This window comes from Flavobacterium sp. KS-LB2 (assembly GCF_036895565.1).
Lineage (GTDB): Bacteria > Bacteroidota > Bacteroidia > Flavobacteriales > Flavobacteriaceae > Flavobacterium.
Genome location: NZ_CP145904.1, coordinates 3344941 through 3402611, shown reverse-complemented (window position 1 = coordinate 3402611; position 57671 = coordinate 3344941). Strand labels below are relative to the sequence as shown.

The window sequence follows — 57671 nt, the reverse complement described above, 5'->3', positions numbered from 1 at the left end:
TGAAAGATGCTTGGGAAGAGAAAGGTAAAAAAGAGGAAAATTTATTGATGAATACTCAAAAAGAAATCAATAAATATGTAAAAGAAAAGGATGAAAACAATGCTAATTTGATTTTAAACAGCATTGTTGAAAACATAAAAAGTATTGATAATTACAGTTTAATTATTCAGACTATTGTCAAAAACATCAAGAATGACAATAACTCCTTGTTGTTTTCTAATTTGATTTTACATCATTCAGATAAAGTTCAAGTAAAAGACATTGAAGAAGAAGCTTTGACAAAATTATACACGATGTCGTTAAAAAGTCAAATGGCAGCCGTTAGAATTTTAGCTGTTGAAAATTTGCAAAATGATTTGAATAATTTTAGTCTTTTTGAAACACAACTTTCAGAATTAAAAACGAACGAGAAAAACGAAAAAGTGTTACAATTATTAAATGATCTTAAATTTTAAGATTTATTTTTAAATAGATTTTATCAATTAAAAGCTCTCTTCTTAGAGGGCTTTTTTTATTATTGTAATTTCTTATAAAAAAAGTTTTTTTAATAATTATTTCCAATTAAAAACGAGGTTCATAAATTGATTTTAAGGTAGTTTTTTAAAACAAATGACAATCAATATAGAATTCAAATAAACATTAAACAGCTCGCTTTTATTTGCTTTTTATTTTGTAAAATTACACTTTAACGAGTTGTTAACGGGTTGTTGTTAATAAATTCGTATCTTTATGAAACAAACTTTTAAAATTAAGAATCATGTCGAATAATACGGGAAATACAGTATTGGCTCTTTTGACAGGAGCAGCTATCGGAGCTGGAATTGGAATTTTATTTGCTCCGGATAAAGGTTCTAAAACAAGAGGAAAAATTAAAGATGGTTTTGATGATGTTAAATGTGAATTAAAAAATAAATTGGACAACGCATCTTTAGAATTGAAAGATAAATTTACAAGTGCAAAATTTGATTTAGAAGAAACTTATGAAGAACTGGTTTCAAATATGAGTCACAAGACCGAAGATGTAATTTCATTCTTAGAAGAAAAATTAGCGGAGCTAAAGAGGCAGAACGCAAAACTTCAAAAATAATTTTGATTTACCTATTGTATCAAATCCTAAAAACAAATTCATGGCCTTTGAAGAACTAAAAGAAAATACAGAAAACATTCAAGAACAAGCCAAAGCTTATTTAGAAAGTACTGTGGCGTATTATAAATTGTGGGGTTTCAAGGTTGCAATGAAATCAACAACGATGATCATAAAATTTTCATTGATTTTATTGTGTTTCAGTATGGTTTTACTGTTTTGTTCTGTTGCCGCAGCGTTAGCTATAGGTATCGCTTTAGATAGTTACGCTTTGGGATTTTTAATCGTTGGAGGAGTTTATCTTGTGATTACAGGAATTTTATTTTCTATAAAAGATAAAATCGTTGAAGGACCAATTTTAGAGAAATTTTCAGAAATATTTTTTAACGACTAACTTATGGAAACCAAAAAATATTCTTCGTATGCTCAAATTGAAAGGGAACTTGAAATTTTAAAGATTGAACAAGAAATCAGTTATCAGAAATTGGCTTATGGTTTTCAAAAAACAAAAGAAAGCATAACGCCAATGAATCTAGTAAGTGGAGTTGTTGGTTCTTCTTTATCGGCCTTTTCAGGGTCATACGGAACAATCTTAAACATTGCATTACCGTACGTAATCAAATGGATTAAAAAAATAAAAAGAGGCAATTAAGCCTCTTTTTTAATGAATTCTAGTAAATTATTCTTCTGTTTCCGGGCTTTCTGGAGCTTCTGGTTTTTCAGGAATTTCTATATTTTTTTCTCTTCTTGAAGTTCTTTTTTCACCTCTTTTTTTCATCAATTCACCCACTTGATTGGAAGCACTGAACGAAGCAATCATATTGTTGAGCATATCACTTCCAGCTTGTGGAGAATTAGGCAATAAAATCAGATTAGAATTTGCATCAGCACCAATAGCTTGAAGTGTATCATAATGTTGTGTCACAACAATCAATGCTGAAGCTTCCTGAGAATTTATCCCAACTCTGTTCAAAACATCTACACTTTCCACTAAACCTTTGGCAATTTCTCTTCTTTGGTTCGCAATACCTTGTCCTTGTAATCTTTTGCTTTCGGCTTCAGCTTCGGCTTTGGCTACAATTCTAATTCTGGATGCTTCTGCTTCAAATTCAGCTACTGTTTTTTCTCTATCAGCCGCATTAATTCTATTCATGGCATTTTTCACTTGAATATCCGGATCAATATCTGTTACTAAAGTGTTGATAATCGTGTATCCGTAAGTAGTCATGGCTTCATTCAATTCTCTTTTTACAGCAATGGCAATATCATCCTTTCTTTCAAAAACATCATCTAGTTTTAATTTTGGAACTTCAGCACGAACGACATCAAATACATAAGAAGTAATTTGATCGTGTGGATATTCTAGTTTATAAAAAGCATCATAAACAGTTTCTTTGATAACCATAAATTGAACCGAAACTTTAAGCTTAACAAAAACGTTGTCTTTGGTTTTTGTTTCAATGATAACATCTAATTGTTGAATTTTTAGATTCACACGTCCTGCAATTCTATCGATTAACGGAATTTTCAAATGTAAACCAGATTGTCTGATACTTAAAAATTTTCCAAATCGCTCTACAACAACAGCTGTTTGTTGTTTTACTGTAAAAAAGGACGACAGTAAAATGAAGAAACCAAAGACCAGTAAGATAATTAATGCAATATCCATAATGTTTGTATTATTAGTTAAAAATTATCTCACAATTTACAAAAAATCTTTAGGTTTGTCTTTGTAAATTTCAATTATATGAAAAAGATAGCGCTTACTTTATTTTTTGCTTTACTATCGATAACAGCCTTCTCCCAATATAAATATAGGGATTCAAATAGGATAGGAATCAGTTTTGGAGTCAATCAATTTACCCTGAATACGGATAATTTCCAAACTAAACCTGATTTGGGTTGGAATGCGGGACTTTCTATGCGGGGAAATTTCTATAATAATTGGGATATGGTGTATAACATTCAATTTAGCGAAAATAATTTTTCTGTTGCAACGAATACTTTGACTTTGGTACAGGAAGATGTTAATTATAAATTGGCGTCAGCTCAAGTGTCTTTACAAGTAAGTTATAAATTGGTTGAAAATCATTTGAGTATTGAGTTTGGCCCAATTGTTCAGGTAAATGGAAAATTAAATATAGATAACTCTGATGAAAACAATGTCATTTCTGGGACAACGTTGCTAGCCAAAGATATTAGGGAGATTTCAAATTTTAATTTTTATCCAACGGTTGGAATCACGTTTGGTGTTCGTCATTTCAGAGCTAATGTTTCCTATCAATATGGAGTCAATAACATGCTTGAAAACTTGAACAACAAGAATTTAGGAGTCAATTTCAAAGGGAATCCAGGAATACTGAATGGTAATTTGATTATTTATTTGTAGCTAATCATATAAGAATGAAAGTAAGAAGGCTCAAAGTTCACTACGTTTATTTAGTGAACTTTGAGCCTTTCTTGGATAACTTTGTGTTTAAAAGCTACAAAGTAGCGATTGCTTTTTGAATTCTTTTTATCGTTTCGTCTTTTCCAATTACTTCAACGATATCAAATAGGTGAGGACCTTTCAGCGCGCCAACCAAACTCAAACGAAACGGTTGCATTACTTTTCCCATTCCAATTTCGTTTTTCGTCATCCAGTCTTTCACAATGGTTTCAATATTCATAGAAGTAAAATCGGTGATTTCTTCCACAACAGAAATTAATTCCTGCATTAATGCCGGAGTTTCTGCTTTCCAATTTTTGCTTGCTTTTTCATCATACGCTGTTGGAGCCACAAAAAAGAAATCACTCATTTCCCAAAATTCAGAAACAAAATGCGCGCGTTCTTTGATCAAAGAAACCACTTTTGTTAATACACTTTCATCTACAGAAAACCCTTTTTCAGCCAAAATAGGAGCATAGGCTTTCGCCAAAGTTGCATCTTCCTGCTTGATTAAATACTGGTGATTGAACCATTTGTTTTTTTCCGGATCAAATTTAGCTCCAGCCTTATGAACTCTGTTCAAGTCAAATGCTGCAACTAATTCTTCCAGCGAGAATAATTCTTTATCCGTTCCGTCATTCCAACCTAATAATGCTAAAAAGTTGATTACGGCTTCCGGGAAAAATCCTTTTTCTCTGTAACCCGACGAAATGCCTTCTGCAGTTTTCCAATCCAATGGAAATACAGGAAATCCCATTTTGTCGCCGTCACGTTTGGATAATTTTCCGTTTCCAACAGGTTTCATAATCAATGGTAAATGTGCAAATTCCGGTGCTTCCCAACCAAACGCTCTGTATAATAAAACGTGTAAAGGCATCGATGGCAACCATTCTTCACCACGAATTACATGAGATGTTTCCATTAAATGATCATCCACAATATTAGCCAAATGATACGTTGGCATTCCGTCACTTTTAAACAATACTTTATCATCTAAAAGATTCGTTTCAAATTTCACATCACCACGAATGATGTCATGCAAATGCAAGGTTTCGTTTACCGGAGTTTTAAAACGGATGACATAATGTTCTCCAGCAGCAATTCTTTTAGCAGTTTCGTCTGCAGAAATCACTAGCGAAGTGTCCAGTTTTTCTCTGTTAGTATGATTGTATATAAAGGTTTTTCCTTGTTCTTCTTCTAGTTTTCTTGCTGCATCCAAAGCTTCTGCTGTATCAAAAGCATAATACGCATTTCCGGAATTGATTAATTCAGCAGCATATTGTTGGTACAAATCTTTTCTTTCGCTTTGACGGTATGGACCAAATTTTTCATTTTTGCCAATGGTTTCATCTGGCGCAATTCCTAACCATTCCAGTGCTTCCATGATATATTCTTCAGCACCGGGAACAAAACGATTTTGGTCCGTATCTTCAATTCTCAAGAAGAAAACACCATTGTTTTTTTTGGCAAATAAATAATTGAATAATGCGGTACGAACTCCGCCAATATGTAAAGGTCCAGTTGGACTTGGTGCAAAACGCACCCGAACTTGTTTAGACATTGCTGTAAATTTTTTGCGAAGATACAAATTCGATTTCTCATGTTATTATCTGAAAATGAGATAATGTAAGATTAATGAGTTTGGTGATTTTTAACATTTCTTTATTCATATAAATTATTACTTTTATTGGTTACAAAAAACAAAGCAGAAATTTTGGAAAATCAGCAATTTATTTATCAAAAATTAGAAGCTTTCATCAGGAAGTTTTATACCAACGAATTGATACGGGGAACTATTTTCTTTATCGGTTTAGGATTGTTGTATTTTCTATTTACGCTTTTTGTTGAATATTTTCTTTGGCTTAAGCCTATGGGAAGAACCATTTTATTTTGGACTTTCGTTGGAGTAGAAGTGTATTTGTTGTTCCGTTTTATTTTGTTTCCAATTTTTAAATTATTCAAACTTCAAAAAGGAATCGATTACAATCAGGCTTCGGCAATTATTGGAAATCATTTTACGGAAGTGAGCGACAAGCTGACTAACTTCTTACAATTATCAAATCCGAATGAGCATCAAATCAAATCGGAATTATTAGCCGCTTCGATTGAACAAAAAGCGAATGCATTGCAACCAATTCCTTTTGGGAACGCCATAAACTACAATGTTAACAGGAAATATTTTCCTTTGGCTTTGATTCCAGTATTGCTATTTGCTTTCTTTTATTTCTCGGGTAATAGCAAGATGATTTCTCAAAGTTTGAATAGAGTAGTACACTTTAATTCGACTTTTTTGCCGCCTGCTCCATTTAAATTTGTAGTTCTTAATTTGAATTTACAAACTGAACAAGGAAAGGATTTTATTCTTCGTATTAAAACGGAAGGAAAAATAGTTCCTGAGAACGCTATGATTTTTATTGACGACGAAAGTTATTTTATGGAATCATCTAAAGCAGGAGAGTTTCAATTTAAGATGGCAAAGCCTTCAGAAAATATTTTGTTCCACGTGGAGGGAAATGCTATTTCTTCTCCGGATTATGAATTGAAAGTGATAACTGTTCCATCGATTGCTAATTTTGAAATGCAGTTGAACTTTCCTTCGTATTTGAATAAAAAATCAGAAACTATCAAAGGAACAGGAAATGCTGTTATTCCGGAAGGAACGCGTGTGACTTGGAAAATGAACACACAAGCTACACAAAACGTAGAGTGGATTGACGGAATTTCTAATTCTTCTTTTTTGAAAACAGAAAACACCTTTTTTTTATCTAAAAATATAGTTCAAAATACAGATTATCAAATTCTTACTTCAAATGATAAGGTGAAAAACTATGAAAAACTCAATTATCAGCTTACTATTGTCAAAGATCAGTTCCCAACGATTAATGTGAACAACGCACCGGACAGTTTAAAGGTGGCCAAGAACTATGTTTTAGGTCAAATCTCGGATGATTATGGTTTGTCTAAACTTCAGATTGTTTATTACGAACGAGAGAAACCACAAACTGCTAAACGTGGAACAATTGCTATTAAGAAAAGTGCTTTTGATCAATTCGTGTTTTCGTTTCCAAGTAATCTTCCGGTAGAGCAAGGCGTGTCATATGATTATTATTTTGAAGTTTTTGATAACGATGCAATCCATAATTTCAAAAGCACGAAGTCTTCTGTTTTTTCTAATCGTGTTTCCACAGATGAAGAGAAAGAAGATCAGATTTTGCAGCAGCAAAATGACAATATCAATAGTTTAGAAAAGTCTTTGAAGAATCAAGACAAACAAATTTCTGAAATGGAGAAGTTGCAAAAAACAGGAAAAGAAAAAGAAAATTTGGATTTCAAAGATCAGCAAAAAGTAAATGATTTCATCAAGCGTCAAATGAAACAGGATGAGATGATGAAGGAATTCACTAAAAAAATGAACGATAATTTGGAGCAATTCAAAACCGATAAAAAGGATGAATTAAAAGAAGAGCTTCAAAAACGAATGGATAAAGCTGAAAAGGAATTGGAAAAAAACCAGAAGCTTTTAGATGAATTGAAAGAACTGAATGATAAAATTCAGAATGAAGAGTTGTTGTCTAAGTTGGATAAATTCAAACAAAATAGTAAAAACCAAACTAAGAATTTAGAACAGTTGGTGGAATTGACAAAGAGGTTTTATGTTGAAAAGAAAGCAGAACAATTAGGAGACAAATTGGACAAGCTTTCTGAAAAGCAAGATAAATTATCTAATGATGAAAAGGAAAATAAACTGGATAAACAAGAAGACATTAATGCTGAGTTTGATAAAATCCAAGAAGATTTAAACGATTTGGATAAAGAAAATAAGGAATTAAAATCACCTTTGGACTTGCCTAAAGACGTTGCTAAAGAAAAAAGCATTGACGAAGATTTAAAGAAAGCGTCTGAGGAATTGAAGAAAGACAAAAAAGATAATGCCAAACCAAATCAAAAAAGTGCTTCTAAAAAGATGAAAGAGATGTCTCAAAAAATGGCACAAACTTTGGAGCAAGGTGAGATGGAACAGTTGCAGGAAGATGTGGCAATGTTGCGACAAATTTTAGATAATTTATTAGCGTTTTCTTTGTCACAAGAAGACTTGATGAATCAGTTCAAAAAGCACAAATCAGGGTCTCCGGCCTTTAATAAAAATATTAAAATCCAACAGGATTTAAAGCAACAGTTCAAGCATGTTGATGACAGTTTGTTTGCAATGTCGTTGCGTAACCCAAAAATTGCTGAAGACATAACCAAAGAGATTGGCAATGTAGTTTACAACGTAGATAAGTCTTTGTCCAGTTTAACAGATGCTCAAGTTCCAAAAGGTTTGTCGCATCAACAATATACCATTTCTGCGGCTAACAAATTAGCAGATTTCTTAAGTGATATGCTTAACAATATGCAAATGCAAATGTCAGGAATGGGTTCTGGTAAACCGAAACCAGGTCAAGGACAAGGAATGCAATTGCCAGATATTATTAAAAAGCAAGAAGGTCTAGGTGAGAAAATGAAAGACGGAATGAAGAAAGGCGAGAAACCTGGCGAAGGTCAAAAAGGACAAAACGGCAAACAAGGTAAGCCAGGGGAATCAGGTCAAGACGGTGAGGGAGGTGAAGGCGAGGCACAGGCTATTATGGAAATTTACAAAGAGCAAAAACAATTACGTGAAGCATTGCAAAACGAGTTGAACAAACAAGGATTGGGAGGTAATGGACAAAGCGCTTTGGAACAAATGAAGCAAATTGAAAAGCAATTATTGAACAAAGGTTTTAAGAACGAAACACTTCAAAAGATACTGAATGTAAAACAGGAATTATTGAAATTGAATTCTGCCATACAACAACAAGGAGAGGAAAATAAGCGCCAATCTGAAACCAATAAAAAGGAGTTTAATAATCAATCTAATGCGCTGCCAGCTGCTTTATTAGATTATTTGAATAGCATAGAAATATTAAATAGACAATCCTTACCTTTGCGCTCGAATTTTAATCAAAAGGTTCAAGAATATTTTAATAAAAAATGATCAATTTTAATTACGAAACCGACTTTAATTTAGATAACGAAGAAGCTATAGCCGCTTGGTTAGGAAATGTTATTACCTCGGAAAACAAGAAAGAGGGTGAGATAAATTATATCTTTTGCGATGATGAATATCTTCATAAAATTAATCTGGAGTATCTCGATCATGATACGTTAACGGATATCATCAGCTTTGATTATTCTATGGGTAATGAATTGCACGGAGATATTTTTGTTTCTATCGAAAGAGTAAAAGACAATGCTACTGACTTTGATGTTTCTTTTGAAGAAGAATTAAAGCGCGTTCTAGTTCATGGAATTTTACACTACTGCGGTTATAAAGACAAAGGTGAGGCCGAAGAGGTTTTAATGCGTAGTAAAGAAGATGAAAAAATCGCTATGTTTCACGTGGAACAATAGTGTATTTCAAATTTTCAAATTCAAAGTGTTTCACGTGGAACATTTAGTATTGGTTTAAAAATAGGTTAATAATGTTTCACGTGGAACAAAATATAGATTTCAAAATTACAATCCTTAACAAGGATTAAATTATAAAAGAAGATGTTTCTAAATGAATATGATGTAATCGTTGTTGGTGCAGGCCATGCAGGTTCTGAAGCTGCTGCCGCTGCTGCAAATTTGGGTTCAAAAACTTTATTGGTTACAATGAGTTTGCAGAACATTGCCCAGATGTCATGCAACCCAGCGATGGGCGGAATTGCTAAAGGACAAATTGTGCGTGAGATTGATGCGCTTGGAGGATACTCGGGAATTGTTTCGGACAGGACGGCAATCCAATTTAAGATGTTGAACAAGTCCAAAGGCCCTGCAATGTGGTCGCCGCGTGTTCAAAGTGACCGTATGCGTTTTGCTGAGGAGTGGAGAATGATGCTGGAAGGAACTCCAAATCTTGATTTCTATCAAGAAATGGTTAAAGGTTTGATAATTGAAAACGGAAAAATTAAAGGAATCCGAACTTCTCTTGGAGTGGAGATTCGTTCTAAATCGGTTGTGTTGACCAATGGAACTTTCCTGAATGGTTTGATTCATATTGGCGAAAAACAATTTGGCGGAGGAAGAGCAGGCGAAAGTGCTGCACATGGAATCACAGAAGATTTAGTTGCTGCAGGTTTTGAATCGGGTCGAATGAAAACGGGAACGCCTCCAAGAGTAGATGGACGTTCTTTGGATTACTCGAAAATGAATGAAGAAAAAGGAGATGCTAAACCGGATAAGTTCTCTTATTCGGATGTTACTTCTCCGTTGGTTCATCAGCGGTCTTGCCATATGACGTACACGTCTCTTGATGTTCATGATATTTTGAGAGAAGGTTTTGATCGTTCGCCAATGTTTAACGGAAGAATAAAAAGTCTAGGGCCAAGATATTGCCCTTCGATTGAAGATAAAATTAATCGTTTTGCTGATAAAGAAAGACACCAATTATTTGTGGAGCCAGAAGGATGGAATACGTGCGAGGTTTATGTAAATGGATTTTCTACATCGCTTCCTGAAGATATTCAATTTAAAGCGTTGAGTTCTGTTGCGGGATTTGAGAAGGTGAAATTCTTTCGACCGGGTTATGCAATCGAATATGATTATTTCCCACCGACACAATTGAAGCATACTTTGGAAACAAAGCTTATTGAAGGTTTGTATTTCGCCGGACAAATTAACGGTACTACCGGATATGAAGAAGCGGCTTCTCAAGGATTGATGGCTGGAATAAATGCGCATTTAAAAGTGCATGAAAAAGCGCCGTTAATTTTAAAAAGGGACGAAGCTTACATCGGAGTTTTGATTGATGATTTAATTACGAAAGGAACGGAAGAGCCGTACAGAATGTTTACTTCTCGTGCAGAGTATAGAACGTTGTTGCGACAAGATAATGCCGATTTCAGATTGACGCCAATGTCACATGAAATAGGTTTGGCTTCAGAAGCGCGTTTGCGCAGAATGGAACACAAATTAAATGAATCTGAAAAGATGGTGGCTTTCTTCAAAGAAACGAGTGTTTCGGTTGCAGAAGCAAATCCTATTTTAGAATCAAAAGATACGGCGCTGATTACGCAAGGGGATAAAATGTTTAAAGTGTTTTCTCGTCCGCAAATTGATTTAGAAGACATCATGAAATTTGATAAGGTTGCAGCTTATGTTGCAGAAAATGATTTGGACCAAGAAATTTTGGAACAAGCCGAAATCCAAGTCAAGTATTCTGGTTACATAGAAAAGGAAAGAAACAATGCTGATAAATTGCTTCGACTGGAAGATGTGAAAATCCCAGAAAATTTTGACTATGAAAAAATAAAATCCATGTCGATTGAGGCAAAACAAAAATTAAGCAAGATTCGTCCGGTAACTATTTCGCAAGCATCAAGAATCAGTGGTGTTTCGCCAAGTGATGTTTCGGTGTTGCTGATTTATATGGGACGTTAGGGATTGTAGATTTTTGATTTACGATTTTTGATTGCAGATTTACCAAAGATCTGAAATCAGAAATCGTTAATCTTTATTCTTAAATCATTTTGTTCCACGTGAAACTACGCTGTGAAGCCTTGCTATAATTGAAGAATCGCAAAAATAAATATTTCAACCCTGAAAGTATCCTTTGGTGTTTTCAGGGTTTAGTTTAAAATTAAAATATAAAAGCACTATTAATTAATGGACATTTCAAAACAACAGCCTTTTTTAACCGTTAAAGATTATTCTGTTTCTCAGGAAATTTTCGATTTGTATCATGATGATAAATTGGACATGCTGATTACGACTCCGCAACCCAGTTTAGAAAATTTAGGAAAGTATTACGAAAGCGTGGATTATATTTCGCACACGGATAGTAAAAGATCTTTGTTTGAAAAAGCATATCATTTTGTAAAAACCATTGCGCTTAAAAACAAATTGAATTTAATCAATTCATTGCAATCCAATAAAGGAAGCATTTTAGACATTGGTGCCGGAACAGGAGATTTTTTATCTGTGGCCAAAGAAAACGGTTGGCATACGATAGGAGTGGAGCCAAGCGAAAAAGCAAAAGCGATTGCAAAAAAGAAAGGTGTTTCATTTGTTGGGGAAACCAGCGAATTAGACAATCATTCTTTTGATGTGATTTCGATGTGGCATGTTTTGGAACACGTTCCAAATTTGGAAAACCAAATTAAAGAATTGAAACGATTATTAAAACCTAACGGAACTTTAATTATTGCTGTTCCAAATTTCAAATCTTTCGATGCAAAACATTACGGAAAGTTTTGGGCCGCTTATGATGTGCCAATTCATTTTTGGCATTTTTCTAAAACGACAATAAAAATGCTTTTCGAAAAAGAAGAAATGAAATTGGTAAAAGTACTTCCTATGAAATTCGACTCTTTTTACGTGAGCTTACTTTCTGAAAAATACAAAACCGGTAAAATGAATTATGCAAAAGCCTTTTTCATCGGTTTGCAGTCGAATTGGAAAGCGAAGAAGAATTTCGAGTATTCTTCACACATTTATATCCTAAAAAACAACTAAAAATCATTTTAAGTGTATTTAAGCGCATTTTTTGGCTAAATCGAGGGTTATCGTTGAATTTTAAAACTAATTCTCTTAATTAAAAGATATGAAGTCCGTTTTTAATAGTCATAAATTATACATTCATTAATCATAATAATAAAATCCTATATCATAAAAAAGTAGCATTTTTTAAACTTTATGTCAATGCTATCTATTTTTTTATATTTTTGTCACCAATACTCAAAACTAGAAATTTATCAAAATGAAAAAAGCATTATTAATTATCGCGTTATCAATTTCAATTGTTGCTTGTAACAAACCAGCCGAAGCAGCTAAAGAAGTAAAAACAGCTTACGTAGACACTTCTGAATTAATGAAAGAATATACAGAGGCAAAAGACCTTGAAGCAAAATATAAAACAAAAGCAGAAGAAAAAGGAAGACAACTAGAAGCTGAAATTGCAAGATTCAAGCAAGAAGCAGCAAGTTTTCAAGCGCAGGCACAAGCTAATGGTCAAGCATGGGCACAACAAAAAGGAGCTGAATTGCAAAAGAAAGAACAACAATTAAGCTACGCACAACAAGCATTGTCTCAAGAATTGCAAGTTGAAAGCGGAAAAGAAATGGATTCATTAGTAAGCGGAGTAAAAAAATTCATCAAAGCGTACGGAAAAGAAAAAGGATATGCTTACATCTACGGAACTGGTGATGCAGCTTCAATTTTATACGCTGAAGACAAATTTGATATCACTAAAGAAATCATCAAAGGCCTGAACGATAAATACAAAGCACCTGCAAAAACAGAAGAAAAAGCAGAAGCTAAAAAATAATTTTTTTATATTAATTCAAAAAATTGCCTTCGTCTAGCTTTAGATTGAAGGCATTTTTTTTGAAGCTATTTCCCGCTATACGCTGTAATCTCTCGTTTAGGAAGTGTTTTTTCTAACCATAAAAGGAGCTTCCGTTGGTCGCTCTTTTCCGGCTAGAAAATAGTCACTTACTAAATTTCGAGGATTTTCGCTGCTATCGGGGCTAAAAACAGTTGAATTTTAATCCTAAAATGTTTTCAGAAAATTAAAATAGTATTCCTAATTTTCAATACTTTAGCTTTATATATACACGCCTAATGCAAACCATTTCAGAAGCCGCCGCTTACACTTTACGATTCATCAATCAAACGCATCGATCCGTTTTCCTTACAGGGAAAGCAGGGACGGGAAAAACCACACTTTTACGGGAAATTATCCAAACCACGCACAAGAATACTGTTGTTGTGGCGCCAACGGGAATTGCCGCTTTAAATGCGGGCGGTGTTACGATTCACTCGATGTTTCAGTTGCCGTTTGGAGGATTTATTCCGGATAATTCATCGCCTCAATTTTCTGAAAGCACCAAGTTTGAAACCAAAGCTACGTTGCGTAGGCATTTCAAAATGAGTGGTTTAAAGAAATCGGTGATTCGAAATATGGAATTGTTGATTATAGATGAAGTCAGTATGCTTCGAGCTGATTTATTGGACGCTATGGATTATATGATGCAAACGGTACGCAAGAAAAATACTGCTTTTGGTGGCGTTCAGGTCTTGTATATTGGCGATTTATTGCAATTGCCACCGGTAATCAGGGACGAAGAATGGCGTACGCTGAAAACCTATTACAAAGGAAAATTCTTTTTCCATTCGCATGTCGTGCAGCAACATCCGCCTTTATACATTGAATTGTCTAAGATTTTTCGTCAAACCGATGATACCTTTATTTCGGTTTTGAATAATCTGCGCAACAACCAGATTTCCCAGCAAGACATTCAAACGTTAAACCAATACGTAAAACCTGATTTTGATTTAAAAGCAAACAAAGGATACATCACATTAACTACGCACAACAACAAAGCCGATTCCATGAATGCTCAGGCTTTGGAAGATCTTGAAGGGAAATTAGTGACCTATAAAACCGTTATCACTGGAGATTTTCCGGATAAAATATTCCCCGTGGAACAAGAGCTGAAGTTAAAAGTGGGCGCGCAAATCATGTTTGTAAAAAACGATTTGTCGTTTGACAAGCATTATTTCAACGGAAAAATGGGAGTTATAAAATCATTGGGAAGCCAAGAAATCCTAGTTCATTTCCCAGAAGAAAACAAAACTATAGAAGTTGAAAAATACGAATGGCAAAACATTCGCTACAAAGTAGATCAAACTACTAAGGAAATTGAAGAAGAAGTTTTGGGTACTTTTGTGCATTATCCCATCAAATTAGCATGGGCCATTACAGTGCATAAAAGCCAAGGTTTGACATTTGACAGAGCCGCGCTTGATGTTTCGCAAGTTTTTCTGCCGGGACAAGCTTATGTCGCATTGTCGCGTTTGCGCTCGTTAGAAGGGCTTATTTTGCTTTCTCCGCTGCGTATGAATGGCATTTCAAACGATCAGGATGTGATGGATTATTCGTTGAACAAAGCTTCGGATTCATTTTTAGCCAATGCATTACATTTTGAAACCAAGAATTTCATTCATAACTATTTGATAAACACGTTCGATTGGAATGATTTGGCTCAAGAATGGCGCAATCACCGATTCAGTTACAACGAAAATTCGGAAGTTTCAGGAAAATCCAAACATGCGGTTTGGGCAAAAAAGCAAGCGGAACAAGTAGATCAGCTTTTGGATCCATCCCAAAAATTCATTGCGCAATTGAACAAGCTTTTTGCTCCTGAAACAGTTGATTTGAATCATGTTTCGGAACGCATTCAAGCGGCTTTTAGTTATTTCTTAAAACCAATGGACGACTTGGTTTTTGAAATTCTTTGGAAAATCGAAGAAGTAAAACGCATCAAAAAAGCAAAAATGTTTTATGATGAATTAATCGTGCTGGAAGAACTGCAAACCAAAGCTGTGTTGCGCTTAATGAAGGCCAAATTATTGATAGAAACCGTTGTGGCGGGCGAAACCATTTCGAAAGAGAAATTGACATCTTCAGAAATAAAAAAATACATCAGCCGTAAAACGGAAGCCATACAAAATCAGTTTAAAGAACTAAACATTACTTTAATTGATGACGAAAAAGATGCGGAACGCTACACTTCGAAAAAAGCAAAAACAACTGTACTAAAGAAATCTACCGTTCAGGAAACCTACGAATTGTGGGTCGAAAAGAAATCTATTGATGACATTGCGACCATTAGAGTGTTGACCAAACAAACCATTTATTCGCATTTCGTCAAGTTGATACAAACCAAAGCAGTAGCCATTTCAGAAGTTTTGCCCGAGGATAAACTACAGGATTTAGCAACCGCTTTTGCAGGATACCGAGAAGAATCACTCAATGCCTTGATGGAACAACACGGACAAAAATTTTCTTGGGAAGAGGCGAGGATGTACAAAGCGAGTTTGAATTAAAAACAGAATGTGTTAAAACTAAAAAACCCTATTCGGTAAGAATAGGGTTTTTTAGTTTTTATAGTGATTGAATTAATATCCAAGCTTCTGGATTGTGCTTTTCATTGATTTCTTTTTTTGCTTTTTCAGCTTCGGCAAAAGTAGCGTAGCTTCCGTATAACACTGGAAAATAACCGTTTTTGTTAGGAGCGATTCGTTTAGCATCATATCCTAAACGCGTTAAAATGCGCAAGGTTTTGTTGGCATTTTTTTCTTCTCGGTACACGCCTGCCATAATGTGATACGGCATTTTTATCTCTTTATCGGATTTTACCGAAAGTGTAACAGCAGGAACCGGACTTTCGATGAAGAAAGTAGCTTGCTGAATTTTATTTTGAACTTGTTTTTGAACTGCAGTTTCAACAAGCATTGTTTCTGAGGCAATTTGGTTTTGATACATTGGATAACCAATACTTCCTACAAGTCCCAATCCTAATACAAAAATAGCGGCATATTTTAAATATGGATTTGCTGTTCTTGTTTCAGGAACCATTGTTATGGTAGCTTTTTCTTCAATTGCTGCTACTTCTTTTTCAAAGATTTCTCTTTTTACAAGAGGCGAAACAAATGGAGCCAAACCAAAAGAACTAGTTAAATAATTCGTTTGATCGTAAGGTGTGAAAACGATATTTTTATCTGCATTCAAGCGAAGATCACCTACATTTTTTATTGAAATAAGTTCGTTTTCTTCAAATGCTTTTTTCCAATTAAATACCTCGTATTGAATTTTACTTACGGCATATTCATAAGAAGTTTTCTCCGCTAAAGCGATATGATTGGCTAATAAACCATCATTGTTTTTTAGATTAGCATTGAAAGCGATCATTTTTTTGGGAGGAGAAAATGAATTTGTACTTTCGTTTAGTTTAGCCGATTGAATTTCGGTCAAAAAAGCTCCGAAACCAGGAACGGTAACACATTGATAACGGTATAAAAGCTGCGCGATGTATAGTTCGATTTTCATACTTACAAAGTTATACAACCAAAATAGTTATCAAAATTTTATTCACAATTTTTATTAACAATCCGCATAAAAATTTATACATTTCACTCTCAAACAATTAGCATGAAAGAGCAGGATTTATTTTATTTATTGGCATTGCAAAGAATAGAAGGCGTAGGCGACATCATGGCCAAAAAACTGATTACCCATTTTGGAACTGCAGAAGCGGTTTTTAATACAAAGGCTTCGCAACTCGCTGCTATTGATGGAGTAGGATCTGTTTTGATGAAAAATTTAAAGGACAAATCGGTTTTCGAAAAAGCAACTCAAGAACTGGAGTTTATAAAAGCAAATGAAATAAATGCAGTTTATTTTCAGGATGAAGACTATCCGGAACGGTTGAAACATTGTATTGATGGACCACTTTTATTATTCACATCTGGAAATATCAATTTAAAAAACAGAAGAATAATCAGTATTGTAGGAACGCGCCAAATTACCTCGTATGGAACGGAATTTTGTAGAAAACTGATCGAAGATTTAGCTCCACTGGATCCTATAATTGTCAGTGGTTTTGCCTATGGCGTTGATATTGTCGCACACCAATTGGCAATGGAACATAATTTACAGACGATAGGAGTTGTAGCGCATGGGTTGAACCAAATTTACCCGAAAACCCATAAAAAATATGTATCGAAAGTCGAGCAGAACGGTGGTTTTATGACCGAGTTTTGGAGTTCCTCGAATCCCGATAAAGAAAATTTCGTACGAAGAAACAGAATCGTTGCAGGAATGTCTGAAGCGACTATCGTAATTGAATCAGCGGATAGAGGCGGATCTTTAATCACGGCAAATTTGGCCAATGATTACAATCGAGATGTTTTTGCCGTTCCGGGACGTGTTACGGATAAATACAGCCAGGGTTGCAACAACCTGATAAAAACCCAAAAAGCAAATGTCTTGACGAGTGCTGCGGATTTGATCTATATTTTGAATTGGGATATTCAGAAGGAATCCAAACCCGTACAGAAACAATTGTTTGTAAGCTTAGATGATGATGAGCAAAAAGTATACGATTACCTCCTTAAAACAGGAAAAGAACTGATGGATATTATTGCTTTGCGCTGTGATTTTCCTATTTATAAAATCTCTGGAATGCTATTGAATATGGAATTGAAAGGCGTGATACGACCTCTGCCGGGGAAATTGTTTGAGGCGATATAAAAAAAGCAGTTCCTAAATACGGAAACTGCTTTTTCGTAGGTTCAAACATTTAAATTTAACGAGAAAATATCAATTTTTTTTTTTAGTTTATAATATTATGGTTCGACCCTTGGTGTGTCACAATCCATTTGCATTTAATTTTTTTCATTATAACAATAATTGTATTTGTCCCTGCCATATGTGATTTATGTACCGTAAAAACAACATATTTGTTATTTTGGTAATAAATAGGTTCGGAAAAACCATACACGTCAATGTCTATTCCATTATATTTCTCAAAAATAAGCTCTATCCCTTTATCTCTATTCATACTTTCTAAAACAACTTTTTTATACCTAAAATCATCTTTCGTCCAGTAATCGTCATTACACCACCAAATTCTCTTACCTGGAACACATCTGTTTTTGTATTCTTTCTTCATCATTTCGAAGTCTTTCTTTTTGTATAACGTAGTGTCACTTTTCCAATTTCCTGCTGGATCAACAATCAATATTTCGTTTAATCCAAATATATTTAAAGTCTCATTGGAATTAATTTTTTCTTTAGCAACAAACACATCTTGGGTTGAATCTTTTACAATTGTTTCAAAATAGTCGTTAAGCGCTTTGTATTTTTCATTTGTTGATTGTGCAAACAACATATTTGAAAAATTTGTTATGGATAATAAAATAATGACGGTGTAAATAAAGTAGTTTTTCATCGTTTCAAAGTTTAATTACATGGTTTTCCCACTGGTGTTTGTGCATTTGGAGTTCCATCTCCAACAGAATGACCAGTAGATTCTGCGTTGTATCTATTTGTAATTCTAATTCTTTCGGCACTTCCTGGAGGAAATGTAGCATTAAATACTGGAGCATCTCTTAAACCACCCCAAGCTAAATCTTTGTAAACTTGATATGGCACAGTATAATTTGCATCATATTCTTGCAATGCCGATGCCATAGCATCTACATATTTATCAGCCATTTCTTTGTGTTGTGCATCGCTCGGATTAGGATATGTTTTTTTTACATATGCCTCAAATAATTCAGGAAAATCGGCCATTGGAGCATTGGTAGGGTAGTTGTAATTATAATCGTCTACGATGCTCAAAAAGTACGCATGTATCACCTCGTGTACCAATGCTGTGGCTTTAAATAATTTTGTGCCATCTGTAGAGCTAGTTCTATCAACTCTAATTACATAATTATTTTTGGAAATTCGTTGAGTCTCTGCATAAGTAGCTGCTGGCTCCATGACCATATTTACGGTATATATACTGCTTGCTCCCAATTTCTTCAGCACATTAACTATATCGGAATTTGTTGTATTTTTGAGTTGTTGCATAACCTCTTTTGGGCAAGGGTCAAGTTTACTATCATCAATTTGATCTTCTATAACTTCAGCCAAAAGTTGATCGGTTGCAGGCACTCCTTCCCAACTTCCCGTTTCTGATTCATAAGTAAAAATAAATCCTTCACCATAAGCTTTTTGTTGGTCTTGAGGCCAATCAAAAATCAAGTAAGGACGTGATTCAGGAACTGACTTCACTACAACTTCAGGTAGGCTGATTAGAATGATTTTCCAAATGTTATCTATAAACTGAAACCTAACGTGTTCGCCTTCTGGCGAGAAGTAATCGTATGTGTCGTTCGTATTGGGCGAATTCGGAAAACTGGGCCCGCCTCCTGTCCCGCCTGAGCTAGAACCACCACCGCTTCCGCCACCACAATCATTTGTTGTTTTATACGCCATTTCTTCACAAGGAGTGCAGGTGGTATACACGTATTGACTGGTTTGTGTACCATTAGAATAGTATGTTACCCAATACCAATCAGTACAACCATTGGTTTTTCCGATTTTATTTTTGGTGCTTTTTAGGCTTAAAGTCCCGTTTTCTGTAAGAATCCCACTTTCAAATTGATCTGTAAGTAGTTTGTTTTGATATGGACTGTAAAACGATATAAGGCCAGAATACTGATTTTTATCTTTATTATGATCTAAAATGGAAAGAATCATTTTATTATAATCTTTATCATTAAAAGAGGTTTTATCGCTAAAAGTAACAATTCTGGATCGAATAATTTTATTTTCAATCAGGAAGAAAAGGGTCTTGATTTTGTTTGAAGTTTCTACTCCATTTAAAGATTTTACGTCAACAATTAGTACTTTTTGAGTAGATTTTAAATCATAAATTTTTAGAGTATTCATGTCAATTGCAGCGGACAATTCTTCAATTTTATTTAACTGTTTTTTAGTAGCATTTAATTTGAGTTCTTCCAAATAACGAACTGTTTCATCTTTATAAATAGCATTTATTTGATCTTCTTCTCTAACTACATCTTCCTCTGCTTGGCAATTGCTCAACGTTATTGTTAGAACAAAAAGAAGTAGAAATTTGCTAATGTAGCTTTTTGCTTTTTGGTTTTTGGTTTTTGGTTTTTGGTTTTTGGTTTTTGGTTTGTTTCATAGTTTGATTCGTAAAGTTAAGACTATTTATCCTAATAGCTGTTTACAAACATAGGAAGTGTTTATTGTAATGGAAATACCCACTTTTAGTGATATTTAAAAAAATTCCCTTTCCAGACCATTGAACTAAAAAGGGATTGCTATAAACGTGATTTGATTTAAACAGATAAGTCATGTAAGTTTTCTAAAAGTTTTAAAGGTAAAAAATCTTACATGACTTAAAGTTTTAAAAATGGATTGTTACACTTCAAATCCTAATTTTTCTCTTACTCTTGCCAGCACTCCATTCGCAACAGCAGCTGCTTTTTGAGCACCAATCTTTAAAAGTGCATCAACTTCAGTAAGATTATTGATGTAGTAATTGTATTTCTCTCTTTCGGTTTTGAAAGTTTCTGTAATCAATTCAAACAAGGCTTGTTTGGCGTGACCGTAACCGTAATTTCCGCCAAGGTAATTGGCTTTCATCGCTGCGATTTGTTCTTCATTTGCCAATAAGGAATAAATAGCAAAAGCATTGCACGTATCTGGATTTTTAGGATCTTCCAGCGGCGTGCTGTCGGTTTCAATGCTCATCACTTGTTTGCGTAAGGACTTATCATCCAGGAATATGTTGATAATATTATTGGCTGATTTACTCATTTTTCCGCCATTGGTTCCCGGAATCAACATGCTGTCTTCCTGAATTTTGGCTTCGGGAAGTACGAACGTTTCTCCCATTTGGTGGTTGAAACGGGATGCTACATCACGTGTGATTTCAAGGTGTTGCAATTGGTCTTTTCCTACTGGAACAAACTCTGCATCGTATAATAAAATATCGGCAGCCATTAACATTGGATACGAAAACAAACCAGCGTTTACATCTTCGAGTCTATCGGCTTTGTCTTTGAAAGAGTGTGCTAATGTCAAGCGTTGAAAAGGAAAAAAACAACTTAAATACCAGGATAATTCCGCTGTTTGAGGCACGTCAGATTGTCTGTAGAAAACTACTTTGTCTACATTCAAACCACACGCCAACCAAGCTGCAGCGGTACTGTAGGTATTGGTTCGTAAGGTTTCGCCGTTTTTTATTTGTGTTATTGAATGTAAATCGGCAATGAAAAGAAAGGATTCGTTTTCAGGTTTATTTGATAAAGCTATTGCGGGAATGATTGCGCCAAGTAAGTTTCCTAAATGTGGTGTTCCTGTACTTTGAACGCCTGTAAGTATTTTTGCCATTATTTCTTTTTTCTTAACCGCAAAGTTCGCAAAGATTTTCGCAAAGTTTGCAACGATTGTAAAGTTTTTCTAATACTTAGCTTTCCAAAGCAAATTCTTTTATTATTATTCGCCTACGATTTCTTACTTTTGAACTTATGAGAGGATTAAAAATTATTTTTTGGGTATTGTGGCGCATTTGGTTTTATATTTTGATGGCCATTCCCATATTGGTGATGTTTCCTTTTCTGGTATTGTCTATTTTGACGGAAAGCGGTTATCCTTATTTTTTTAAGATGGCTCGTATTTGGGCAAAATTCATTCTTTTCGGGATGGGATTTTATTATAAAATAGATAAAAGCCAAGAAATGGAATACCAAAAAAGTTATATGATTGTTGCCAATCACACTTCCATGGCCGATATTATGCTGATGCTCGCCTTGACTAGAAATCCGTTTGTTTTTGTGGGTAAAAAAGAGCTTTCAAAAATTCCTTTGTTTGGATTTTTCTACAAAAGAACCTGTATTTTGGTAGACAGAAGTTCTTCAAAAAGCAGAATGGAAGTCTTTAATCGTGCTCAAAAAAGAATCAATCAAGGGCTTAGTATCTGTATTTTTCCAGAAGGCGGTGTTCCGGATGATGAATCTATTTTGTTAGATACTTTCAAAGACGGTGCTTTTCGCTTGGCGATAGAACACGAAATTCCTATTGTTCCCATTACTTTTGCTGATAACAAGAAGAGATTTTCGTATACTTTTTTCAGCGGAAGCCCGGGAATTATGCGTGTAAAAATGCATTCACACATAGAAACTTTAGGAAAAACCGGCGTTGACCGAAAAGAAATTCGGGATGAAGTACGAGAGATAATATACAATCAACTAGTAGCTTTCGACTCAGATCCAATTAAAAGCTATAGCTAATACCAGAATACAATCCGATAAATAGCGGTTTAAAGTCGCCCGAGTTGTTTGAAAATGTATTCAATTGATATTTTACCATTGGTTCCACATTAATTTGGAATGATTTTATAATCTGGTACTTAAATCCTAAACCCACATTAGTACTGAAATGAACTTGATTCAAGTTTTTTGCTTCGCCTAATTTCACATTGGTTTCAGATGAAACTAACGATATTTTATTCTGGCTGAGAAACAAAGTACTTACACCTCCAATAACGTTAATTCCGAATTTTTTATCCAAAACAGCATAGGAAACTTCCAAAGGAACTTCATAATAGCCCATTTTTTGATTGATGGCGCCTGTATTGGTTTTTTGTAGGTCTTTTTCGAAAGTGATTAAGCCGTTCAGAGCGGTTTGGTTTTTAATCTCAATTAATGCATTTGAAGAATAATTAATATTTGCCAGATTATTATTTGCCAAACCAGTTGAGTAGACTACGTTATTTGTGTTGTATCCTAACGAGAGCTTGTTTATTCCGCTTCGTAAGGCTACTTTTTTAGAAACAGCATAATTTACCCCAACACCAAAACTTAAGCTGTTATCGCCTGTTTTTTGATTTTCTGAAAATTGAGGGTCAATGGCAGAACCGCCTGAATTCGAATTCAGATATACAGCTGCGATATTTGGCGTAATTTGCCACTTGTTTTTTTGATTGAGAACTACAGCCTCTTTTTCTTCTCCTTTTTTCTTTTTAAGAATTTCTTCTAATTCATTTGGAGTTTCAGCAGGACTTGAAGGCTCTTTTTTAGTGTCTATTGCTACAATTTTAGCGTTTTCATTCTCTTTTAAATTGCTTTTTTCCAGTGATTGATTTTGTCGAATGTTCTCAAACGGATTATAGTTTTTTGTGTTGTTTTTTTCAGCAGTAACAACCGTAGCGTTTTGGTTGCCATTATTTGCTGATGTTTGTTTTAGCGGTGAATTATTTTTTTGGAAATAAACAACAGAACCGTTTTGATTCTTCTCTTTGTTCGAATTGATTTTAAATCTATCAGAAGATATAATTTCTTTTTCATCTGTTTTTCCTGTTTTAATTTTGTTAACTACAACCTGAGGAATTGTTTTCAATTCTAAAGGATTTTGCTCTTTTTTTGTTTTATCAAGACTAGAATCCTTTCCATCAAACGAGTTTTTTAAATTTTTCGTGTCTATAACCACGCCGTTTTTTAATTCAACTTCGTTGTTTATAAAGGTATTCAACAGAAAAAAACCTAAAAGGAAAGCAGCAGCAATCCCTGAAGATTTTATCCAAAATGGAATTACTTTTCGGTCTTCCTCTTTCTCTTTTAAAGAGGCGTGAATATTTATCCAAACCTGTTCACTGGGCTCTGATTCAAAGTCTTTGAATCGCTCTTGAAACAATCGGTCTATATTTTTTTTGTCGTTCATTTTGCCAATGAATTTATTTTAATTTTTGTGTGATGATCAATTTTTTCTTTTAAAATCGCTCTGGCTCTTGCAAGATTTGACTTTGTGGTCCCAGTAGTAATTTTTAGCATTTCGGAAACTTCTTTATGAGAATATCCATCAAGTACATAAAGGCTAAAAACTAATCGGTACTGGTCTGGAAGTTCTTGAATGATTTGCATTAGGTATTCGATTGAAATATTTTCGTCTTCAATTTCGACTTCTTCCTCAGGAATATTGTCGTTTATGACCTCCATATATCTGACACCTCTAAATTTTTGAAGGGCATTGTTAATAATTATTCTCTTTGCCCACCCTTCAAAAGAGCCTTTGAAATTATACTGTTCAATTTTGTCAAAAATGATTAAAAACCCATCCTGTAGATTGTCTTCGGCATCTGCATAATCACTTGAATATTTTAAACACACCCCAAAGAATTTTTTAGAAAACAATTGATACAATTGCTCTTGTGCCTTAGGGCAGTTTTTTTTACATTGATTAATTATTTGATCTAATACCACAGTTTTTCCGGTCATTAATTAATCACTGGAATTTCAACTTCTTCAAATATATTTTGTCCATTAGCGTCCTCCCCTTTATAGAATTTAAAGATGTAGGAACCGGTATTGGTTACATAAAAATTAAAAGAAACTTCAGTTGGTTCAGCAGTTAACGGCTTGCAATTTGCATTTTCAAAAACTGTAGTTTGTATACCAATTGTTCTCACGTTTAAATTTTTATCGTAATAAATTCCTTGAAAAGAGTGGCAATCCGTAGGTTTTTTGTATTTCAATTTTATCTCATAGGTTTGTCCTAAAGTGAAAGATTGAGGTAATGTGTAACTGTCTATAGGAAGTACTTCATAGCTGTAATTGGGTTGATTGTCGTCAATACTACAACCCGCCAAGCTCAATAAAAACAGGGTGAGTAAAACAATTTTTTTCATCTTTAATCATTTAAAAGTTAATACTATTCCGTTATGTTAATAGTTTTTTAACGGTTTTCTTAATAGATGAAGTTTTCAAAAAAGGTTGCGTCACAAATAAAAAAAAACCGAGAATTCTCGGTTTTTTTAGTTTTTTATGCTTCTGCTAATTCTTTTATTTTAGCTTTTATTTTTTCTTCTAATTCATCTGCTAATTCCGGATTGTCTTTTATCAAAGACTTAACAGCATCACGACCTTGTCCTAATTTAGTTTCACCATAACTGAACCAAGATCCCGCTTTTTTGATGATTTCAAATTCTACGGCAAGATCTAAAATCTCTCCAGTTTTTGAAACCCCTTCACCGTACATGATGTCAAATTCTGCAATTTTAAAAGGCGGAGCAACTTTGTTTTTCACCACTTTAACTTTAGTTCTGTTTCCAAGTACGTTATCGCCATCTTTAATTTGAGTAGACCGACGAATATCTAAACGAACCGAAGCGTAAAACTTCAATGCATTTCCTCCAGTTGTAGTTTCTGGATTTCCAAACATAACGCCAATTTTTTCTCTTAATTGGTTGATAAAGAAAACAGTACAATTTGTTTTGCTAATCGTTCCTGTTAGTTTACGCAATGCCTGAGACATCAAACGAGCGTGAAGACCCATTTTAGAATCTCCCATTTCTCCTTCAATTTCACTTTTTGGAGTCAAAGCAGCAACCGAGTCAATTACTACAATATCTATTGCTCCTGAACGAATTAAGTTCTCGGCAATTTCTAATGCTTGTTCTCCGTTGTCTGGTTGCGATATGATCAAGTTTTCGATATCTACGCCTAATTTCTCTGCATAATTTCTATCAAAAGCGTGTTCGGCATCAATAAAAGCCGCAATTCCACCCGCTTTTTGCGCTTCGGCAATCGCATGAAGTGTTAAAGTTGTTTTTCCAGAAGATTCTGGACCGTATATTTCAATAATTCTACCTTTTGGATATCCACCAACGCCTAAGGCTAAATCGATTCCTAAAGATCCTGATGAGATAGTTTCCACTTCTTCAATGGCTTTATCTCCCATTTTCATCACCGTTCCTTTTCCGTACGTTTTGTCTAGCTTGTCAAGCGTAAGTTGTAGCGCTTTTAATTTTGATTCTTTTTCTGTACTCATCTTCTCTTTTACCTTTTCTTTCATCTATTTGTATTATTTTATATCTCTAAGAAACTGACAGGATGACTAATAATCCTGAAAATTTCAATTGTGTAAGAACATTTGTTTTCGTAAAAATACTTCTTTTTTTAATTAAAAATTTCTCTTTCAAGAATATTTTAAATTAAAAATATCATGGGAAATTATGGCTACATGAACAACGCTTTTAATTCGGTTGCGTCATGTGGATTCATTTTTCCGGCCAAAACCAAACTAAGTTGCTTGCGACGCAATGCGGCTTCAAAACGTTGTTTTTCTAGCTCAGTTTCTGGAACTATTTGGGGCACTTCAACGGGTCTGCCGGTATCATCCACTGCCACAAAAGTGTAAATGGCTTCATTGGCTTTGGTTTTATTACCAGATTCTCTATCCTCTACCCAGATGTCTATGTATATTTCCATCGAACTTTTGAAAGCTCGGGAAACTTTGGCTTCGACCGTAACCACGCTTCCTAAAGGTATTGCCCTGTTAAATGCAACGTGATTTACGGAAGCTGTTACTACAATTCTACGAGAATGTCTTCTTGCTGCTATGCTGGCCGCACGATCCATACGGGCTAATAATTCACCACCAAAAAGATTGTTCAAAGGATTGGTCTCACTTGGTAAAACTAAATCAGTTAGTGTCGTCAAGGATTCAGAAGGATTTTTTGGAGTCATATTTTTTATGTAAAAAGGAAATTGTTGTTTTTAAATAATAATCTATTTTTTAGTTTAACCAATAAACCGCTAATATCGCAGGGATAAAATAGATAACTATGGTTCTTGCGCCATCATAATCTTTGGCCAATCGTTGTCCGAAAAGCAACATCAATAAAGTGATACAAGAGAAAACAGCTCCGTAAAAACCGAATATTCTACCATTATTGATGAATAGTTCAATACAACCCACCACACATAGAATACCGGAGATTAATTCTAATATTAAAATGTTAAGCAAGGCTAATGGCACTTGGTTTTTTAAAGGCGTTTTAGCAAAGTGGCCTTTTAACCAGTCCACATTGTCTTTCCAATAAAACAGTTTGTCATACCCAGATTGTAGGAATGTAATGGCCAGAAAAATTAAAATTAAAATCGAAGTAATGTTGTTCATTTTCTTATTTTTTATGAATTAAACGGGTGAGCTTTATAGATAAATCGGTTAAAATAATTTTTGCGTTTCCATTGCGTTCAATGTGATACATAGCATCCGAAAGTTCTTTGAAAATAGCATTGATGTTGTTGCCATTCACGAAAGGGGCAAAATTCTCCAATTTGAATTTTTCTACTTTTGGCTCCATGTAAACCAAGCTTTCCGTTTGGTAATTGAGCAACAAGGCTTGACGGAACATATCAATACAAAAATGCAAAAACTTCTTTTGGGTTTCTCTCCCTAAACCAGCAATTTGTTCGCTCCATTGAATCAAATCTTGAATTGCAGCGGCATTTCCTTTGGCTCTAAAAGCCGCACGAACCCAATCTACAAACCATTTTTCAAAAAAAACGGATTCGCTATCTGGTTGTAATAATTGCAATGCTTTGTTATAATTTCCTTGTGCTTGATGTGCTATTTTTAAAGCTTCTTTAGGCTCCGTATTTTCTCTTGAAACTAAGGCTTCTGCAATAATAGTCTCGCTTAATCCGTTAAAATGCAGTACTTGACATCGAGAGCGAATGGTTTGGATAATATCTTCTTCATTTTCTGAAATCAGGATAAAAACCGTTCTGTCTGTAGGTTCTTCGAGTAATTTTAATAATTTATTGGAAGCGGCAATGTTCAATTTATCGGCCATCCAAATGATCATTACTTTGTAGCCGCCTTCGTAGGATTTCAACGCAAGTGATTTCAAAATTTCCTGGGCATCATCGACCCTAATTTCTCCTTGTTTGTTTTTTACACCTAACATTTGGTACCAATCAAACAAACTTCCGTACGGATTTTGAGTTAAAAATTCTCTCCATTCCGCGATAAAATCGATACTTTTTGGTTTCGTTTTTACATCTTCGGTACTTACGGTTGGATAAATAAAATGTAAATCAGGATGCGAAGTTTTCTGGAATTTGATGTTACAAGCTTCGTTAGAACTCGAGTTCTCTGCGTTTTGATTGCTGCAAATAATGTATTGCGCATACGCAATTGCCATAGGTAAAGTACCGCTTCCTTCAGGACCAACAAACAGTTGTGCATGTGGAATTCTACCCAAATCAGCACTTCTTGTCAAATGACTTTTAATGTGTTCTTGTCCTAAAATTTGTGAAAATTGCATGAAGCAAAGATAGCAGAAAATGGTTTAGTCTAAAATTTTAGGATGCAAAGTTTCCTTTTTGGTAGGATTACTAAAAAGAGTAGAAGAGGTCTTTTATTTTTAAATTTGATTTGTCTTTAATTTGAAATAAAATACACATAAAGCATTAAAAAGCAACATTATTTATTGATTTACATCGATTTCGTTGCTTAAAATTTAGTTTAGATGCTTTTTCCTAATTTATTAATAATTTAAAAGTTCTATATTTGTTCTTATTTGACGAAAAATAAACTAAAAAACAGACTAATGAAAACTTTAAACGATTTTGACTTTGCCTCTAAAAAAGCAATAATACGTGTTGATTTTAATGTGCCTTTGGACGAAAATTTCAATGTAACAGATGCCACTCGTATTGAAGCGGCAAAACCGACTATTGAAGCTATTCTTGCTCAAGGCGGAAGCGTAATTTTGATGTCACATTTAGGCAGACCAAAAGGTGTTGAAGAAAAATATTCATTGAAACATATCTTGAAAACAACTTCAGAAGTGCTTGGAGTGCCAGTTCAGTTCGCTTCAAACTGTGTTGGTTCAGAGGCTAAAAGTGCTGCTGAAAAATTACAAGCTGGAGAAGTTTTATTATTAGAAAATCTACGTTTTCATGACGAAGAAGAAGCTGGAGATGTTGCTTTTGCAAAAGAATTAGCGTCACTTGGTGACATTTATGTAAATGATGCTTTTGGAACAGCACATAGAGCGCACGCTTCAACGACAATTATAGCTCAGTTTTTCCCAACAGAGAAATGTTTCGGGTTATTATTGGCTAAAGAAATTGAAAGCTTGAATAAAGTTTTGAAAAACAGTGAAAAACCGGTGACAGCAGTTCTTGGTGGCTCTAAAGTGTCTTCAAAAATTACAGTTATCGAAAATATTTTAGATAAAGTAGACCACATGATTATTGGTGGCGGAATGACATTTACTTTCGTGAAAGCATTAGGAGGTAAAATTGGAGATTCTATTTGTGAAGATGACAAACAAGAATTGGCATTGGAAATCTTAAGATTGGCTAAGGAAAAAGGAGTTCAAATTCACATTCCTGTTGATGTTGTTGCGGCAGATGATTTTTCGAATACTGCAAATACTCAAATTGTGGATGTAAAAGAAATTCCTGATGGATGGCAAGGATTGGATGCTGGACCAAAATCTTTGGAAAACTTCAAAAAAGTAATTATGGAATCTAAAACAATCCTTTGGAACGGACCGTTGGGTGTGTTTGAAATGGAAAGTTTTGCTAACGGAACAATCGCTTTGGGTAACTTCATCGCTGAATCTACTGCAAATGGAGCGTTTTCACTTGTAGGTGGAGGAGATTCAGTAGCAGCGGTAAAACAATTTGGTCTAGAAAATAAAATGAGTTATGTATCAACAGGTGGTGGCGCTATGCTTGAAATGCTTGAAGGGAGAACATTGCCTGGAATAGCTGCCATTTTGGATTAATACTTATAGTATTGCTAAACAATTATAAACCGATTTAATTTGTTATTTCAAGTTATAAATTGGTACCAAAATTCCATGAAAACCTTAGCGATAGGATATACCGCTAAGGTTTTTTTGATTTAAATTTAAACTATTGATTTTTTAAAGCGTTTTTTACCTCCAAAACCACTGAAAATTCTTTACAAATGATTGGAATATTGCATTTTTAACAATATTTATAGAAATTTTTAGTTTAAACCTATTAAGTTTGTAAAAACAAGCTTTGTAATCATTTGAAATATAGGTCTTTGATCGTAAAAATATGAATATAAAAAATACCACCTTATCGTTTTTTCTACTAGCATCCGTACATTTATTTTCGCAAGAAACAGTTGTGAATAAAGACGTTGTAAAGGTAGAAACAAAATTATCCTACTTAGATTCTATTAAAAAAACCTTCATAAAAGATGACTTAGCATCTTGTGTTGACAGTTTGTGGATGAAAGAATTAACAAACCTAGATCTATACAACAACCTATCGGATGATATTAAGAACATTAATATGGATCAAATAGTAGATTATGAATTGCCTACGGCTCTTTTGAAAGAAAGATTAGCAGCAATGGATGCTAAATCTCCTTTCAATATCGAATATAATCAAGGTCTGGAAAACATCATTAAATCATTTCTAAAAAACAGAAAGAAATCTTTTGAACGCTTGATGGGTACTTCAGAATATTATTTTCCTCTTTTTGAAGAAGCTTTAGCCAAACAAAATGTTCCATTGGAGATAAAATATTTGGCTATTGTAGAATCGGCTTTGAATCCAAAAGCAGTTTCTAAAATGGGTGCCACAGGACTTTGGCAGTTTATGTATCAAACTGGAAAACAATATGGTTTGAAAATAGATTCGTATGTTGATGAACGAAGCGACCCCTTGAAAGCCAGTGAAGCTGCGGCGCAATACATGACAAATATGTACAAAATTTTTGGCGATTGGGATTTGGTTTTAGCGTCTTATAATTCTGGCCCGGGGAATGTTGCAAAAGCAATTAGACGGTCAGGAGGGCAACAAAATTATTGGAACATCAGAAAAAATCTTCCAAAAGAAACTCAAGGATATGTACCCGCTTTTCTTGCTACAATGTACATATATGAGTACCACAAAGAACACGGAATTGTTCCTAACAGGGCATCAGTAAAACATTTTGAGACTGATACGATTATGATCAAAAAGCAAATGACGTTCAAGCAAATATCTGATTTGTTAGATGTTCCGGTGGCGCAATTGCAGGTTTTAAATCCGTCCTATAAGCTAAATGTGATTCCGTTTTACCATGATCAAAATCATTATTTGAGATTACCACAAGATAAAATAGCTGTTTTTGCGTCTAATGAAGAGCAGATTTATGCCTACACTCAATATGAATTAAACAAACGAGAAAGGCCTTTCCAGATCGAAAAAGCAATGGCTGTAAAGGATACTGCTAATTATACGATTCAAAAGGTTACACTTCCCAAAGCAATGTATTATAAGGTAAAACGCGGAGATAATCTGAGTGCAATTGCTAGTAAATATGATGTGGCTGTTGCCGATATAAAAAAATGGAATAAACTGAAAGGCAATACTTTGGCGTATGGTAAAAGCTTAAAAATAGTGATTGGAACTGATGGGACAACAGTTAATAAAGAAGCTAAAATAGAGCCGTTACTTTCAAATAAAATATCAAGCAATCAAAGACTTGTGGCTTCTGAAGTAAAAATTAATAAAGAGGAGAAAACTAAAAAAACGCCACAATCAGAAATGCCAGTTTCTAATACAACGACACTTTATGTGGTTCAAAAAGGAGATAATTTAGGTAATATCGCTAAGAAATATGATGTTACCGTTGCCGAAATCCAAGAATGGAATCACCTTTCAAATGACAATGTACAAGTAGGAGCTTCATTGCAAGTTGCAAAAAAAGACTTAGATCGTAAAGAAGAATTAGCAGGAACTACAGAGCGAAAAGACATTGAATATGTGGTGGTACAAGGAGACAATTTAGGAAATATTGCTAAGAAATTTGGTGCTTCATTGACTGATTTAAAACAATGGAATAATTTACAGGATAATACAATTGGAATAGGAGCTACGTTAATAGTGGCCAAAGATGAAATTGCGATTAATACCAATAAAGCAACGGTAAGTTCTTTTAAGAAAAAATCAAATAGTCCTGAGTCTTCTAAGAAAGAAGCCTTTGATTATTATGTGAAAAAAGGAGATTCCTTGTATAGTATTTCTAAAAAATATCCAGGAGTAACCATTTCCGACTTAAAAAAATGGAACGGTATTCGCAGTGAAGAACTCAAGCCCGGAATGAAGTTAAAAATAAACGGATAATACGATAAACTTCTATAAATTTGGGTTTTATTTTATAATTGAATACAATGAATAAAGCCCATTTTTTATTTCTTCTGATTTCTTTGATGTTGTTTTCCTGTAAAAAGGAAAATGAATCTCTGCCGCGAAAAACTTCGGGGAAAATCAATACTATTTCGGTTATAATTGACGATCAGTTGTGGAATGGTGATGTAGGAGACAGCATTCGAAACAAGTTTGCATCTCCCGTAATTGGATTGCCGCAAGAAGAGCCACTGTTCAACATAAACCAATACCCAGTTAAGCTTTTGGAAGGTTTTATGACTGATACCAGAGCTATTATTGTGGTAAAGAAAGGCGAAATAAACAAATTTGAGATCGTTAAAGATCAATATGCATCGCCTCAGAATGTATTTCATATTTCCGGTAAAACAAGCGCCGACATTATAGCAAGCATTGAAAAAAATGCGCCCAAAATGATTCAATTAATCAAGGAGGCAGAAATAGCTGAAAGCCAGAAAATCAATAGTCAATCCCATCTTGACCCTGCCGTAATATCGAACAAATTTCACATCACATTACAAGTCCCTACCGGTTATGCTTATGTGCTACATAAAAGTAATTTTATGTGGTTAAAAAAGGAAATTATTGGCGGGAACACTAGTCTTTTAATTTATCAAGTTCCTTTAAATACGATAAAAAAAGAGGGTGATTTAATCATGAGTATTGTCAAAATGAGGGATTCTATTGGGAAATTATACATCAGTGGAACGGAACCTGATACGAATATGATTACCGAAGAGGCTTATGCGCCGTATCTTTCTAAGATTACTCTTGATGAAAAAGAAACTTTTGAAACCAAGGGGACTTGGGAATTAAACAATGATTTCATGTCGGGTCCTTTTATTAATTATGCCATTATCGACCCACAATACAATCGAATTCTGGTTTTAGAAGGATTTTGTTATGCACCATCTAAAGAAAAACGGGATCTTATGCATGAACTGGAATCGATTATAAAATCAGTAAATGTATTGAAAAGATAATTTTTATTTTCTTTTATTTGTACGATACAAAAAATAAAAAATAGGCATGATGTTACAATGGAAAATTAAGGCGTTTGACGCACTAACGGTTCACGAGCTATATGATTTATTACGATTAAGAAGTGAGATCTTCGTAGTGGAGCAAAATTGTGTTTATCTTGATCTTGATGGGAAAGATAAAGTGGCACTACACCTTATAGGTGAGTTTGATGGTAAAATTGTGGCACATTCTAGATTATTTAAACCAGGTATTAGTTTTAATTATGCTTCCATCGGTAGGGTAACCGTTGCTGCAGATTATCGCGATAAAAAATGGGGACATGATTTAATGCGAGAATCAATTGCTGGAATCGCATTGCATTTTGGCGAAAGCAAAATCACCATTGGAGCACAGTTGTATCTAAAAAAATTCTATGAAAGCCACGGATTTGTTCAAACCAGCGAAATGTATTTAGAAGATGATATTCCGCATATTGAAATGAAAAGAGAGTAATTAAGTTTTCACAATAAGAAACTCTACGCGGCGATCGAGTGCTTCTCCCAAACCCGTAGGAAATTTGTTTCCACATCCTATGTATTTCATTCTAAGGCTACTTATCCCTTTAGACATGAGGTATTTGTATACACTTTTGGCACGATTCGATGAAAGTTTTCTTTCGCCTGTGTCTTTGTCTATCGCATCGTTGTAATAGCTTGGAGTGCAACATACGTGTCCTTTAATCTCGAATTCTAAGTTTTTTTGTTGTTGAAGAATTTTTGAAATTTTGTCTAATTCCAGTTTGGATTGTTCCGTTAATTTACTGCTTCCCAATGGAAATAAGATGTTTACTAAGTACACGCGGTCTCCGACTTTGTGGTGGTCCTGAAAAGAGTTATAAATTCCTTTTCCGAAACTGTTTTTCTTAACGATGAATAAGTCTACACGCCTATTTTTAGAACGGGTTTCTGTTAAATCTTCGAACGCATCATTTTTTAAAATCACCCGACCTTTACCTTCGATAATAACAATTTTGTTTTTATTAAAGCCATTAGAGGTCAGGATATCTTGAACTGTTTTTACTCTATCATTTGATAATTTGTAGTTGTAATCATTATTACCTCTATCATCACAATACCCATAAATTTGTATAGATTCGACTTTTGTAGTATCTATTCTTTTTATAAAATCGACAATAGTTTGTATTTGGTGATTGTAAAGGTTGTATTTGTCGAATTCAAAATAAACGGTTTCTGCGGTTTTAATTTGAGCAGATAAATAACTAAAAAACAGCAAAAACAGCAGACTAAATAAGTTCTTCATTATATTTTTAAAATAGTCTTGTACACAGAGTTATTGTTCAAAATGTTTACTGCTTTCATAATTTCCGAATTGTTTTTTATGTAATATTGGTACAATCCTTCTTGGTATTGATAGCGTTTAATGATTTCATCTAATATTAAATTTTTAATTTCTTTTTGGTTTTTATCCAATAAAGCATTCTCACTTTTTTGAAGTGCAGTAAGTAATTGTTGGTATTCTACAAGGATGGATTCTTCTAGTTTTTCTTTTTTGGCTACAGCCAAAGTATTCTTCAAAGCGAGTTCTGTTTCAGTATCAAAAGAGAATTTTTGCACTTTTAAAAACTGTTTAAAATCCAGAAAATCAGCATCAGTAATGGTAGGGATACGATTCCCTAAATCGGGATTTTTATAATAATAACTCGTTACGTAATTAAAAATCCCGTCATTTTTTATCAAAGCATCCGTTATTGGACTTGATTTTGCTTCTTCCAGTTCCACGTCAGGCTGAATACCGCCACCATCATAAACCGTTCTTCCTTTTCGAGTTTTAAAGGCATTATAGTTTTTCTCCTCGGTTTTTAGAGCTTTTCCATTGGTGTCTTTTCGAGAATAATCCAGAGCTTGAATACACCTTCCGGAAGGCGTGTAATAGCGAGAAATAGTTACTTTCAATTGTGTTCCAAAGGTTAAATCTACCGGTCTTTGTACTAGTCCTTTTCCAAAACTACGGCTTCCTACCACCACCGCACGATCTAAATCCTGCAAGGCACCAGCCACAATTTCTGAGGCAGAAGCACTACGACCATTGACAAGAATAATCAAAGGAATTTCAGTGTCTACAGGATCTTTGGTTGTTTTGTACGTGCTGTTGTGTTTCTCAATTTTTGATTTTGTTGTAACAATAATTTCATTTTTAGGAACGAATAAATTACAAATATTCACTGCTTCATTCAAGAGTCCTCCTGGATTGTCTCTTACGTCTAATATGATGCGTTCAGCACCGTCTTTTTTTAATTGTTCCAATGCTTCTTTGGTTTCGAATGACGCTTTTTTGTTAAAATGAGACAAAACAATGTATCCGGTTTTGTCGTCTATTTTTGCAAAAAAGGGAACTGATTTAATTTCGACTTCGTCAAGAACAATTTGTGTAGTGCTTGTCTTTCCTTGTCGGATGTATTTGATGTCAATCTTAGTGTTTTTTGCGCCTTTAAGAAGCTGTGAAGCATCTTCTTTGAAGTCAGATAACAAAACATCTCCTATTTGAGTAATTTCGTCACCCGCTTTAAGACCTGCTTTATCCGCAGGGAAGTTTTTATAGGCTTCCTTAACGATTAATTTATCTTCTTTCCGAGTCAGTAAAGCACCTATTCCAGTATATTCTCCAGTGTTGTTAATCTTAAAACGTACCACGTCTTGCTCGTTGAAATAAACAGTATAAGGATCTAAACTGGCTAACATTCCTTTGATAGCCTTATCCATTAATTCTCCTGGATTTGTTTCATCAACATAATTTCGGTTCAATTCCTTGAAAAGAGTCGTGAATATCTCGATTTGCTTGGCGATTTCAAAAAAATCGTCTTTGAAACTAGCACCAATGAACAGAAATGCCGAAGCGACAACAGGGATTATGAATTTTTTTTTGAAGAAGTTCATAGGTTTAATTAACTAAATTTGAGGCCACTAAAATAAGAATAAATCACCAAATAATTGTGTAGGACTAAATCTAAACACAACTTTGTTTAATTGAATACGTCAAATTTTTAAATTTCAGAATTAGAATCACTTTCTGACTCTGGTTTTTTAATATTTTGAGCAATAAACTTCTCAAACAATTGAATGGTTTTAGTATTAATTTGCTCATATGTCAATCGGTCTTTCGTTTGGTAAAAAAACATAAAGGAATACGGTTGGTCCAGATTGTCAATCAATAGGTGTTTGTTCAGACGATAGGTTTCGCGCAACACTCGTTTGAAATAATTGCGGTCTACGGCTTTCTTAAAATTCTTTTTGGAAACCGAAACACCCATTTTTATTTTTTCTCCTTCGCTGAAAGAACCGGCTTTATACACCAATCGCAACGGATATTTAGATACTGATTTCCCTTCGGTAAACAATAATCCAATAGTTATTTTGCTTTTTAGCTTTTCGTTTTTTGGGTAAGTGAAGTTCATTTTAATAGAAAAAATTCTTAGATTTTGACTGGCAAAGTTACGATTAAACGTTGAGCCTGTATATTGTTTCGGATTTAAATACCGCTAAAAATATATTTCTTACTTTTGTGGCAAATTTTTAAAGCATGCAAAAACTAATTTCGTATCCCATTTCCGTAATTTATTATTTATGTTTCGGTCTTACATTGGTTATTTTTCATCCAATTCAGTGGGTTTGCTTCAATGTTTTTGGTTATCAAGCCCATAAAAAAAGTGTCGACTATTTGAATTTTTTCTTATTGAGATGCACGAATCTTTTGGGAACAACGTACAAATTTGAAAACATAGAAAGCATTCCAAAAAATGTCCCTCTGATTTTTGTGTCTAATCATCAAAGTATGTATGATATTATTGCTATGATTTGGTTTTTTCGCCGATTTCATTGTAAATTTGTTAGTAAGAAAGAATTAGGAAAAGGCATCCCAAGTGTATCGTTTAATTTACGTCATGGAGGCTCTGTTCTTATTGATCGTAAAGATCCCAAACAAGCCATTCCGGCCATCAAAGGATTGTCTGAATATATTGAAAAAAACAACCGTTCCGCAGTTATTTTTCCGGAAGGAACACGAAGCAAGACTGGTAAACCAAAAGAGTTTGCGCAAAGTGGTTTGAAAATTTTATGTAAGTATGCGCCCTCGGCATACGTAGTTCCAGTAAGTATAAACAATTCTTGGAAAATAGTTAAATACGGGTTTTTCCCTTTAGGTTTAGGAAATCGCCTTACCTTTGTAGTACATAAACCGTTAGCGGTTAAAGATTATGATTTTGCTGATCTGATGGAAAAAACAGAAACAGCAGTTGTTCAAGGAATAAAAATTTAATTTATATATAATGTCAATAAAAAACATTCGATTAGAAGTAATGCAGTTTTTGGAAAAAAACGTAGACAGCTTTGTCGATCAGTATTTAATTCCAGTGGAAAAAATATGGCAGCCAACAGATTTTTTGCCTAATTCCCAAAGCGATACTTTTTTTGATGAGGTCAAAGAATTACGTGAAATTGCAAAAGAATTACCGTATGATTTCTGGGTAACTTTAGTAGGTGATACGATTACTGAGGAAGCTTTACCAACTTACGAATCCTGGTTAATGGACGTAGACGGAATTGATAATGTAGAGCGTAATGGCTGGTCTAAATGGATCAGACAATGGACTGGAGAGGAAAATCGTCATGGTGATTTACTGAACAAATATTTATATTTATCAGGTCGTGTGAATATGCGCGAAGTAGAAATGACAACGCAACACCTTATTAACGACGGTTTTGATATTGGAACCGGAAGAGATCCATACAAAAACTTTGTGTACACCAGTTTCCAAGAATTAGCAACGTATGTGTCTCACAACAGAGTAGCGCAAATGGCTAAGAAATATGGCGACAACAAATTGTCTAAAATGTGTAAAATGATTGCTGGTGACGAGATGCGTCATCATCATGCGTACAGCGAATTTGTAAACCGTATTTTTCAAGTTGATCCAAGTGAAATGATGCTTGCGTTTCAATACATGATGAAAGCAAAAATCGTTATGCCAGCGCATTTCTTGAGAGAATCCGGTGAAAAAATCAGTACTGCTTTCGAACAGTTTTCTGATTCGGCACAACGAATTGGGGTTTATACTGCAGCGGATTATGTGGATATCATGCAAAAATTAATTGACAAATGGGAAATTGACAAAATTTCCGGTTTGACTGATGAAGCAGAAAAAGCCCGTGATTACTTGATGAAATTACCGGCAAGAATGGCAAGAATTTCAGAAAGATTAGTAATTCCACAAGAATCACACATCTTCAAATGGGTAGAGCCAGCTTTAGTAAGATAGATTTTTGAGTTCTAAATAAAGAATAAAAATGTTGAATTTTGAAGTTGGAGAACTTTGAAATTCAACATTTTTTTTAAAATAAAATAAACAATGACAAACCCTGATTTAATAAGTAAAACGATTCTTTTTGTAAAAGAAAAACTAGAAAATGCCGAAGGCGGACACGACTGGTTTCATATCGAAAGAGTTTATAAAAATGCTGTTCTGATTTCAAAAAATGAAGTTTGTGATGCCACTGTTGTAAAACTTGGGGCTTTGCTTCATGATGTTGCCGACAGTAAGTTTCATGATGGTGATGAAACCGTTGGACCAAGAATAGCGCGTGAATTTTTAGAATCAGAAAATGTTGACGAAGAAATCATCGCTCATGTGGTAAATATCATTGAAAACATCTCATACAAAGGAGGTAATTTCGAAAAGAAATTCTCATCCATAGAATTAGATGTGGTGCAGGATGCAGATCGTTTAGATGCGATTGGCGCCATTGGAATCGCCAGAACGTTCAATTATGGTGGATTTAAAAATAGAGCGCTTTACGACCCTAAAATCGCTCCAAATTCCAGTATGACCAAGGAAGAATACAAGAAGAATGATTCTCCAACGCTCAATCATTTTTACGAGAAGTTATTGCTTTTGAAAGACAAGATGAATACACAGACCGGAAAACAAATTGCGCAAGAAAGACACCGTTATATGGAAGGATTTCTGGCGCAGTTTTATGCGGAATGGGAGGGGGAGAAATAGGATTTTTGATTGCGGATTAACGATTTTAGATTTCAGATGTTTCTTGATTGCTGATTAACGATTTCAGGGGGTAAAAATAAGTTTGGGATATGCAATAACAAACCAAATAGTGCTATATTTCCCATAAAAAAATAAATATCATTTATGAAAACTTTTTTTAAATTTTTGTTCTTTGTTGCAGTATTCTTTTCAATTACTATAAATGCCCAAAACAATCAGAAATACAGTGGTTTATGGTCAGAAAAACAGAGCGTATATAGCGGAAAAAATTTAAAAGATTCTGTAAAAACGGTCTATTTTAAAATGTGTAACCTTAAACAAAGTTTGTCTGATTCGGATAAAGATCGTGTTATTTTAGATAACGATATTCGAAACTTTATCTATCTAAATATAGATAAATATGGCAGGATAAAAACAGAGCTATGTAATGGAGGTTTTGTAAGAGACACCTTTATCACTAACATCAATTATAAAAGAACTGATGATTATGTATATGATGATAAAGACTGGGCAAAAAAAAGCAAGTATAAAACAGTATCAAAACAATATTTTCCTGTACAGAATTATAGTTTATTAGTGAAATTGAATCGAACATTAATTGAAAAAAAAACAAGAAAAATAGGCGGTAAAATATGGCAGGAATTGACTAAATATCTATATATCTATCTGTATGATGAATTAGGAAGAATAAAAGAAGAACAAGAATACAAAGTGTTTAGGTTTGCAGAAATTATACAAGATACGATTCAAAAAAAAGAAGATTTATTTTGCCGAAAACTCTTTACTTATAATAACAAAGGCCAAGTAATAAACCAGAAAATAATCGAAGGTTTATACGCAAAAGAAAAAGAAAGATCTTATTCAGATATGGGTACAGAGTGTGGTTTTTGTGATGATTTACAATTAAAGTATGCTTATGATCAATTGGGTCGTATCACGCAAGTCACGATGTATGGTTGCGGGAAAGTAGTTGCTAGTGAAGAATACAGCTATCACCCAACTAAAGATTATGTAGAAAAGGTAAAATGTTATGTTACCGGACCAGGTGAAATGTCAAATCCTACTAAAAGGTTTGTAAAGACCTATAATGAACAGGGCGATATTATTGAGAAAGAGTTTATACCAAACTCTCCACAACAAACACTTACAGAAAAAATACGCTATTATAGTTATGAATACGACAATCATAATAACTGGATAAAATGCAATATGTATCTGGAAGGTACTAAAGAAGGAGAACCATCGTTAGTTGCTGAGCGAAAAATAGAATACTATAATTAAAGTTATTCTAGCACAAATCGTGAGTCCAACCACTGAATACTGCAAACTTATTTTAAATTCCTTTTTCTTTCATTTCCAAAATCACATCCGAAGCATTTTTAAAAGTTGGAGCCTGTTCAATAATGCTTCCCACTCTTTTTTTATTGAGTTTAAAGGTGATGTCATTTTCTGTTGTAAACAATAAAGCGGTCAAAAACGGGTTGTTCATATACGGAGCCAATATAATAAAGGCTTCGTCAAGGGAATGGAAACTTTCTATTTCTTCGGTTTTGTAACGTGCCGTAACCGAAAGACTAAATACGTCATTCTCCAGTAAAACGGGACGCACATAAATATTTTTCAGTTCCGTATCACCAATGGTTTTGGCAAGTGTTAGTTTGGCGTACGTATGGTTTTCTATACTTTCTTTTACCTTTTCCCAGAAAAGTACAAATACAGGTTGGAAGGACATAAGTTTAATTTTAGATGGTGTTATATTCCGAAACGGGTCTGTAAAATTAAGTGTTGTAAGCCAAACAATCTCTTTTTAAGGAAAGATTATTTTAAAGGATAATCACTTATAAACTAAAAAGAGAACCACTGTGGCTCTCTTTTGTTATTATTTCCCAGTAAATACCGCTTTTCTTTTCTCCAAGAAAGCTGTTGTTCCTTCTTTAAAATCTTCGGTTCCAAAGCATTTTCCAAAGGCTTTTATTTCGGTTTCATAGCCGTTTTTTCCTTCTTTGAAATTAGCATTGACTGCTTTTATGGCTTTGCCAATGGCGTAAGGAGAATTCTTGATTATTTTGTTTGCAAGGTTCACGCAGTAGTCTAAAAGTTCGGCTTCTGGAACTACGTGATTTACTAGTCCGGTTCTGTAAGCGTCTTGTGCTGTTACCATTCCTGCTGTCATAATCATTTCCATCGCGCGTCCTTTTCCTATCAATTGTGGCAAACGTTGTGTTCCTCCGTAACCTGGAATTACGCCCAATGAAACTTCAGGCAATCCCATTTTTGCATTTTCCGAAGCGATTCTAAAATGACACGCCATCGCCAGTTCTAATCCGCCACCCAATGCAAAACCATTGACCGCTGCAATTACCGGAGTTTTTAAGTTCTCTATAAAATCAAATAATTTCTCTTGTCCTTCTGTCGCCAATTGCGTTCCTTCTTCAATCGAAAAATTAGCAAATTCAGAAATATCAGCTCCGGCCACAAAAGCTTTTTCACCACTTCCAGTTAGAATAATAGCACGAATTTCATCATTTTTCCCTAATGTTTTGAAGGCTTTGTTCAAATCAGAAATGGTTGCAACATTCAAAGCGTTTAGTTTTGTAGGACGATTAATAGTAATCGTTGCGATGTTGTTTTCAGTTGCAATTAAAATGTTTTCGTAATTCATAATTGTAATTTTAAGAGTTAATTATTGGGAGTGAGACAATAAAAGTAGTTCCTTTTCCAAATTCAGTTTCAAAGGTAATCGTTCCTTTATAATTTTCGATAATGTTTTTTATAATACCGAGACCAAGACCCATTCCGCTGCTTTTTGTGGTGAATTTTGGTTCGAATATACGGTCGATGTCCTTGGGCTGAATGCCAATTCCGTTATCGGCAACAGTAATTAAAACGTTGTTTTGTTCTTTTTTTACTGATACAATAATGGACTTGTTTTCCTGCTGTTCCGGAATGGACTGAATGGCATTCTTTGCTAAATTTGTGATGATTCGAATGAGTTGAGTTCGGTCAATTTTCGAAATAATTTCGGGAGAATCACTTTGGAATTGAATGTATTCTTCGTTGAAAATATCCATGGCAAGTTCTACTACTTCCACCACGTTTAAGGTTTCATTTTGTTGTGCCGGCATTGATGCAAAATTCGAAAAAGCCGAAGCTACCGCGCTCATTGTATCAATTTGCTGGATTAAAGTTTCGGAATAGTCATTCATTTTCTGCTTTACATTGGGATCAGTCGGATCAAATTTTCGCTGAAAACTCTGCACTGTTAATCGCATTGGCGTAAGCGGATTCTTGATTTCATGCGCCACCTGTTTGGCCATTTCGCGCCAAGCTTCTTCACGTTCGCTTTGTGCTAGTTTGATGGCACTTTTCTCGAGTTCATCCACCATTGCATTGTATGCTTTAATCAGTAAGTTTATTTCCTTGCTGTTGGCCTCCAGAACAATTTTCTCATTTTTTTGGTTCAAACTCGTTTCGCTTAACTTATCTGAGATTGTTTTCAATGATTTAGTGATGTAAGAAGAGAGGAAGTAAGCAAGTGCAAAAGCGACAATAAGCATAAAGGAATATACTTGTCCTAATCGAATCAGAAAGCTTTTCAGTTCGTTTTCATAATATCCATCGTCTTCTACATAAGGCAGGTTTAGTATTCCTAGCGGTTTGAATTTATCGTCTTTTATTTGACTGAAAGCAGAACGATTCTTTTTGCCATCAATAGTTTTAATCTCTACGTACCTTTTTTCGATAGAGGAACGAACTAGTTTTAAAATATATTTGGGAATTGGCGGGGCTACTTTATCAACAGAAAATGATTCCTTGGAGGATTTCAATAGTTTTCCGTCAAGGCTGTAAATGTTGATTTCGATGTTATGAATGTGGGCTAATTCGTGAATTTTATCTTTAAAGATTAAATCCAAATTTCCAGAATTTAGCGGGTATGTCGTGGTTGAAAGCACATAGTTGATGTGTTCTTTTACGGCATTTTCATTACGTTCCAACCGTTCTTGGTGATATTCTTTGGCTTCATTTTTAAATTGAATAATAGAAATGGAAGCTAATAAAACAGAAGCCATTATTATCACTACAATCATGGAAAGGAAAATCCTTATTCGTAGCGAAAGCATTGCTATTTTGAAGCTTTTGAACATATTAAGATTGATTTCTTTCTCTAATTCTTTTGTAAAATTTAAATCCAAGCATGATTAAAATGGAAAAAAGGAATATTCCAATTACTCCATAAATCCAGTTGACCGCATTTTTTAAAATTACTAAAAAAACTACTGCAAAAAGGATTATTGTTGCTCCTTCATTCCACAAACGCATAAAATTAGTGGAGTATTTCTCTTCGTCATTTTGCAACTGCTTGAATATTTGATGGCATTTTGCATGATACAAGTACAACACAAATACAAAGCCAAGTTTTACATGCATCCAAGGCATTTGCAACCAGGCGCGTCCTAAATCTGTAAAAAACAGCATCCAAAAAGCAAAAATACTGGCCAAAACTGCTGATGGCCAAGTGATAATGTACCACAAACGATACGTCATTATTTTATATTGTTTTTGAAGAATTTCTTTCTCTGGTGACGGTTTTTGAGCCGCTTCAATTTGGTACACAAATAAGCGTACAATGTAAAATAATCCTGCAAACCATGTGATTACAAAGATGAGGTGTAAGGATTTAAGGTAATTATAGTATTCCATTGTTAGTTTGAATCAGTTTTCGTGTTCATTTCTTTTTTTAAAAAATATGCCGTGAGTATTGTTGATAAAACATCGGCAATTGGGAATGCAATCCACACTCCAAAAATACCTAAAAAATTTGGTAGAAGCAGTACTAACGGAATTAGGAAAAATCCTTGTTTACTCAATGTCAAAAGCAATGCTTTTTTTGCCTTTCCCGCCGCTTGAAAATAGGCTGCTCCAATTAATTGTATCGCTATGATTGGTGAAGCTGCAAAAACCCAACGCAATGCTTCTGGAGTTTGGTCAATTACGAGTGGATCAGTTGTAAAAATGGCAACAATAGGTTTGGCAAAAATTAGAATAACCACAAAAATCAACGAAGCTAAAATGGCGGCGTATTTTATTGAAACCGCTACACTTTCTTTGACTCTTGAATAATTTCCCGCTCCGTAATTAAAACCAGCAATGGGTAGAAATCCCTGCGTAATTCCCAAAATTGGAAACAAGGCAAACATCAGCATTCGGCTGATAATTCCATATATAGCAACGGAATGTTCGCCGCCGTACGTGTACAAAGTATGATTTAGGATTATCGCTAAAATACTCACGACTCCTTGTCTGGAGAAAGTCACGAAACTCAGTTCAGAGATTTCTTTGACAATGGGTGTTTTAAATGTAAAATGCTTCATTTTTAGTTTTAGTTCACTCTTGAAAACAAAAAACCAAAGCACAAACAAGAAGCAGGTAAAATAAGATATGGCTGTTGCCAAAGCAGCGCCCAACATTCCTAAATCTAAGTATTTGATAAAGAGAATATCCAGTGCAATATTTACAAATGCGGGAATAATCATGGCGACCATGGCAAACTTGGCTTTGCCTTCTGCACGAATCACATTGTTGCCCATCATGCAAAGTGCTAAAAAAGGAACACTAATAATTATGGGAATAAAAAATTCTTTGGCAGGTAGCATTATGGCGCCTTTTGCACCAAAAAGCATCAGCATTTCGTCACTGAATATAAGCCCAAATACCACAAAAACAGACGCTAATAAGAACGTCATCATGATTTGATTGCCAAAGGTATGCAATGCTTTTTCCTTATGATTGGCTCCTAATGCTCTGGAAAGTACAGAACCTCCGCCCACACCAATTGCCATTCCTAAAGAAGAAATCAAAAAGGTGATGGGCAAAACTACGGTTACCGCCGCAATGGCCAATGAACCAATCCATTGACCAACAAATATGGTGTCGATTAAAATATTAACCGACATGAATAAAATCCCAATAGAAGACGGAACAGCTTGTTTAATCAAGAGTTTTTTGATGTCTTGACTTCCTAATTCATCGGCGGTAACGGCCATTTATGCTGTGATTTTGTCAGCATCAACTTTAATGGAAGAAGAGGCATTTGACCAATTTGAAATCCAGTTACTCACGGTTTTACACCAGTCATCGCTGTCATTTAAGCAAGGAATTGCCATAAATTTTTCGCCACCGTGGTGCAAAAATTCTTCGTTGGCTTCCATGGCAATTTCTTCTAATGTTTCTAAACAATCCGATACAAATGCAGGCGTTACAACAGCAAGATTTTTAATTCCTTTTTCGGGCATTTTGTTTACTTCAACATCCGTGTAAGGGGTTAACCATTTGTCTCCTGCCAAGCGGGATTGAAAGGTCTGGCTGTACTTTCCTTCTGGAATACCGAGTAGTTTAACCACTTGTTTGGTGGTTTCATAACATTGGTGACGGTAACAAAACTCATGCGCCGGTGATGGCGTGTTGCAACAAGAACCGTCTATTTTGCAATGTGATTTGGTAATATCTGTTTTGCGAATGTGACGCTCTGGAATTCCGTGGTACGAGAATAACAAATGATCGTAATCAAAACCTTCTAAATGTCCTTTGATAGAATCGGCCAGGTTTTGTAAATAATGAGGTTTGTTATAAAAAGCTGGAACAATCGTAAATTTCATTTCTGGGAAATACTTTTTACGGTGCTCTTCAGCCAGTTCTAATATTGTAGTCGTAGATGCCATGGCGTGTTGTGGATACAATGGAAAAAGCATCACTTCGGTCACACCTTTATCATGTAATTCTTGTAAACCAGATAATAAAGACGGATTGCCGTAACGCATCGCTAGTGCAACGGGTACATCTACTAATTTTTGAACTTTTTCGTGCATTCTTTTTGAAATTACTACTAGCGGAGATCCTTCATCCCACCATATTTTTGCGTAAGCGGCAGCTGATTTTTTTGGTCGTGTTTGCAAAATGATTCCACGTACTAATAATGCGCGCAACAAAAATGGAACATCAATCACGTATTTGTCCATTAAAAATTCATCTAAATACGGTTTAACGTCTTTAGGAGTTGGACTTTCTGGGGAACCAAGATTTACTAATAATACACCTTTCATGTTGTCTTTTTTTGTTATTACAAAAGTAATTAAACTTACTTTTTTATAAATTGCGATTAACTATTTTTTATTTATTGTTTAATATAAGAAATCAATTGTTTACGACATATTTGGGTTTATTGACATCAAATATTTTTTGGGCGTAGTGGCAAATTTCTTTTTGAATGCCGCTATAAAATGACTTCCTGTGCTGTAGCCAATTTTCAATCCTACTTCATTTACGTTGTAGGAACCACTGTCGAGTAATTTTCGGGCAAAATCCATTTTGTAGTCAAATAGAAAACCATAAACCGTATCGCCATAAATTTGTTTAAAACCCATTTTGAGTTTCTTTAAATTTAAACCTATTTCATCGGCTAATTCTTGTAGTCCAGGCGGTTCAGCCATATTGGCAATGATGATTTCTTTGGCTTTTCTAATCTTCATTACATTGTCTTCATCTATTAAAAACGGACATTGTTCTGCGTTTGGGTCTTCGGTTCTATTGAAATACAAACTCAATAATTCGTATCCTTTTCCTTTATAATAGAGGTTTTTTATTGACGGATGTAGGCTGTAGTGAAACAATTGCGACAAAACAATTGCCATCGAAGGGCTGATGTTTCCTTCGTTATAATATTTCTTGTCCTTATTATCAGCACTCAAAAAAGTAATATAATCCGCTTCTGTTGAAAATAAAGCATGAAATTTTTTGATAGAAATTATTACGGATATTACCCAGGAATTTGGTGCTAATTCCAAATTTAAGGGCAACTCTTTTTGTGGATTGTACAAAAGCAATGATTTCTCCTCTTTTAGTTCCAAAGCATAGTTACCTTGGTTAAAAATAAACTTGGCTTTCCCTTTGATTCCGAAGTGAAACTGAATTAATCCGCTACCTACTTCACGTTGTGCATTAAAGGCATCAACACTATCATTTTGAAAGCGAATGAGCGTAAAATCATCCTCAATTTTTATAATTTCCTGAGAACCCATAGCGATATTTTTTTAATATGAAAATGATACTTATCAAACCTTTTTATTTAGAACAACTCTAAATAAAGCAATTCAAACAACTTGATTTCACTACAAAAATAGAATTTTTTACTATAAAATAAGCAATTGGAAACAAAAAATCACTTAGCGATACAAAAAGAACTTCTAGCGTTACTTTTATAAATACTATAGTGATAATTTTGTTCCACTTTCTGGAAAAGTGCAAATATGGAAAACAATAACACATCAAAGCATCACTATTTTTACGCAGTTGGATTGAGCTATAAAAAAGCAGATGCTGAGATTAGAGGTAAGTTTAGTTTAGATGCTGCTGCAAAAACGCGTTTATTAGAACAAGCTAAGAATGAAGGAATAGAGAGTTTAATAGTCACTTCTACCTGCAACCGTACTGAAATTTACGGGTATGCAGAACATCCATTTCAATTAATCAAATTAATTTGCGAGAATAGTCAAGGCTCTGTTGAAGCATTTCAAAAGGTAGGCTTTGTCTATAAAAATCAAGAAGCGATTAGTCACTTGTTTCGTGTAGGAACTGGTTTAGACAGTCAGATTCTTGGTGATTTTGAAATTATCGCACAAATAAGAAATTCCTTTTCACAATCAAAAGCATTAGGTTTAGCAAATGCTTTTATGGAACGATTAGTGAATGCTGTTATTCAAGCCAGTAAAAAAATAAAAACAGATACGGAAATTAGTTCTGGCGCTACTTCGGTTTCTTTTGCTGCGGTTCAATATATTTTCAAGAACGTAGAAGACATTGGAAACAAAAATATTCTCTTGTTTGGTACCGGAAAAATAGGCAGAAATACATGTGAAAATTTAGTAAAACATACAAAAAATGAACATATTACGCTAATTAATAGAACCAAAGAAAAAGCAGAGAAATTAGCCGGAAAATTGAATCTAATCGTAAAAGATTACTCAGAATTACACCTTGAACTACAAAAAGCAGATGTTGTTGTGGTAGCCACCGGCGCACAAAATCCAACCATTGACAAGGCAATTCTGAATTTGAAAAAACCAATGTTGATTTTGGATTTATCGATTCCGAAAAATGTGCATGAAAATGTGGAAGAAATTGATGGTGTTACCTTGATTCACATGGATTATTTGTCACAACTAACAGACGAAACTTTAGAAAATAGAAAAAAACACATCCCGGCTGCTGAGGCAATTATTGAAGAAATCAAAGAAGAATTTATTACTTGGACCAAAGGCAGAAAATTTGCGCCGACAATCAACGCATTGAAAGCAAAATTGAATGCGATAAAAATCTCCGAATTGGATTTCCAAAGTAAGAAAATTTCAAATTTCAATGAGGAACAAGCCGAAATAATCAGTAACAGGATTATCCAAAAAATAACGACTCACTTTGCCAATCATTTGAAAGAGGACGATACTATGGTAGACGAAAGCATAGAGTGGATTGAGAAAGTTTTCAAAATAGGAGCTATTACAAAATAATGAGCAAAACGATACGCATAGGAACTCGCGATAGCGAACTCGCGCTTTGGCAAGCCCACACCGTCGAAAAAAAACTAAATGATTTAGGCCATAAAACCGAAATTATTGCGGTAAAATCACAAGGAGATATCATTCTCGACAAACCACTTTACGAATTAGGAATCACAGGAATTTTTACTAAAACACTGGATATCGCTATGATAAATGGTGATGTTGATATTGCAGTTCATTCCATGAAAGATGTTCCTACGGCTTTGCCAATAGGAATTGTTCAGGCGGCAGTTTTAGAAAGAGCCAATACATTAGACATTTTAGTACACAAAGGAAACCTTGATTTTCTTACTGGAGCAGGAACAATTGCCACAGGAAGTTTGCGTCGTCAGGCACAATGGTTAAACAAATATCCCAATCATAAAGTTGTTGATTTGCGTGGAAACGTCAATACGAGAATGCAGAAATTACAGGAAAGCGATTGGAACGGAGCCGTTTTTGCAGCAGCAGGATTAGAACGAATCAACTTGAAACCTTCTAATTATATCGATTTGGATTGGATGATTCCAGCGCCAGCTCAAGGTGCTATGGTTGTTGTGGCAATGGCAAATGATGAATTTTGCAGACAAGCGCTAAACGAACTCAACGATATTGATACCGAAGTTTGTACCCATATTGAAAGACAGTTTTTAAAAACACTCGAAGGTGGCTGTACGGCACCAATTGGTGCTTTAGCAGTTTTTGTAGAAGATGATATTGTGTTCAAAGGCGTTCTTTTTTCATTGGATGGAAAACAAAAAATTGAAGTCGAAAAAACCGTTCCGATGCAAGAATGGAAGAAATTAGGCTTTTACTGTGCCAAAGAAATTCTACAAAATGGCGGAGCAGAATTGATGACGGAAATTAAAAATAATTTGAAGAAGTAATGAGTCAAACAAGTATTTTATCCACCAAAACATTGTCGGCAGAACAAAGACAAGTATTTCTGGATGCTAATTTTGATCTTTTAGAACAAGATTTTATCGAAATTAAAAACAACCTTTTTGAACTGAAAACAATCAACAACAACTTAATTTTTAGCAGTCAAAATGCGGTTTTAAGTTTGATTGAACAAAACGGTTGGGAAGTTTTAAAAACGAAACCTGTTTTTTGTGTTGGTATAAAAACCAAGGAATTATTGGAGTCTCATGGCTTTACAGTAGATGTTTATTTGGATTATGCATCTGAATTAGCCGAAATCATTACCCTGATTTATAATAAGGAAAGCTACACTTTTTTGAGCGGAAATTTGCGCAAAGAAACGTTGCCAGAAGCATTAAAAAGCGCCGGAATAACTTTTAACGAAATCGAAGTGTATCAAACCAAGTTGGCGCCTTTCAAAATATCCGACCAAGAAAAATTTGACGGAATTCTGTTTTTTAGCCCATCTGGCGTTGAAAGTTATCTGACAAATAATAAAATCAAGAATGAAGTTTGTTTTTGCATCGGCACTACTACAGCATCGGCATTAGAAACAAAAAAAATTAAAAACATTGTAATTGCCAAAACACCAACTATTGAAGAGGTGATTGAGGAAGTGATTGAATATTATAAAACGGAAAGCATCTAGCAATCTGCTAAAATCTAAATACATGATTAAGAACGACCTATTTTTAAGAGCACTAAAAGGAGAAACGGTACAACGTCCACCAGTTTGGATGATGCGTCAAGCGGGAAGATATTTGCCGGAATTCATTGCATTACGCGATAAATATGATTTTTTCACTCGTTGTCAAACGCCAGAATTAGCGGCTGAAATTACCGTACAACCAATACGTAGAATTGCGCCGGATGCTGCGATTTTGTTTTCGGATATATTAGTAATTCCACAAGCTATGGGAATTGATGTGGAGATGAAACCTAATTTTGGTCCGTATTTACCAAATCCAATTCGTACGATTCAGGATGTGGAGAAAGTAATCGTTCCAGATGTTAATGAAACTTTAGGTTACGTTTTTGACGCGATTAAATTGACCAAAGAAATGCTGAACGATGAGGTACCATTAATTGGTTTCGCAGGTTCACCTTGGACAATTATGTGTTATGCAGTGGAAGGAAAAGGGTCTAAAAGTTTTGATATGGCCAAAGGATTTTGTTTCCAACATCCAGAAGCAGCGCATGTTTTATTACAAAAAATTACCGATACTACTATTGCATACCTAAAAGAGAAAGTAAAAGCGGGCGTAAATGCCGTTCAAATTTTTGACTCTTGGGGCGGAATGTTGTCTCCAGTGGATTACCAAGAATTCTCTTGGAAATACATCAACCAAATCATCGAGGCTTTGGCCGATCATACACCAGTTATAGTTTTCGGAAAAGGATGTTGGTTTGCATTAAATGAAATGGGAAAAAGTAGAGCTTCAGCACTTGGTGTAGATTGGACTTGTTCTCCAAGAAATGCACGATACTTGTCCGGTGGAAACATCACATTACAAGGAAATTTTGATCCATCTAGATTGTTATCTCCAATTCCAGTTATCAAGAAAATGGTACACGAAATGATTGACGAATTTGGAAAAGACAAATACATCGTGAATTTAGGTCACGGAATTTTACCAAATATTCCTGTGGATCACGCAAAAGCGTTTATTGATGCGGTGAAGGAATACAATCAATAATAAGTCACAGTTGCAGTTGTTATTTTCCATTTTTGGAATTATGAAAACTCTACTGAAAACTAATTTATAATGAAAAATAAGTTTTACGCATACATACAAAACCTTCAAGACCAAATCGTAGCTGGATTAGAAGCAGTTGAAGATCAAGCCAAATTCCGTGAAGACCTTTGGGAACGTCCGGAAGGCGGCGGCGGAAGAACCCGCGTAATTGAAAACGGAACTGTTTTCGAAAAAGGCGGAGTTAATATTTCGGCAGTTCACGGAAAATTACCGGAAGCCATGCAAAAAATGTTCAACGTTGGTGAAGCTGATTTTTTTGCCTGCGGATTGAGTTTGGTTTTGCACCCAAAAAATCCAATGGTGCCAACCGTTCACGCGAACTGGCGTTATTTCGAAATGTACGATGATAATGGAAACGTGATCCAACAATGGTTTGGTGGCGGACAAGATTTAACACCGTATTATCTGTTTGAAGAAGATTCGATTCATTTTCATCAAACGTGTAAAACGGTCTGCGACAAACATAATCCGGAGTTTTATCCAAAATATAAGAAACAATGCGATGCCTATTTCTGGAACGCGCACCGAAATGAAGCGCGCGGAATTGGAGGATTATTTTTCGATTATTGCAAAGCTACAGAGACAATGTCAATGCAAGATTGGTACAACTTTGTAACCGAAGTTGGTAATAGTTTCCTGCAAGCGTATGTTCCCATTGTAGAAAAAAGAAAAGATTTACCGTATACTCCAGAACAAAGAACGTGGCAGGAAATCCGTCGCGGTCGTTATGTCGAATTCAATTTGGTGCATGACAAAGGCACTTTATTTGGTCTAAAAACCAACGGAAGAATCGAAAGTATTTTGATGAGTTTGCCACCGCACGTGCAGTGGGTTTACGATCATCACGCTGAAGCAGGAAGCGAAGAAGAAAAATTAGTAAACGTATTAGAGAATCCAAGAGATTGGCTTTAGGTTTATTTTAAATTCTGAATTTTAAATTTTAAATGGGTTTAACTTTAAACTTTTAAACCTGAAACTTTAAACGAAAATATATGTTCCCATTACACAGAGGCAGAAGATTAAGAACAAACGAATCCATTAGAAGTTTAGTTCGTGAAACCAGTTTGAGTCCTAGTGATTTCATGTTTCCTATGTTTATTGCTGAAGGCGAAAATGTACAAGTAGAAATTTCCTCCATGCCAGGAATATTTCGTCGTTCGATAGATTTAACGGTCAAAGAAGTCAAAGAAATATTTGCATTGGGAATTCGTGCGGTGAATATTTATGTAAAAGTCAGTGAAAATTTAAAAGATAACGAAGGAAATGAAGCTTGGAATCCAAACGGATTGATGCAAAATGCCATTCGTGCCATCAAAGCCGCTTGTCCGGAAATGATTGTAATGCCTGATGTAGCTTTGGATCCCTATTCCATTTACGGACATGACGGAATCATTGCAAACGGTGATGTAGAAAATGATTCGACGAACGCAGCTTTGGTGAAAATGGCAGTTTCTCATGCGCAATCGGGTGCCGATTTTGTAGCGCCAAGCGATATGATGGATGGTCGCGTGTTGCGTTTACGCCAAGGATTAGACGCTGCGGGTTTTCACAATGTAGGGATCATGAGTTATTCGGCTAAATATGCTTCTGCATTTTACGGACCGTTTCGAGATGCTCTTGACAGTGCTCCAAAAGAAGCGGATGTTGTAGTGCCAAAAGACAAAAAAACCTATCAAATGGATTTTGCAAACCGTCTTGAAGCCATAAAAGAAGCGTTGTGGGACGTAGAAGAAGGTGCTGATATGGTTATGGTAAAACCAGGAATTGCGTATCTTGATATCGTTCGTGAAGTTAAGAATGCTGTAAATGTACCGGTGACAGTATACCATGTTTCAGGGGAATATGCCATGATCAAAGCGGCTGCCGAAAGAGGTTGGCTTGATCACGATCAAACCATGATGGAACAACTTATGTGTATCAAGCGCGCTGGAGCCAGTTTAATTTCGACTTATTTTGCCAAGGAAGCTGCAATACTTTTAAACAAATAGAAATGAAAAAATGTTTAATAATAGTGGTTTTATTGCTTTCCAATAGCATTTTTGCACAAGTTGAAGTAATTGCTACTTTCATCGAGAAATGGGATAATTCCAAAGATTATTTAGTAGCCGTTGCACAAGCCATGCCGGAAGATAAATATGATTACAAACCTGCCGAGCGGGAAATGTCATTTAGAGAACAATTATTTCACATACAAGAGAATATGGATTGGTTGAGTACAACGCATTTTTCGGAAGAGAAATATGTGAAAAAAGAAGCCGTAAAAGGACTCTCTAAAGCGCAAATCATCCAAGAAATAAAAAACTCTTTTGATAAAGCAAAGGCATTTGTACAAAAAACCAATGATGCTGAATTATCCCAAAAAGTAGCTTTTTTTGCTGGTCCAAAATCAAAATTGCAAATACTCAATTTGATGCAAGATCATGTTACGCATCACCGAGCGCAAATTTTAGTATATTTGAATCTGAATCAAATTCAACCACCCAAATATGTTGGTTGGTAATTTTTACTACTTTAGAAAAGAATCATAAAAGAAATTAACATGAGAAAGACGCTGTTTTTATTTGCCGTTTTAGCCTTTGCTTCTTGTAAAAAAGAAGAAGTCAAAAAAGAACCCTTATACCCAACTACTACCGAAGAAATTGCCCAAACTCCAGCTGAATTAGGGGAGGAAATTTTCAAAGGAAAGGGAAATTGCGTGGCATGCCATCAAGTAGACAAGAAAGTGATAGGACCAAGCCTGCAGGATATTGCTAAGATTTACAAAGATAAAAACGCAAGCATTGTAACGTTTTTAAAAGGTGAAGGAGAGCCTATTGTTGACCCAAGCCAGTACGAAGTCATGAAAACAAACTTCGCTGTTACAAAAGCCATGTCTGATGACGAATTGAAAGCCTTAGAAGCCTATGTATACTCGCATCTGAAATGATCCTGATATTTTTCATGAGCTAATCCCGCTATCCGCTATATCTTTTATGTCCGCTGCGGCGGACATAAAAGGATACCGCTGCTATCGGGGCTAAAATAAAAAAACCATTCGTTACAACGCGTGGTTTTTTTATACTCAAAACCTTCTACTTTTGTTCCGTTCTGAATCTTTTCTACTTTGAGAACAAGAGAAATTATTTTTATCCTTAAAAAATGGAAACAGCTTACATTAAAACACCTTTAGGAATTGCCAGAATCATTGGTGATGAAAACGGAATTTCGGTAATTTCAGTTACTGATGAAGGCAAGATTTCTAACACAATCCCAGCTGTTTTGCAAGAAGCGGTCTTACAACTCCATGAGTATTTTGAAGGAAAACGAACCGATTTTGATTTTAAACTTAATCCAAAAGGAACTGAATTTCAACAAAAAGTTTGGAAAGCATTAATAGCCATTCCATACGGAAAAACCAGAACATATCTCGAACAGTCCAAAATTTTAGGCGACGTTAAAGCGATTCGCGCAGTAGCCTCTGCTAATGGGAAAAATCCGTTGTGGATTGTAGTTCCCTGTCACAGAGTCATTGGAACAGATGGTTCATTGACAGGATATGCAGGAGGATTATGGCGCAAAAAATGGTTGCTCGAACATGAAAATCCTACTACGCAACAAAGTTTGTTTTAGTTGTTTATGAATAAATATCTTATATTCGTCAGAGAAATCCGTGTAAATCCGTAAAATCCGCGTCATCTGCGTGCCATAGAAATGATAGAAAAAATAAATCTCAATAACATTCTGTTTCTTGATATAGAAACCGTTCCAGAAGCCGAAGATTTCAATGCGTTAGATTCTGAAATGAAAGAGCTGTGGGAACACAAAACGCAATACCAGCGTAAAGATGAATACACACCCGAAGATTTTTATGATCGTGCGGGAATTTGGGCTGAGTTTGGTAAAATTGTATGTATTTCAGTGGGTTATTTTACCATCAAAGGCGATATTCGGAATTTTAGAGTAACTTCTTTCTTTGGAGAAGAAAAGAAAATATTACTTGATTTCAATAACTTATTAAACAATCATTTCAACCAGCCACAACATGTTTTGTGTGGGCACAATGCCAAAGAATTTGATATTCCCTTTCTTGCCCGACGGATGATTATCAACCAAATTGCCATTCCGAACAAACTGAATTTGTTTGGAAAAAAACCTTGGGAAATTCCACATTTAGATACCTTGGAATTATGGAAATTTGGCGATTACAAACATTTTACTTCGTTGAAATTGATGTGTAAAGTCCTTGGAATCCCTTCTCCAAAAGGCGATATCGACGGTAGCCAAGTAGGACATGTTTTTTATGTAGATAAAGACATTGATCGCATTGTGACTTATTGTGAGAAAGATACAATCGCAGTGGCGCAAATTTTCTTGAGATTACGACGAGAGGATTTGTTGATAGAGGAGGAGATTATTCACGTTTAACTATCATAACCCAATCAGGATTCAAAACCCTGATTGGGTTTGTTAATAAATAATTACATTTACAAAAATTATAAATTATGGTATTGAGTAGATTTTGGTTGGTCATTTTTATTTCAGCAATAGTATTTGTAGTGTTTAGTTTGTTTGCTGGAGACAGTTATACTATAGATCACGTTTTGAATGGGAAGAAAGACGACCCAATTCTGGTTTCTGAAAAATACATCGAACAAATTCCTGCTTTTATCAAAGATAGTATCAAAAAAGCGCCAGATCAAACCATGATTATCAATCGTGATACGCTAAATGCAGATACAACTTATGTTTTTAAAAATAAAACAGTAAAAATTTATAGTGGCGTTCAAAAATCAGATGGATTATTGCCAACGTGCAAAAGCACTTTATTGGATTTGATCCTTCCGTTAATGGCATATTTGGCTTTTTTCTGTGGACTGATGGAGCTTTTAATCATTTCTGGAGCCTCTGGGAAATTGGCTAAAGTATTGAGCCCAGTATTTGTAAAGGTGTTTCCTAGTATTCCAAAAGATCACCCTTCTATTTCATATATGACATTAAATTTCGCTGCTAATTTCCTAGGGTTAGATTCAGCAGCTACGCCTTTTGGTCTAAAAGCGATGGAGAGTTTACAAGAAATAAATCCTGAAAAAGATAAGGCAAGCGATGCTCAAATTATGTTCATGTGTTTGCATGCTTCTGGTTTAACCTTAATAGCCACTTCTATTATTGGCTATCGTGCTGCTGCCGGTGCCGCAAACCCTGCAGATGTGATGTTACCTTGCATTATCACCTCTTTTATTGGTACAATTGCCGCTTTTTTAATTGTTGGAATCAAGCAAAAAATTAATTTTAAGAGTGCTTCTTTAGTTGTGGCTTTGATGGCATTAATTGCCGCAATAATTGGTTTATTGATGTATGTAAATCATTTGGATTTGATTGGGAAAAACTATTTTACCTCTAATCTTTCTGCTTTAATATTGGTGGGGATAATTGCTTTTACGTTGATATTTTCCTTTATCAAAGAGAAGAAATTTACGGAGGCCAAAACTACAGTTTTCGAGGCTTTTGTAGTAGGAGCTAATAATGGTGTAAAAACAGGAGTGACTATTTTTCCTTATGTATTGGGAATGTTAGTTGCCATTTCTTTATTCAGAAACAGTGGTTTATTTGAAATTATTAGCAACTGGATTGCTTTCATTTTTTCTAATATGGGAGTAAGTAAGCAAATTACAGATGCCTTGCCAGTAGCATTACTTCGTCCCTTTAGTTCTGCCGGATCAAGAGGATTTTTGATTGATTCAATGAATACTTTTGGCGCTGATTCTATGACAGGACGGTTGAGCAGCATTTTTCAATGTAGCGCAGAAAGCACTTTTTATGTGATTGCTGTTTACTTTGGTTCGGTAAATATCAAAAATACCCGTTATGCTCTAGGAACGATGCTTTTGGTGGATGTGATTTGTGTGATTACGGCAATTTTTGTAGCCAGCTGGTTTTTTTAGAAATAGTTTCTAAAGAAGTTGATTTCCGGAAAGTAGTAAAAACAGAACATAAAAAAAACCACAGTCTTAATATATTTGATACTGTGGTTTTTTTATGTTTTTTAAGCTTCCTTATTACTCCATTTCCATTTCAGGAATTTCACCTTCAATGATTAAATTAGCTTCAGTAGAAGCAATGATATGCTCTACGGTTACACCTGGTGCGCGTTCCAATAGTTTGAAACCCTGGGGTGTTATTTCTAAAACTGCTAATTCAGTAACAACTTTTTTAACGCAGCCTACGCCTGTTAATGGTAAGGTACATTTTTTAAGGATTTTTGATTCTCCAGCTTTGTTAACGTGCATCATGGCAACAATAATATTCTCGGCAGAAGCCACTAAATCCATTGCACCACCCATTCCTTTGACCATTTTACCTGGAATTTTCCAGTTGGCAATATCTCCATTTTCGGCTACTTCCATAGCACCTAGAATAGTTAGATCTACTTTTTGGGAGCGAATCATTCCAAAACTCAATGCCGAGTCAAAGAAGGATGCGCCAGGCAATGTAGTGATGGTTTGTTTTCCTGCAT

The 57671-nt window shown here is 34.8% G+C and carries 56 protein-coding genes (2 of these 56 only partly in view); 32 read left to right on the top strand and 24 right to left on the bottom strand.

Features of this window, described 5'->3' with window-relative positions; all coding sequences use genetic code 11:
- From V5J73_RS14620 to V5J73_RS14605, 4 genes are all read left to right on the top strand, one after another.
- Nucleotides 1-455, top strand: the end of a protein-coding gene (locus V5J73_RS14620) for a glutamine--tRNA ligase/YqeY domain fusion protein (RefSeq protein WP_338646721.1). The gene continues 1648 nt to the left of window position 1, outside the view; 455 of the gene's 2103 nt are visible here — the last part of the coding sequence; its start codon lies beyond the left edge, outside the window; the stop codon is at nucleotides 453-455.
- 302 nt (nucleotides 456-757) lie between these two features.
- The gene (locus V5J73_RS14615) at nucleotides 758-1087 is read left to right on the top strand and encodes a YtxH domain-containing protein (protein ID WP_338646719.1); all 330 of its coding nucleotides are present in this window, start codon (nucleotides 758-760) and stop codon (nucleotides 1085-1087) included.
- A 40-nt stretch (nucleotides 1088-1127) separates the two neighbouring features.
- Nucleotides 1128-1478 carry a phage holin family protein gene (locus tag V5J73_RS14610; RefSeq protein WP_099713947.1) on the top strand — a complete coding sequence of 117 codons (351 nt, stop codon included), beginning with the start codon at nucleotides 1128-1130 and terminating at the stop codon, nucleotides 1476-1478.
- Between the two features lie 3 nt (nucleotides 1479-1481).
- The gene (locus V5J73_RS14605; protein ID WP_099713946.1) at nucleotides 1482-1736 is read left to right on the top strand and encodes a DUF6327 family protein; all 255 of its coding nucleotides are present in this window, start codon (nucleotides 1482-1484) and stop codon (nucleotides 1734-1736) included.
- A 27-nt stretch (nucleotides 1737-1763) separates the two neighbouring features.
- Here the strand turns inward: V5J73_RS14605 and V5J73_RS14600 are convergent, their stop codons facing one another.
- On the bottom strand, nucleotides 1764-2753 hold the full coding sequence (locus V5J73_RS14600) for an SPFH domain-containing protein (protein WP_338646718.1): 990 nt from the start codon (nucleotides 2751-2753) through the stop codon (nucleotides 1764-1766).
- A 78-nt stretch (nucleotides 2754-2831) separates the two neighbouring features.
- On the opposite strand from V5J73_RS14600, the gene V5J73_RS14595 reads away from it, so the two are divergent.
- A complete protein-coding gene (locus V5J73_RS14595; protein WP_338646717.1) occupies nucleotides 2832-3473 on the top strand; it encodes a PorT family protein in 642 nt (213 codons plus the stop codon).
- A 94-nt stretch (nucleotides 3474-3567) separates the two neighbouring features.
- Here V5J73_RS14595 and gltX read toward each other — a convergent pair whose 3' ends face one another.
- Nucleotides 3568-5073 (bottom strand): glutamate--tRNA ligase, encoded by a 1506-nt coding sequence (gene gltX, locus V5J73_RS14590; RefSeq protein WP_338646716.1) that lies wholly within the window; start codon nucleotides 5071-5073, stop codon nucleotides 3568-3570.
- A gap of 153 nt (nucleotides 5074-5226) precedes the next feature.
- Between gltX and V5J73_RS14585 the strand changes: the two genes are divergently transcribed.
- From V5J73_RS14585 to V5J73_RS14560, 6 genes are all read left to right on the top strand, one after another.
- Nucleotides 5227-8529, top strand: a complete 3303-nt coding sequence (locus V5J73_RS14585; RefSeq protein ID WP_445236404.1) for a hypothetical protein — start codon at nucleotides 5227-5229, stop codon at nucleotides 8527-8529.
- On the top strand, nucleotides 8526-8945 hold the full coding sequence (gene ybeY, locus V5J73_RS14580) for an rRNA maturation RNase YbeY (RefSeq protein ID WP_338646715.1): 420 nt from the start codon (nucleotides 8526-8528) through the stop codon (nucleotides 8943-8945). Before V5J73_RS14585 ends, ybeY begins: the two co-directional genes overlap by 4 nt.
- 141 nt (nucleotides 8946-9086) lie before the next feature.
- Nucleotides 9087-10958, top strand: a complete 1872-nt coding sequence (mnmG, locus tag V5J73_RS14575; RefSeq protein ID WP_338646714.1) for a tRNA uridine-5-carboxymethylaminomethyl(34) synthesis enzyme MnmG — start codon at nucleotides 9087-9089, stop codon at nucleotides 10956-10958.
- Nucleotides 10959-11183: 225 nt separating this feature from the next.
- Nucleotides 11184-12032, top strand: coding sequence for a class I SAM-dependent methyltransferase (locus V5J73_RS14570; protein WP_338646713.1), 849 nt, complete (start codon nucleotides 11184-11186; stop codon nucleotides 12030-12032).
- 244 nt (nucleotides 12033-12276) lie between these two features.
- Nucleotides 12277-12843, top strand: a complete 567-nt coding sequence (locus V5J73_RS14565; RefSeq protein WP_091166481.1) for an OmpH family outer membrane protein — start codon at nucleotides 12277-12279, stop codon at nucleotides 12841-12843.
- Between the two features lie 296 nt (nucleotides 12844-13139).
- On the top strand, nucleotides 13140-15407 hold the full coding sequence (locus tag V5J73_RS14560; protein ID WP_338646712.1) for a helix-turn-helix domain-containing protein: 2268 nt from the start codon (nucleotides 13140-13142) through the stop codon (nucleotides 15405-15407).
- Between the two features lie 58 nt (nucleotides 15408-15465).
- Here the strand turns inward: V5J73_RS14560 and V5J73_RS14555 are convergent, their stop codons facing one another.
- On the bottom strand, nucleotides 15466-16410 hold the full coding sequence (locus V5J73_RS14555; RefSeq protein ID WP_338646711.1) for an HU domain-containing protein: 945 nt from the start codon (nucleotides 16408-16410) through the stop codon (nucleotides 15466-15468).
- 102 nt (nucleotides 16411-16512) lie between these two features.
- On the opposite strand from V5J73_RS14555, the gene dprA reads away from it, so the two are divergent.
- On the top strand, nucleotides 16513-17613 hold the full coding sequence (gene dprA / locus V5J73_RS14550) for a DNA-processing protein DprA (protein ID WP_338646710.1): 1101 nt from the start codon (nucleotides 16513-16515) through the stop codon (nucleotides 17611-17613).
- Between the two features lie 82 nt (nucleotides 17614-17695).
- Here the strand turns inward: dprA and V5J73_RS14545 are convergent, their stop codons facing one another.
- From V5J73_RS14545 to trpS, 3 genes are all read right to left on the bottom strand, one after another.
- Complete coding sequence (locus tag V5J73_RS14545; RefSeq protein ID WP_338646709.1) at nucleotides 17696-18313, bottom strand: hypothetical protein; 618 nt, start codon at nucleotides 18311-18313, stop codon at nucleotides 17696-17698.
- Between the two features lie 11 nt (nucleotides 18314-18324).
- Nucleotides 18325-19959, bottom strand: a complete 1635-nt coding sequence (locus V5J73_RS14540; RefSeq protein WP_338646707.1) for a hypothetical protein — start codon at nucleotides 19957-19959, stop codon at nucleotides 18325-18327.
- A gap of 342 nt (nucleotides 19960-20301) precedes the next feature.
- Entirely contained in the window at nucleotides 20302-21276 is a 975-nt protein-coding gene (trpS, locus tag V5J73_RS14535) for a tryptophan--tRNA ligase (RefSeq protein WP_338646705.1), read from the bottom strand.
- Between the two features lie 137 nt (nucleotides 21277-21413).
- Here trpS and V5J73_RS14530 point away from each other — a divergent pair, with 137 nt between their 5' ends.
- On the top strand, nucleotides 21414-22175 hold the full coding sequence (locus tag V5J73_RS14530; protein ID WP_338646704.1) for a lysophospholipid acyltransferase family protein: 762 nt from the start codon (nucleotides 21414-21416) through the stop codon (nucleotides 22173-22175).
- Here the strand turns inward: V5J73_RS14530 and V5J73_RS14525 are convergent.
- From V5J73_RS14525 to V5J73_RS14495, 7 genes are all read right to left on the bottom strand, one after another.
- The gene (locus tag V5J73_RS14525) at nucleotides 22159-23604 is read right to left on the bottom strand and encodes a hypothetical protein (protein WP_338646702.1); all 1446 of its coding nucleotides are present in this window, start codon (nucleotides 23602-23604) and stop codon (nucleotides 22159-22161) included. The two genes, V5J73_RS14530 and V5J73_RS14525, sit on opposite strands and share 17 nt — an antisense overlap.
- Nucleotides 23601-24143: an RNA polymerase sigma factor gene (locus tag V5J73_RS14520; RefSeq protein ID WP_338648633.1), complete on the bottom strand. Its 543-nt coding sequence runs from the start codon at nucleotides 24141-24143 to the stop codon at nucleotides 23601-23603. The genes V5J73_RS14525 and V5J73_RS14520 overlap by 4 nt, the downstream gene beginning before the upstream one ends.
- 14 nt (nucleotides 24144-24157) lie before the next feature.
- A complete protein-coding gene (locus V5J73_RS14515) occupies nucleotides 24158-24568 on the bottom strand; it encodes a hypothetical protein (RefSeq protein WP_338646701.1) in 411 nt (136 codons plus the stop codon).
- Between the two features lie 134 nt (nucleotides 24569-24702).
- Entirely contained in the window at nucleotides 24703-25710 is a 1008-nt protein-coding gene (gene recA / locus V5J73_RS14510; protein WP_338648632.1) for a recombinase RecA, read from the bottom strand.
- Between the two features lie 188 nt (nucleotides 25711-25898).
- Nucleotides 25899-26408 (bottom strand): acyl-CoA thioesterase, encoded by a 510-nt coding sequence (locus tag V5J73_RS14505; RefSeq protein WP_338646700.1) that lies wholly within the window; start codon nucleotides 26406-26408, stop codon nucleotides 25899-25901.
- A gap of 49 nt (nucleotides 26409-26457) precedes the next feature.
- On the bottom strand, nucleotides 26458-26841 hold the full coding sequence (locus V5J73_RS14500) for a DoxX family membrane protein (RefSeq protein WP_338646699.1): 384 nt from the start codon (nucleotides 26839-26841) through the stop codon (nucleotides 26458-26460).
- 4 nt (nucleotides 26842-26845) lie between these two features.
- The gene (locus V5J73_RS14495; RefSeq protein ID WP_338646698.1) at nucleotides 26846-27994 is read right to left on the bottom strand and encodes a DNA polymerase III subunit; all 1149 of its coding nucleotides are present in this window, start codon (nucleotides 27992-27994) and stop codon (nucleotides 26846-26848) included.
- Nucleotides 27995-28279: 285 nt separating this feature from the next.
- Here V5J73_RS14495 and V5J73_RS14490 point away from each other — a divergent pair, with 285 nt between their 5' ends.
- From V5J73_RS14490 to V5J73_RS14475, 4 genes are all read left to right on the top strand, one after another.
- The gene (locus V5J73_RS14490; RefSeq protein WP_338646697.1) at nucleotides 28280-29467 is read left to right on the top strand and encodes a phosphoglycerate kinase; all 1188 of its coding nucleotides are present in this window, start codon (nucleotides 28280-28282) and stop codon (nucleotides 29465-29467) included.
- A gap of 301 nt (nucleotides 29468-29768) precedes the next feature.
- Nucleotides 29769-31829: a LysM peptidoglycan-binding domain-containing protein gene (locus tag V5J73_RS14485; protein ID WP_338646696.1), complete on the top strand. Its 2061-nt coding sequence runs from the start codon at nucleotides 29769-29771 to the stop codon at nucleotides 31827-31829.
- 47 nt (nucleotides 31830-31876) lie between these two features.
- Nucleotides 31877-32854 (top strand): DUF4837 family protein, encoded by a 978-nt coding sequence (locus tag V5J73_RS14480; protein ID WP_338646694.1) that lies wholly within the window; start codon nucleotides 31877-31879, stop codon nucleotides 32852-32854.
- A 46-nt stretch (nucleotides 32855-32900) separates the two neighbouring features.
- Nucleotides 32901-33347 carry a GNAT family N-acetyltransferase gene (locus V5J73_RS14475; protein WP_338646692.1) on the top strand — a complete coding sequence of 149 codons (447 nt, stop codon included), beginning with the start codon at nucleotides 32901-32903 and terminating at the stop codon, nucleotides 33345-33347.
- On the opposite strand, the gene V5J73_RS14470 is transcribed toward V5J73_RS14475, so the two are convergent.
- The 3 genes from V5J73_RS14470 to rnpA form a co-directional block, all read right to left on the bottom strand.
- On the bottom strand, nucleotides 33348-34154 hold the full coding sequence (locus V5J73_RS14470) for an OmpA family protein (protein WP_338646691.1): 807 nt from the start codon (nucleotides 34152-34154) through the stop codon (nucleotides 33348-33350).
- The gene (locus V5J73_RS14465) at nucleotides 34154-35788 is read right to left on the bottom strand and encodes a S41 family peptidase (RefSeq protein WP_338646690.1); all 1635 of its coding nucleotides are present in this window, start codon (nucleotides 35786-35788) and stop codon (nucleotides 34154-34156) included. The genes V5J73_RS14470 and V5J73_RS14465 overlap by 1 nt, the downstream gene beginning before the upstream one ends.
- Nucleotides 35789-35895: 107 nt before the next feature.
- Nucleotides 35896-36306, bottom strand: coding sequence for a ribonuclease P protein component (gene rnpA / locus V5J73_RS14460; RefSeq protein WP_338646689.1), 411 nt, complete (start codon nucleotides 36304-36306; stop codon nucleotides 35896-35898).
- A gap of 125 nt (nucleotides 36307-36431) precedes the next feature.
- Here rnpA and V5J73_RS14455 point away from each other — a divergent pair, with 125 nt between their 5' ends.
- The 4 genes from V5J73_RS14455 to V5J73_RS14440 all read left to right on the top strand — a co-directional run bounded on the left by V5J73_RS14455 (nucleotide 36432) and on the right by V5J73_RS14440 (nucleotide 40191).
- Complete coding sequence (locus tag V5J73_RS14455; protein ID WP_338646688.1) at nucleotides 36432-37166, top strand: lysophospholipid acyltransferase family protein; 735 nt, start codon at nucleotides 36432-36434, stop codon at nucleotides 37164-37166.
- A 10-nt stretch (nucleotides 37167-37176) separates the two neighbouring features.
- A complete protein-coding gene (locus V5J73_RS14450; RefSeq protein ID WP_338646687.1) occupies nucleotides 37177-38166 on the top strand; it encodes an acyl-ACP desaturase in 990 nt (329 codons plus the stop codon).
- A 90-nt stretch (nucleotides 38167-38256) separates the two neighbouring features.
- Complete coding sequence (locus tag V5J73_RS14445; RefSeq protein ID WP_338646686.1) at nucleotides 38257-38910, top strand: HD domain-containing protein; 654 nt, start codon at nucleotides 38257-38259, stop codon at nucleotides 38908-38910.
- 144 nt (nucleotides 38911-39054) lie between these two features.
- The gene (locus V5J73_RS14440) at nucleotides 39055-40191 is read left to right on the top strand and encodes a hypothetical protein (RefSeq protein ID WP_338646684.1); all 1137 of its coding nucleotides are present in this window, start codon (nucleotides 39055-39057) and stop codon (nucleotides 40189-40191) included.
- A 52-nt stretch (nucleotides 40192-40243) separates the two neighbouring features.
- Here the strand turns inward: V5J73_RS14440 and V5J73_RS14435 are convergent, their stop codons facing one another.
- The 7 genes from V5J73_RS14435 to V5J73_RS14405 all read right to left on the bottom strand — a co-directional run bounded on the left by V5J73_RS14435 (nucleotide 40244) and on the right by V5J73_RS14405 (nucleotide 46985).
- On the bottom strand, nucleotides 40244-40642 hold the full coding sequence (locus tag V5J73_RS14435; RefSeq protein ID WP_099713912.1) for a hypothetical protein: 399 nt from the start codon (nucleotides 40640-40642) through the stop codon (nucleotides 40244-40246).
- 147 nt (nucleotides 40643-40789) lie between these two features.
- A complete protein-coding gene (locus V5J73_RS14430; RefSeq protein ID WP_338646683.1) occupies nucleotides 40790-41572 on the bottom strand; it encodes an enoyl-CoA hydratase/isomerase family protein in 783 nt (260 codons plus the stop codon).
- 10 nt (nucleotides 41573-41582) lie between these two features.
- On the bottom strand, nucleotides 41583-43055 hold the full coding sequence (locus V5J73_RS14425) for a sensor histidine kinase (protein ID WP_445236403.1): 1473 nt from the start codon (nucleotides 43053-43055) through the stop codon (nucleotides 41583-41585).
- A gap of 1 nt (nucleotide 43056) precedes the next feature.
- Nucleotides 43057-43611, bottom strand: a complete 555-nt coding sequence (locus V5J73_RS14420) for a CopD family protein (RefSeq protein WP_338646682.1) — start codon at nucleotides 43609-43611, stop codon at nucleotides 43057-43059.
- 2 nt (nucleotides 43612-43613) lie between these two features.
- The gene (locus tag V5J73_RS14415; RefSeq protein WP_338646681.1) at nucleotides 43614-44954 is read right to left on the bottom strand and encodes an MATE family efflux transporter; all 1341 of its coding nucleotides are present in this window, start codon (nucleotides 44952-44954) and stop codon (nucleotides 43614-43616) included.
- Nucleotides 44955-46010, bottom strand: a complete 1056-nt coding sequence (hemH, locus tag V5J73_RS14410) for a ferrochelatase (RefSeq protein WP_338646680.1) — start codon at nucleotides 46008-46010, stop codon at nucleotides 44955-44957. It abuts the gene before it with no gap.
- Between the two features lie 99 nt (nucleotides 46011-46109).
- Entirely contained in the window at nucleotides 46110-46985 is an 876-nt protein-coding gene (locus tag V5J73_RS14405) for a helix-turn-helix domain-containing protein (protein WP_338646679.1), read from the bottom strand.
- A gap of 228 nt (nucleotides 46986-47213) precedes the next feature.
- Here V5J73_RS14405 and hemA point away from each other — a divergent pair, with 228 nt between their 5' ends.
- The 11 genes from hemA to V5J73_RS14350 all read left to right on the top strand — a co-directional run bounded on the left by hemA (nucleotide 47214) and on the right by V5J73_RS14350 (nucleotide 57099).
- Complete coding sequence (gene hemA / locus V5J73_RS14400) at nucleotides 47214-48470, top strand: glutamyl-tRNA reductase (RefSeq protein WP_338646678.1); 1257 nt, start codon at nucleotides 47214-47216, stop codon at nucleotides 48468-48470.
- Nucleotides 48467-49387 (top strand): hydroxymethylbilane synthase, encoded by a 921-nt coding sequence (gene hemC, locus V5J73_RS14395; protein WP_338648629.1) that lies wholly within the window; start codon nucleotides 48467-48469, stop codon nucleotides 49385-49387. The genes hemA and hemC overlap by 4 nt, the downstream gene beginning before the upstream one ends.
- Complete coding sequence (locus tag V5J73_RS14390; RefSeq protein WP_338646677.1) at nucleotides 49387-50070, top strand: uroporphyrinogen-III synthase; 684 nt, start codon at nucleotides 49387-49389, stop codon at nucleotides 50068-50070. The genes hemC and V5J73_RS14390 overlap by 1 nt, the downstream gene beginning before the upstream one ends.
- A gap of 22 nt (nucleotides 50071-50092) precedes the next feature.
- A complete protein-coding gene (gene hemE / locus V5J73_RS14385) occupies nucleotides 50093-51118 on the top strand; it encodes a uroporphyrinogen decarboxylase (RefSeq protein WP_338646676.1) in 1026 nt (341 codons plus the stop codon).
- A gap of 69 nt (nucleotides 51119-51187) precedes the next feature.
- Nucleotides 51188-52090 carry an oxygen-dependent coproporphyrinogen oxidase gene (gene hemF / locus V5J73_RS14380; RefSeq protein ID WP_338646675.1) on the top strand — a complete coding sequence of 301 codons (903 nt, stop codon included), beginning with the start codon at nucleotides 51188-51190 and terminating at the stop codon, nucleotides 52088-52090.
- An 80-nt stretch (nucleotides 52091-52170) separates the two neighbouring features.
- The gene (hemB, locus tag V5J73_RS14375) at nucleotides 52171-53166 is read left to right on the top strand and encodes a porphobilinogen synthase (protein ID WP_338646674.1); all 996 of its coding nucleotides are present in this window, start codon (nucleotides 52171-52173) and stop codon (nucleotides 53164-53166) included.
- A 2-nt stretch (nucleotides 53167-53168) separates the two neighbouring features.
- Complete coding sequence (locus V5J73_RS14370; protein ID WP_338646672.1) at nucleotides 53169-53678, top strand: DinB family protein; 510 nt, start codon at nucleotides 53169-53171, stop codon at nucleotides 53676-53678.
- A 39-nt stretch (nucleotides 53679-53717) separates the two neighbouring features.
- The gene (locus tag V5J73_RS14365; RefSeq protein ID WP_338646670.1) at nucleotides 53718-54104 is read left to right on the top strand and encodes a c-type cytochrome; all 387 of its coding nucleotides are present in this window, start codon (nucleotides 53718-53720) and stop codon (nucleotides 54102-54104) included.
- A 212-nt stretch (nucleotides 54105-54316) separates the two neighbouring features.
- Nucleotides 54317-54787 (top strand): methylated-DNA--[protein]-cysteine S-methyltransferase, encoded by a 471-nt coding sequence (locus tag V5J73_RS14360; RefSeq protein WP_338646668.1) that lies wholly within the window; start codon nucleotides 54317-54319, stop codon nucleotides 54785-54787.
- An 81-nt stretch (nucleotides 54788-54868) separates the two neighbouring features.
- Nucleotides 54869-55582, top strand: coding sequence for a 3'-5' exonuclease (locus tag V5J73_RS14355; protein WP_338646666.1), 714 nt, complete (start codon nucleotides 54869-54871; stop codon nucleotides 55580-55582).
- Nucleotides 55583-55659: 77 nt separating this feature from the next.
- Nucleotides 55660-57099, top strand: coding sequence for a nucleoside recognition domain-containing protein (locus V5J73_RS14350; RefSeq protein ID WP_338646665.1), 1440 nt, complete (start codon nucleotides 55660-55662; stop codon nucleotides 57097-57099).
- A 114-nt stretch (nucleotides 57100-57213) separates the two neighbouring features.
- Here V5J73_RS14350 and V5J73_RS14345 read toward each other — a convergent pair whose 3' ends face one another.
- Nucleotides 57214-57671, bottom strand: partial view of a CoA transferase subunit B gene (locus V5J73_RS14345; RefSeq protein ID WP_338646664.1) — the 3' portion only. The gene runs 202 nt beyond the window's last position; the window shows 458 of its 660 coding nt (coding positions 203-660); its start codon lies off the right edge, out of view — the gene reads right to left on this strand; the stop codon is at nucleotides 57214-57216.

Bases quoted from the DNA above. Each gene is read 5' to 3' on its own strand.
- hemH (WP_338646680.1), bottom strand. From the start codon at position 46,010: ATGAAAGGTGTATTATTAGTAAATCTTGGTTCCCCAGAAAGTCCAACT.
- dprA (WP_338646710.1), top strand. From the start codon at position 16,513: ATGAAAGAGCAGGATTTATTTTATTTATTGGCATTGCAAAGAATAGAA.
- hemA (WP_338646678.1), top strand. From the start codon at position 47,214: ATGGAAAACAATAACACATCAAAGCATCACTATTTTTACGCAGTTGGA.
- hemE (WP_338646676.1), top strand. From the start codon at position 50,093: ATGATTAAGAACGACCTATTTTTAAGAGCACTAAAAGGAGAAACGGTA.
- V5J73_RS14445 (WP_338646686.1), top strand. From the start codon at position 38,257: ATGACAAACCCTGATTTAATAAGTAAAACGATTCTTTTTGTAAAAGAA.
- V5J73_RS14570 (WP_338646713.1), top strand. From the start codon at position 11,184: ATGGACATTTCAAAACAACAGCCTTTTTTAACCGTTAAAGATTATTCT.
- V5J73_RS14390 (WP_338646677.1), top strand. From the start codon at position 49,387: ATGAGTCAAACAAGTATTTTATCCACCAAAACATTGTCGGCAGAACAA.
- V5J73_RS14560 (WP_338646712.1), top strand. From the start codon at position 13,140: ATGCAAACCATTTCAGAAGCCGCCGCTTACACTTTACGATTCATCAAT.
- V5J73_RS14495 (WP_338646698.1), bottom strand. From the start codon at position 27,994: ATGCAATTTTCACAAATTTTAGGACAAGAACACATTAAAAGTCATTTG.
- V5J73_RS14425 (WP_445236403.1), bottom strand. From the start codon at position 43,055: ATGTTCAAAAGCTTCAAAATAGCAATGCTTTCGCTACGAATAAGGATT.
- ybeY (WP_338646715.1), top strand. From the start codon at position 8,526: ATGATCAATTTTAATTACGAAACCGACTTTAATTTAGATAACGAAGAA.
- V5J73_RS14525 (WP_338646702.1), bottom strand. From the start codon at position 23,604: ATGAACGACAAAAAAAATATAGACCGATTGTTTCAAGAGCGATTCAAA.
- V5J73_RS14500 (WP_338646699.1), bottom strand. From the start codon at position 26,841: ATGAACAACATTACTTCGATTTTAATTTTAATTTTTCTGGCCATTACA.
- V5J73_RS14370 (WP_338646672.1), top strand. From the start codon at position 53,169: ATGAAAAAATGTTTAATAATAGTGGTTTTATTGCTTTCCAATAGCATT.
- V5J73_RS14600 (WP_338646718.1), bottom strand. From the start codon at position 2,753: ATGGATATTGCATTAATTATCTTACTGGTCTTTGGTTTCTTCATTTTA.
- V5J73_RS14515 (WP_338646701.1), bottom strand. From the start codon at position 24,568: ATGAAAAAAATTGTTTTACTCACCCTGTTTTTATTGAGCTTGGCGGGT.
- V5J73_RS14545 (WP_338646709.1), bottom strand. From the start codon at position 18,313: ATGAAAAACTACTTTATTTACACCGTCATTATTTTATTATCCATAACA.
- V5J73_RS14475 (WP_338646692.1), top strand. From the start codon at position 32,901: ATGATGTTACAATGGAAAATTAAGGCGTTTGACGCACTAACGGTTCAC.
- V5J73_RS14490 (WP_338646697.1), top strand. From the start codon at position 28,280: ATGAAAACTTTAAACGATTTTGACTTTGCCTCTAAAAAAGCAATAATA.
- V5J73_RS14485 (WP_338646696.1), top strand. From the start codon at position 29,769: ATGAATATAAAAAATACCACCTTATCGTTTTTTCTACTAGCATCCGTA.
- V5J73_RS14450 (WP_338646687.1), top strand. From the start codon at position 37,177: ATGTCAATAAAAAACATTCGATTAGAAGTAATGCAGTTTTTGGAAAAA.
- gltX (WP_338646716.1), bottom strand. From the start codon at position 5,073: ATGTCTAAACAAGTTCGGGTGCGTTTTGCACCAAGTCCAACTGGACCT.
- V5J73_RS14365 (WP_338646670.1), top strand. From the start codon at position 53,718: ATGAGAAAGACGCTGTTTTTATTTGCCGTTTTAGCCTTTGCTTCTTGT.
- V5J73_RS14350 (WP_338646665.1), top strand. From the start codon at position 55,660: ATGGTATTGAGTAGATTTTGGTTGGTCATTTTTATTTCAGCAATAGTA.
- mnmG (WP_338646714.1), top strand. From the start codon at position 9,087: ATGTTTCTAAATGAATATGATGTAATCGTTGTTGGTGCAGGCCATGCA.
- V5J73_RS14595 (WP_338646717.1), top strand. From the start codon at position 2,832: ATGAAAAAGATAGCGCTTACTTTATTTTTTGCTTTACTATCGATAACA.
- rnpA (WP_338646689.1), bottom strand. From the start codon at position 36,306: ATGAACTTCACTTACCCAAAAAACGAAAAGCTAAAAAGCAAAATAACT.
- hemB (WP_338646674.1), top strand. From the start codon at position 52,171: ATGTTCCCATTACACAGAGGCAGAAGATTAAGAACAAACGAATCCATT.
- V5J73_RS14415 (WP_338646681.1), bottom strand. From the start codon at position 44,954: ATGGCCGTTACCGCCGATGAATTAGGAAGTCAAGACATCAAAAAACTC.
- V5J73_RS14615 (WP_338646719.1), top strand. From the start codon at position 758: ATGTCGAATAATACGGGAAATACAGTATTGGCTCTTTTGACAGGAGCA.
- V5J73_RS14465 (WP_338646690.1), bottom strand. From the start codon at position 35,788: ATGAACTTCTTCAAAAAAAAATTCATAATCCCTGTTGTCGCTTCGGCA.
- V5J73_RS14605 (WP_099713946.1), top strand. From the start codon at position 1,482: ATGGAAACCAAAAAATATTCTTCGTATGCTCAAATTGAAAGGGAACTT.
- V5J73_RS14455 (WP_338646688.1), top strand. From the start codon at position 36,432: ATGCAAAAACTAATTTCGTATCCCATTTCCGTAATTTATTATTTATGT.
- V5J73_RS14355 (WP_338646666.1), top strand. From the start codon at position 54,869: ATGATAGAAAAAATAAATCTCAATAACATTCTGTTTCTTGATATAGAA.
- V5J73_RS14555 (WP_338646711.1), bottom strand. From the start codon at position 16,410: ATGAAAATCGAACTATACATCGCGCAGCTTTTATACCGTTATCAATGT.
- V5J73_RS14470 (WP_338646691.1), bottom strand. From the start codon at position 34,154: ATGAAGAACTTATTTAGTCTGCTGTTTTTGCTGTTTTTTAGTTATTTA.
- V5J73_RS14420 (WP_338646682.1), bottom strand. From the start codon at position 43,611: ATGGAATACTATAATTACCTTAAATCCTTACACCTCATCTTTGTAATC.
- V5J73_RS14440 (WP_338646684.1), top strand. From the start codon at position 39,055: ATGAAAACTTTTTTTAAATTTTTGTTCTTTGTTGCAGTATTCTTTTCA.
- V5J73_RS14435 (WP_099713912.1), bottom strand. From the start codon at position 40,642: ATGTCCTTCCAACCTGTATTTGTACTTTTCTGGGAAAAGGTAAAAGAA.
- trpS (WP_338646705.1), bottom strand. From the start codon at position 21,276: ATGGCAAAAATACTTACAGGCGTTCAAAGTACAGGAACACCACATTTA.
- V5J73_RS14530 (WP_338646704.1), top strand. From the start codon at position 21,414: ATGAGAGGATTAAAAATTATTTTTTGGGTATTGTGGCGCATTTGGTTT.
- hemF (WP_338646675.1), top strand. From the start codon at position 51,188: ATGAAAAATAAGTTTTACGCATACATACAAAACCTTCAAGACCAAATC.
- V5J73_RS14405 (WP_338646679.1), bottom strand. From the start codon at position 46,985: ATGGGTTCTCAGGAAATTATAAAAATTGAGGATGATTTTACGCTCATT.
- V5J73_RS14565 (WP_091166481.1), top strand. From the start codon at position 12,277: ATGAAAAAAGCATTATTAATTATCGCGTTATCAATTTCAATTGTTGCT.
- V5J73_RS14610 (WP_099713947.1), top strand. From the start codon at position 1,128: ATGGCCTTTGAAGAACTAAAAGAAAATACAGAAAACATTCAAGAACAA.
- V5J73_RS14430 (WP_338646683.1), bottom strand. From the start codon at position 41,572: ATGAATTACGAAAACATTTTAATTGCAACTGAAAACAACATCGCAACG.
- V5J73_RS14360 (WP_338646668.1), top strand. From the start codon at position 54,317: ATGGAAACAGCTTACATTAAAACACCTTTAGGAATTGCCAGAATCATT.
- V5J73_RS14480 (WP_338646694.1), top strand. From the start codon at position 31,877: ATGAATAAAGCCCATTTTTTATTTCTTCTGATTTCTTTGATGTTGTTT.
- V5J73_RS14505 (WP_338646700.1), bottom strand. From the start codon at position 26,408: ATGACTCCAAAAAATCCTTCTGAATCCTTGACGACACTAACTGATTTA.
- recA (WP_338648632.1), bottom strand. From the start codon at position 25,710: ATGAGTACAGAAAAAGAATCAAAATTAAAAGCGCTACAACTTACGCTT.